At 73.1% G+C, this 57,039-nt stretch carries 49 protein-coding genes and 3 pseudogenes (1 of these 52 only partly in view); 33 read left to right on the forward strand and 19 right to left on the reverse strand.

What is annotated here, in order from left to right; all coding sequences use genetic code 11:
* A protein-coding gene (locus tag JQN84_RS03805; RefSeq protein WP_204956967.1) for a hypothetical protein crosses the window boundary here: on the reverse strand, window positions 1–694 show its start. 2,912 nt of this gene lie to the left of the window's left edge; only the first 694 of its 3,606 coding nucleotides appear in the window; it begins with the start codon at window positions 692–694; the stop codon falls past the left edge of the window.
* 151 nt (window positions 695–845) lie between these two features.
* On the reverse strand, window positions 846–1,676 hold the full coding sequence (locus JQN84_RS03810; RefSeq protein ID WP_204956968.1) for a DNA-formamidopyrimidine glycosylase family protein: 831 nt from the start codon (window positions 1,674–1,676) through the stop codon (window positions 846–848).
* A gap of 109 nt (window positions 1,677–1,785) precedes the next feature.
* Between JQN84_RS03810 and JQN84_RS03815 the strand changes: the two genes are divergently transcribed.
* Window positions 1,786–3,054 (forward strand): DUF8814 domain-containing protein, encoded by a 1,269-nt coding sequence (locus JQN84_RS03815; protein ID WP_204956969.1) that lies wholly within the window; start codon window positions 1,786–1,788, stop codon window positions 3,052–3,054.
* 49 nt (window positions 3,055–3,103) lie between these two features.
* On the opposite strand, the gene JQN84_RS31210 is transcribed toward JQN84_RS03815, so the two are convergent.
* Window positions 3,104–3,364, reverse strand: coding sequence for a CPCC family cysteine-rich protein (locus tag JQN84_RS31210; RefSeq protein WP_307820989.1), 261 nt, complete (start codon window positions 3,362–3,364; stop codon window positions 3,104–3,106).
* Between the two features lie 24 nt (window positions 3,365–3,388).
* Window positions 3,389–4,183 (reverse strand): SAM hydrolase/SAM-dependent halogenase family protein, encoded by a 795-nt coding sequence (locus JQN84_RS03825; protein ID WP_204956970.1) that lies wholly within the window; start codon window positions 4,181–4,183, stop codon window positions 3,389–3,391.
* Window positions 4,184–4,310: 127 nt separating this feature from the next.
* On the opposite strand from JQN84_RS03825, the gene JQN84_RS03830 reads away from it, so the two are divergent.
* Window positions 4,311–4,829 carry a hypothetical protein gene (locus JQN84_RS03830; RefSeq protein WP_204956971.1) on the forward strand — a complete coding sequence of 173 codons (519 nt, stop codon included), beginning with the start codon at window positions 4,311–4,313 and terminating at the stop codon, window positions 4,827–4,829.
* A gap of 67 nt (window positions 4,830–4,896) precedes the next feature.
* Here JQN84_RS03830 and JQN84_RS03835 read toward each other — a convergent pair whose 3' ends face one another.
* Window positions 4,897–9,570 (reverse strand): Lhr family helicase, encoded by a 4,674-nt coding sequence (locus tag JQN84_RS03835; RefSeq protein ID WP_204956972.1) that lies wholly within the window; start codon window positions 9,568–9,570, stop codon window positions 4,897–4,899.
* A gap of 179 nt (window positions 9,571–9,749) precedes the next feature.
* Between JQN84_RS03835 and JQN84_RS03840 the strand changes: the two genes are divergently transcribed.
* The 10 genes and pseudogenes from JQN84_RS03840 (at window position 9,750) to JQN84_RS03885 (ending at window position 20,224) form a co-directional block, all read left to right on the forward strand.
* On the forward strand, window positions 9,750–10,127 hold the full coding sequence (locus JQN84_RS03840; protein ID WP_204956973.1) for a hypothetical protein: 378 nt from the start codon (window positions 9,750–9,752) through the stop codon (window positions 10,125–10,127).
* 107 nt (window positions 10,128–10,234) lie between these two features.
* A complete protein-coding gene (locus tag JQN84_RS03845) occupies window positions 10,235–13,069 on the forward strand; it encodes a Na+/H+ antiporter subunit A (RefSeq protein WP_204956974.1) in 2,835 nt (944 codons plus the stop codon).
* Window positions 13,066–13,536, forward strand: a complete 471-nt coding sequence (locus JQN84_RS03850; protein WP_281899650.1) for a Na(+)/H(+) antiporter subunit C — start codon at window positions 13,066–13,068, stop codon at window positions 13,534–13,536. Before JQN84_RS03845 ends, JQN84_RS03850 begins: the two co-directional genes overlap by 4 nt.
* The gene (locus JQN84_RS03855) at window positions 13,533–15,038 is read left to right on the forward strand and encodes a Na+/H+ antiporter subunit D (RefSeq protein WP_204956975.1); all 1,506 of its coding nucleotides are present in this window, start codon (window positions 13,533–13,535) and stop codon (window positions 15,036–15,038) included. Before JQN84_RS03850 ends, JQN84_RS03855 begins: the two co-directional genes overlap by 4 nt.
* The gene (locus tag JQN84_RS03860) at window positions 15,035–15,619 is read left to right on the forward strand and encodes a Na+/H+ antiporter subunit E (protein ID WP_204956976.1); all 585 of its coding nucleotides are present in this window, start codon (window positions 15,035–15,037) and stop codon (window positions 15,617–15,619) included. The genes JQN84_RS03855 and JQN84_RS03860 overlap by 4 nt, the downstream gene beginning before the upstream one ends.
* Window positions 15,616–15,879 carry an MrpF/PhaF family protein gene (locus JQN84_RS03865; protein WP_204923926.1) on the forward strand — a complete coding sequence of 88 codons (264 nt, stop codon included), beginning with the start codon at window positions 15,616–15,618 and terminating at the stop codon, window positions 15,877–15,879. Before JQN84_RS03860 ends, JQN84_RS03865 begins: the two co-directional genes overlap by 4 nt.
* 154 nt (window positions 15,880–16,033) lie before the next feature.
* Window positions 16,034–16,387, forward strand: a complete 354-nt coding sequence (gene mnhG / locus JQN84_RS03870; protein WP_204956977.1) for a monovalent cation/H(+) antiporter subunit G — start codon at window positions 16,034–16,036, stop codon at window positions 16,385–16,387.
* Between the two features lie 161 nt (window positions 16,388–16,548).
* Window positions 16,549–17,901, forward strand: a pseudogene (locus JQN84_RS03875) (hemolysin family protein); the annotation flags it as partial.
* A 146-nt stretch (window positions 17,902–18,047) separates the two neighbouring features.
* Window positions 18,048–19,112 carry a hemolysin family protein gene (locus JQN84_RS03880; protein ID WP_204956979.1) on the forward strand — a complete coding sequence of 355 codons (1,065 nt, stop codon included), beginning with the start codon at window positions 18,048–18,050 and terminating at the stop codon, window positions 19,110–19,112.
* Window positions 19,113–19,294: 182 nt separating this feature from the next.
* Window positions 19,295–20,224: a sporulation protein gene (locus JQN84_RS03885; RefSeq protein WP_204956980.1), complete on the forward strand. Its 930-nt coding sequence runs from the start codon at window positions 19,295–19,297 to the stop codon at window positions 20,222–20,224.
* Between the two features lie 73 nt (window positions 20,225–20,297).
* Here JQN84_RS03885 and leuE read toward each other — a convergent pair whose 3' ends face one another.
* Both leuE and JQN84_RS03895 read right to left on the reverse strand, forming a co-directional pair.
* On the reverse strand, window positions 20,298–20,963 hold the full coding sequence (leuE, locus tag JQN84_RS03890) for a leucine efflux protein LeuE (RefSeq protein WP_204956981.1): 666 nt from the start codon (window positions 20,961–20,963) through the stop codon (window positions 20,298–20,300).
* Window positions 20,960–22,360 carry a bifunctional pyridoxamine 5'-phosphate oxidase family protein/GNAT family N-acetyltransferase gene (locus JQN84_RS03895; RefSeq protein WP_204956982.1) on the reverse strand — a complete coding sequence of 467 codons (1,401 nt, stop codon included), beginning with the start codon at window positions 22,358–22,360 and terminating at the stop codon, window positions 20,960–20,962. Before JQN84_RS03895 ends, leuE begins: the two co-directional genes overlap by 4 nt.
* Window positions 22,361–22,398: 38 nt before the next feature.
* On the opposite strand from JQN84_RS03895, the gene JQN84_RS03900 reads away from it, so the two are divergent.
* On the forward strand, window positions 22,399–23,739 hold the full coding sequence (locus JQN84_RS03900; RefSeq protein ID WP_204956983.1) for an aminotransferase class I/II-fold pyridoxal phosphate-dependent enzyme: 1,341 nt from the start codon (window positions 22,399–22,401) through the stop codon (window positions 23,737–23,739).
* Here the strand turns inward: JQN84_RS03900 and JQN84_RS03905 are convergent.
* Both JQN84_RS03905 and JQN84_RS03910 read right to left on the reverse strand, forming a co-directional pair.
* On the reverse strand, window positions 23,729–23,989 hold the full coding sequence (locus JQN84_RS03905; protein ID WP_204956984.1) for a hypothetical protein: 261 nt from the start codon (window positions 23,987–23,989) through the stop codon (window positions 23,729–23,731). The two genes, JQN84_RS03900 and JQN84_RS03905, sit on opposite strands and share 11 nt — an antisense overlap.
* Window positions 23,986–24,153: a hypothetical protein gene (locus JQN84_RS03910; RefSeq protein WP_204956985.1), complete on the reverse strand. Its 168-nt coding sequence runs from the start codon at window positions 24,151–24,153 to the stop codon at window positions 23,986–23,988. Before JQN84_RS03910 ends, JQN84_RS03905 begins: the two co-directional genes overlap by 4 nt.
* Window positions 24,154–24,408: 255 nt before the next feature.
* Between JQN84_RS03910 and JQN84_RS03915 the strand changes: the two genes are divergently transcribed.
* The 11 genes and pseudogenes from JQN84_RS03915 (at window position 24,409) to rny (ending at window position 34,011) form a co-directional block, all read left to right on the forward strand.
* Window positions 24,409–24,630, forward strand: coding sequence for a helix-turn-helix transcriptional regulator (locus JQN84_RS03915; RefSeq protein ID WP_204956986.1), 222 nt, complete (start codon window positions 24,409–24,411; stop codon window positions 24,628–24,630).
* Window positions 24,631–24,881: 251 nt separating this feature from the next.
* Window positions 24,882–25,619, forward strand: a complete 738-nt coding sequence (locus JQN84_RS03920; protein WP_204956987.1) for a GntR family transcriptional regulator — start codon at window positions 24,882–24,884, stop codon at window positions 25,617–25,619.
* Between the two features lie 80 nt (window positions 25,620–25,699).
* On the forward strand, window positions 25,700–26,386 hold the full coding sequence (locus tag JQN84_RS03925) for a UdgX family uracil-DNA binding protein (RefSeq protein WP_204956988.1): 687 nt from the start codon (window positions 25,700–25,702) through the stop codon (window positions 26,384–26,386).
* Between the two features lie 82 nt (window positions 26,387–26,468).
* Window positions 26,469–27,773 carry an MFS transporter gene (locus tag JQN84_RS03930; RefSeq protein WP_204956989.1) on the forward strand — a complete coding sequence of 435 codons (1,305 nt, stop codon included), beginning with the start codon at window positions 26,469–26,471 and terminating at the stop codon, window positions 27,771–27,773.
* A gap of 4 nt (window positions 27,774–27,777) precedes the next feature.
* Window positions 27,778–27,978, forward strand: coding sequence for a DUF3046 domain-containing protein (locus JQN84_RS03935; RefSeq protein ID WP_204923937.1), 201 nt, complete (start codon window positions 27,778–27,780; stop codon window positions 27,976–27,978).
* Window positions 27,979–28,162: 184 nt separating this feature from the next.
* Window positions 28,163–29,014: pseudogene (gene recA, locus JQN84_RS32055) on the forward strand (recombinase RecA); the annotation flags it as partial.
* Between the two features lie 42 nt (window positions 29,015–29,056).
* A pseudogene (locus JQN84_RS32060) lies at window positions 29,057–29,629 on the forward strand (LAGLIDADG endonuclease); the annotation flags it as partial.
* A gap of 171 nt (window positions 29,630–29,800) precedes the next feature.
* Window positions 29,801–30,301, forward strand: a complete 501-nt coding sequence (locus JQN84_RS32065; RefSeq protein WP_372445910.1) for a hypothetical protein — start codon at window positions 29,801–29,803, stop codon at window positions 30,299–30,301.
* A gap of 14 nt (window positions 30,302–30,315) precedes the next feature.
* Window positions 30,316–30,993, forward strand: a complete 678-nt coding sequence (locus tag JQN84_RS03945; protein WP_204956991.1) for a regulatory protein RecX — start codon at window positions 30,316–30,318, stop codon at window positions 30,991–30,993.
* 2 nt (window positions 30,994–30,995) lie between these two features.
* Window positions 30,996–31,700 (forward strand): 3-keto-5-aminohexanoate cleavage protein, encoded by a 705-nt coding sequence (locus JQN84_RS03950; RefSeq protein ID WP_204956992.1) that lies wholly within the window; start codon window positions 30,996–30,998, stop codon window positions 31,698–31,700.
* A 544-nt stretch (window positions 31,701–32,244) separates the two neighbouring features.
* Entirely contained in the window at window positions 32,245–34,011 is a 1,767-nt protein-coding gene (gene rny / locus JQN84_RS03955; protein ID WP_204956993.1) for a ribonuclease Y, read from the forward strand.
* A 62-nt stretch (window positions 34,012–34,073) separates the two neighbouring features.
* Here the strand turns inward: rny and JQN84_RS03960 are convergent, their stop codons facing one another.
* Genes JQN84_RS03960 through JQN84_RS03975 form a run of 4 tightly spaced genes read right to left on the reverse strand, consistent with a single transcriptional unit; the run spans window position 34,074 to window position 37,477 of the window.
* Window positions 34,074–35,042: an amino acid ABC transporter permease gene (locus JQN84_RS03960; RefSeq protein WP_204956994.1), complete on the reverse strand. Its 969-nt coding sequence runs from the start codon at window positions 35,040–35,042 to the stop codon at window positions 34,074–34,076.
* Window positions 35,039–35,746 (reverse strand): amino acid ABC transporter permease, encoded by a 708-nt coding sequence (locus JQN84_RS03965; RefSeq protein ID WP_204956995.1) that lies wholly within the window; start codon window positions 35,744–35,746, stop codon window positions 35,039–35,041. The genes JQN84_RS03960 and JQN84_RS03965 overlap by 4 nt, the downstream gene beginning before the upstream one ends.
* Before the next feature lie 39 nt (window positions 35,747–35,785).
* Window positions 35,786–36,664, reverse strand: coding sequence for a glutamate ABC transporter substrate-binding protein (locus tag JQN84_RS03970; protein WP_204956996.1), 879 nt, complete (start codon window positions 36,662–36,664; stop codon window positions 35,786–35,788).
* 57 nt (window positions 36,665–36,721) lie between these two features.
* Window positions 36,722–37,477: an amino acid ABC transporter ATP-binding protein gene (locus JQN84_RS03975; protein WP_307820993.1), complete on the reverse strand. Its 756-nt coding sequence runs from the start codon at window positions 37,475–37,477 to the stop codon at window positions 36,722–36,724.
* Between the two features lie 197 nt (window positions 37,478–37,674).
* Here JQN84_RS03975 and selD point away from each other — a divergent pair, with 197 nt between their 5' ends.
* Both selD and JQN84_RS03985 read left to right on the forward strand, forming a co-directional pair.
* The gene (gene selD / locus JQN84_RS03980) at window positions 37,675–38,664 is read left to right on the forward strand and encodes a selenide, water dikinase SelD (protein WP_204956997.1); all 990 of its coding nucleotides are present in this window, start codon (window positions 37,675–37,677) and stop codon (window positions 38,662–38,664) included.
* A 304-nt stretch (window positions 38,665–38,968) separates the two neighbouring features.
* The gene (locus tag JQN84_RS03985) at window positions 38,969–39,448 is read left to right on the forward strand and encodes a hypothetical protein (protein ID WP_067314369.1); all 480 of its coding nucleotides are present in this window, start codon (window positions 38,969–38,971) and stop codon (window positions 39,446–39,448) included.
* A 126-nt stretch (window positions 39,449–39,574) separates the two neighbouring features.
* On the opposite strand, the gene JQN84_RS03990 is transcribed toward JQN84_RS03985, so the two are convergent.
* On the reverse strand, window positions 39,575–39,802 hold the full coding sequence (locus tag JQN84_RS03990; RefSeq protein ID WP_204956998.1) for a DUF2277 family protein: 228 nt from the start codon (window positions 39,800–39,802) through the stop codon (window positions 39,575–39,577).
* A gap of 67 nt (window positions 39,803–39,869) precedes the next feature.
* Between JQN84_RS03990 and miaB the strand changes: the two genes are divergently transcribed.
* A complete protein-coding gene (gene miaB, locus JQN84_RS03995) occupies window positions 39,870–41,384 on the forward strand; it encodes a tRNA (N6-isopentenyl adenosine(37)-C2)-methylthiotransferase MiaB (protein WP_204956999.1) in 1,515 nt (504 codons plus the stop codon).
* Between the two features lie 46 nt (window positions 41,385–41,430).
* Here miaB and JQN84_RS04000 read toward each other — a convergent pair whose 3' ends face one another.
* The 3 genes from JQN84_RS04000 to JQN84_RS04010 form a co-directional block, all read right to left on the reverse strand.
* Window positions 41,431–42,807, reverse strand: a complete 1,377-nt coding sequence (locus tag JQN84_RS04000) for a pectate lyase family protein (RefSeq protein WP_204957000.1) — start codon at window positions 42,805–42,807, stop codon at window positions 41,431–41,433.
* 305 nt (window positions 42,808–43,112) lie between these two features.
* Window positions 43,113–44,780, reverse strand: a complete 1,668-nt coding sequence (locus JQN84_RS04005) for a cellulase family glycosylhydrolase (RefSeq protein ID WP_204957001.1) — start codon at window positions 44,778–44,780, stop codon at window positions 43,113–43,115.
* Between the two features lie 440 nt (window positions 44,781–45,220).
* A complete protein-coding gene (locus JQN84_RS04010) occupies window positions 45,221–46,429 on the reverse strand; it encodes a DUF349 domain-containing protein (protein ID WP_204957002.1) in 1,209 nt (402 codons plus the stop codon).
* A 253-nt stretch (window positions 46,430–46,682) separates the two neighbouring features.
* On the opposite strand from JQN84_RS04010, the gene JQN84_RS04015 reads away from it, so the two are divergent.
* The 4 genes from JQN84_RS04015 to dapF all read left to right on the forward strand — a co-directional run bounded on the left by JQN84_RS04015 (window position 46,683) and on the right by dapF (window position 50,029).
* Window positions 46,683–47,132, forward strand: a complete 450-nt coding sequence (locus JQN84_RS04015; RefSeq protein ID WP_239484649.1) for a hypothetical protein — start codon at window positions 46,683–46,685, stop codon at window positions 47,130–47,132.
* Between the two features lie 194 nt (window positions 47,133–47,326).
* Window positions 47,327–48,280: a class III extradiol ring-cleavage dioxygenase family protein gene (locus JQN84_RS04020; RefSeq protein ID WP_307821031.1), complete on the forward strand. Its 954-nt coding sequence runs from the start codon at window positions 47,327–47,329 to the stop codon at window positions 48,278–48,280.
* Window positions 48,277–49,188: a tRNA (adenosine(37)-N6)-dimethylallyltransferase MiaA gene (gene miaA, locus JQN84_RS04025; RefSeq protein ID WP_204957003.1), complete on the forward strand. Its 912-nt coding sequence runs from the start codon at window positions 48,277–48,279 to the stop codon at window positions 49,186–49,188. The genes JQN84_RS04020 and miaA overlap by 4 nt, the downstream gene beginning before the upstream one ends.
* 7 nt (window positions 49,189–49,195) lie before the next feature.
* A complete protein-coding gene (dapF, locus tag JQN84_RS04030; RefSeq protein WP_204957004.1) occupies window positions 49,196–50,029 on the forward strand; it encodes a diaminopimelate epimerase in 834 nt (277 codons plus the stop codon).
* A 459-nt stretch (window positions 50,030–50,488) separates the two neighbouring features.
* Here dapF and JQN84_RS04035 read toward each other — a convergent pair whose 3' ends face one another.
* The gene (locus JQN84_RS04035) at window positions 50,489–51,961 is read right to left on the reverse strand and encodes an NAD-dependent malic enzyme (protein WP_204957005.1); all 1,473 of its coding nucleotides are present in this window, start codon (window positions 51,959–51,961) and stop codon (window positions 50,489–50,491) included.
* A 175-nt stretch (window positions 51,962–52,136) separates the two neighbouring features.
* Here JQN84_RS04035 and hflX point away from each other — a divergent pair, with 175 nt between their 5' ends.
* Both hflX and JQN84_RS04045 read left to right on the forward strand, forming a co-directional pair.
* Window positions 52,137–53,588, forward strand: coding sequence for a GTPase HflX (hflX, locus tag JQN84_RS04040; RefSeq protein WP_204957006.1), 1,452 nt, complete (start codon window positions 52,137–52,139; stop codon window positions 53,586–53,588).
* 48 nt (window positions 53,589–53,636) lie between these two features.
* On the forward strand, window positions 53,637–55,640 hold the full coding sequence (locus JQN84_RS04045; RefSeq protein WP_204957007.1) for a hypothetical protein: 2,004 nt from the start codon (window positions 53,637–53,639) through the stop codon (window positions 55,638–55,640).
* Window positions 55,641–55,713: 73 nt separating this feature from the next.
* Here the strand turns inward: JQN84_RS04045 and lexA are convergent, their stop codons facing one another.
* Window positions 55,714–56,499 (reverse strand): transcriptional repressor LexA, encoded by a 786-nt coding sequence (lexA, locus tag JQN84_RS04050; protein ID WP_204957008.1) that lies wholly within the window; start codon window positions 56,497–56,499, stop codon window positions 55,714–55,716.
* Between the last annotated feature and the right edge of the window lie 540 nt (window positions 56,500–57,039).

Here is a 57,039-nt window from a genome sequence, read left to right on the forward strand (position 1 = left end):
TGCCGGCGCTGATCCACCCGGTGTGCGCGCCGGACAGGTGCGGCACGGCCCGGTTCTGCGGGTAGGGCGCGGGCCCCTGAAGCGGCCCCGCCCCGGCTCCGGGGAGGCTGGTGTCGACCGGCAGGAAGAGGTCCCCGGCCGGGCCGGTGGGGAGCTGGTTGATGAACTTGATCCGGACCGGCCGCCCCCGTCGGGCCATGATCAGCGGCCCGAGGTGGTAGGGCCGCTCGGGTGGGGCGACGGTGTTGTGGCCGTGCGGGTCGGTGCCCAGGTTGAGCTGGCGGTAGCCGCGCAGCCGGGTGGTGGGCAGGTCCCGGTGCAGCCGCTGGGTGTACTCGGCCAGCCCGATCTCGTAGTAGTCGCAGCCCGGCCAGCTCACCGTGTCCGGGACGGCGACCGGCAGGTGCCCGCCCAGCTCGGTGCGGCCGGCCGGGCCGGGCAGCGGCAGCGCGTCGACGAACTTGCGCAGGCCGGTGCCGGTGACCACCCGGCCCTGCGGGTCGCGTACCGGCAGCGGGCTGCCGGCGAAGTTGGGCACCGGGCCGAAGCAGCGGGGCACGGCGGCCGGGTCGAGGGTCGCCGGTGCGGGATCGGGTTCGCCGGTGCGGGCGGCCGGGACGGTGGGCCGGTCGGGCCGGTGGGGGCGGGCGACCCGGGTCGTCCAGTGCGGTCGCAGTCTGCGGAACAGGGCCATGGCTCTCCCCGGGCACGGGGACCCGCCGCCCCCACCCCGACGTGGTGGCGGTCGCGTCCGATGGTTACGAACGGTGAGCACTCCACCGCAGCATGCGACGTCGGCGGCCGGATAGGAATTACCCATTCGTCCGTCTCTGCGGGTTGTCCCGTCAGCCGGGAGGTGCCGCCGGGTCGACCGCCGGTGGTGCGGGCTGGCAGGTCGGGCACCAGTAGGTGACCCGTTCGCCCAGGTCCTCCTTGGCGATGGCGGTGCCGCAGCGGCGGCACGGTTGGGCCCGCCGCCCGTAGACGTAGCTGGTCTGGCCCCGGCGCAGCGAGCCGGTGGTGCTCTGGGTCCACCGGCCCCGGTTGGCGGCCAGCAGCCGCTGGGCCAGCGCCACCGTGCCGGGCAGGTCGGGCACCGCGCCGACCGGCGTCCACGGGGAGAGCCCGCGCAGGAACAGCAGCTCGCACTTGTAGAGGTTGCCCACCCCGGCCAGGTTGCGCTGGTCCAGCAGCGCCTCGCCGATGGTCACCCCGGGTGCGGCGGCCAGCCGGCGGACCGCCTCGGTCGGGTCCCAGTCCGCGCCGAGCAGGTCGGGGCCCAGGTGTCCGAGCAGGCGCTCCTCCTCGGCGGTGGGCAGCAGGGCCAACTCGTGCAGGTGGTAGCCGACCGCCACCGCCTGCGCGCCGTGCAGCACCGCCCGGATCAGGTGGGCCGGCCGGGCCGTCCAGCGTTCCCCCGGGGCGTACGCCCGCCAGACGCCGTCCATCCGCAGGTGGGAGTGCAACGTCCAGGCGGTGGTCGACGCCACCGGGGTCGGCGCGGTCAGCCGTAGCAGCAGGTGCTTGCCCCGGCTGGCCGACTCGGTCACCGTCCAGCCGGTCAGGTCGGTGGTGGCCAGCGCGGGCACCCGGAAGTCGCTGCCGGTGAGCCGGGCCCCGGCGAGCGCGCGGTGCAGGACGCGGGCGGTGTTCCAGACGGTGTCTCCCTCGGGCACCCCAGTATTCTCCCTCGTCCGAACAGAATTCGCATGTATCGCTATTTGTAGCGTGCTTCCTGTCGATCTATGAAAAAATGCACTATAGGGGAGTCTTGAGGAGAATGTTATGGCCTTTGGCCCCTGTCGTCACCCGTCGTCCCTGTTGGTCGGTCTGCTGACCCTGACCCTGGCCGGTGGTCTCGTCCCGACCGCCGCCACCGCCGCACCCCGTACCCCCGGCCACGCCGCCGCCCCAGCCGCACCCACCGGCGAGGAGCACTGGACCGTCGACCTCGCCGTGGCCGGCGGCGACGACGTCAACGTCCGCTTCGGAGCCGGCCGGCTGCGCCTCGCCGACCCGCACCCGACCCGGCGCACCCGGCCCGCCGCCCTGGGCGCGCCGGTCGCCGAAGGGGTGCTGCTCGCCCCCGCGCGCACCCTCGCCGGCCCGGCCAACCGGGTCCGCGCCGACCTCACCGCCGAGGCGGCCACCGGTGCCACCGTCGGCGTCCAGGTACGCGGCTGGCGGGCCACCGGCTGGACCGAGTGGCGGGAGGCCGGCACCGGGCCGGCCGTCTTCGACCGCCAGGTCACCCGGGTCCAGGCCCGGGTGCTGCTCACCACCCGCGACGCGCACGCCGCCGCATCGGTACGCGCGGTGCGGCTCACCGCCGACACCACCACCGCCGCCACCCCGGCCCCCACCGCCGCGCGCAGCTACCGGGTCTTCGCCACCCGGGAGGGCGAGGTCGGCGGGGTCACCGCCAACGGGCGCACCATCAAACCCCGGGACCACTTCGTCGCCCTGCCGTCCCGACGTGGACTGTCCCCGATCGACACCGGGGACTACACCGTGCGGGTCTGCACCACCAGCGGCAGCCGCTGCGAGTACGCACCCGTCTGGGACGTCGGCCCGTGGAACACCCGCGACGACTACTGGAACCCCGCCGCCGTCCGCGAGAACTGGAAGGACCTGCCGCAGGGACGACCCGAGGCACAGGCCGCCTACCAGTACGGCTACAACGGCGGCAGGGACCAGTTCGGGCGTACCGTGCTGAACCCCGCCGGCATCGACCTCGCCGACGGCACCTTCTGGGACGGCCTGCTGCTCACCGACAACGCCTGGGTCGACGTGACGTACCTGTGGACCGGCAGCGGCCCGCGCGGCGTCATCGGCTCCGGGCCGCTCAACATCCGCACCGGCCCCGGCACCTCGTACCCGGTGCGGGGGCTCGCCGCCACCCACGCCAACGTGCCCATCCAGTGCTACGTCACCGGGCAGACGGTCGCCGGGACGTACCGGACCACCAACAGGTGGAACCGGCTGGCCGGTGGCCAGTACGTCAGCCACGCGTACGTGTCCTCGGTGTACGGCGGCACCGTGTCCCACTGCTGACCGGTGCGCCATCCCGCCCCCGACCAGCCGGGTCGGGGGCGGGAATGGCTCAGGGCCGCTCGTCCGGGCGGGGCGGGCGGACCATGTCCTGGTAGCGGGGGTGGCTGGCGCCGTACACGGCGAAGTTCAGCCGGGCATGGGTGAGGCTCAGGTCACCGTTGGGACCCCCCCGCACCACGTCGGCATCGGCGTCGCCCTGGCCGTCATCGGTCCAGAAACAGACCGGACAGGTGCCCCCACCCGTCCGGGACGCACAACAGGGACAGCCCACCGGAACCCACACTTCACCCACCGCAGCAGCATTCCACACCGGACCACCGACAGGGAGCGCAGCTCACCCTCCGGGGCGTCCCCGCACCGTCACCGTGGCACCCGGGGCGACCCCGAGCAGGTCCACCGCCCGGCCGCCGTTGCGGGCCACCGCCACCAGGCCGGCCGAGTCGACGAGCACCACCAGGTCACCGGCCGGCACGTCGCCGAACGTCGTCCCCCGCACCGCCTGACGGCCGTCGACCCGTACCGAGCCGGGCAACGCCGCCAGCAGGTCGGCCCCGGCGGCGAGCTGCACGTTGCCGAAGTGGTCCACGGTGAGCACCTCGGCGGTGAACCCGTCGGCCTCCCGGCGCAGCACCGGCGCGGGCAGGGTCACCAGACCGGCCGGGTCGACGGGCGGGCCCGCGTCGGCCGGCGGGTCGCCGAGCGCCAGCCGGGCCGCCACCGGGGCGAACACGTCCCGGCCGTGGAAGGTACCCGACACCTCCGCCGCCACCCAGCCCGGCGAGGTCAACTCGACCGCCGCGGTGACCCCGCCCAACGCCTGCGCCGCCGCCGGCAGCAGCCCGTTGTCCGGCCCGACCAGCAGCCCACCAGGTGTCACCAGCGCCACCGCGCGCCGGGCGGTGCCCACCCCCGGGTCCACCACCGCCACGTGCACCCCGTACGGCAGGTACGGCACCGCCTGGGCGAGCACCGCCGCGCCGCGTCTGACGTCCCCGGCCGGCACCAGGTGGGTCACGTCGATCACCCGGGCGGCCGGGGCGATCCGGCCGATCACCCCGTGGCAGACGGCGACGAACCCGTCGGTGAGCCCGTAGTCGGTGGTCAGCGAGATCCAGGGGGTCGGGGTCATGCCGGCAGGCTAGTGCGGTGACCGCCCTATCACTGACCGGACACCCCGATCGACCGACCGGCCGGTGCCGGGCGCGCACCCGGTTCGGCAGACTGCCGGGGTGACCAAACGCCTCCGCCTTCTGCCCGTGACCACCACCGTCCTGCTCGCGCTGGCCCTCGCCGGCTGCGGCGACGACCCCGGCGACGAACGGGACGGCGGGGCGTGGGCCGACGGCCGGTCGAAGGCCCCGGCCACCAGCGAGGCGCCCCCGGCCGACGGCCCACCGAAGGCCGGGAAGTCGGGCAGCACCCCCCGGGAGAGCCCCTCCACCCCGCCGTTCGTGCTGCCCACCAAGGAGACCAGCGCCCCCGCCGCCCGCAAGGTGGTCGACGCGTTCAAGGCCGCCGGCCTCACGGTGGCCGACCCGCGGGACCGTTCCAAGGACTGTGGCCCCAACGGTACGGGTGTCGGCTGCGCCCAACTGATGGTCACCGACGCCGTCGCCGTGTACGTCTTCCCCGACGAGGCGAGCGCCGCCAACCAGACCGACGTGTGGGGGACCAAGGCGTACCGGGCCGGTGCGGTGGTGCTGAACTACCTGGGCACCCGGACCAGCGCCGCCGAGCAGAAGCGCTACAACGACGTCCTGGTGAAGCTCGGCTGACCCCGCCGGTGTTCCGGCCGCCGCCGGTCGGGGTGACCCGGCCGGCGACGCGGAGCGGCCCGCCCGGTCAGCCGCGCAGCCGCAGGCCCCGGGGGGTGGCCCGGAAACCGGCGGCGGTGAGCGCGTCGTGCAGCGGTGAGGAGTGCACCGACCCGCCGTCGGCACGCTCCACCGACATCGCCCCCAACGCGCCGGAGTGCACCGCGTCGGCGAGCGCCTTGCCGGCGGCGGCCAACGCGTCGCCGTCGTCGGTGAAGGAGAGGATCGTCCGGCCGCCCCGCTCGACGTAGAGGGCCAGCTCGCCGCCGACCAGCACCACCACCGCCCCGGCCTTGCGCCCGGCCCGGTGCCCGCTGCCCGGGGCGGTGCCGTCACCGGAGTCGACGGCCCGCTCCGGCCAGGGCAGCGCCGCACCGTACGGGTTGGCCGGGTCGGTGGCGGCGAGCACCGTGGCCGGACCGCCGCCCCGCCCGGAGTCGGTCGGCTCGGCCAACGCCCGTAACCGGTCCACCGCCCCGGGCACCGCGAACTGCGCCGCCCCCAGCCCTTCCACGAAGTAGCCGCGCCGGGCCGCGCCCCGTTCCTCCAGTGCGGCGAGCACCGGGTAGACGGCGGCGAACCCCCCGACCACCTGCTCGGCCACCACCGCGCCCCGGGTCACCACCCCGTGCCTGTCGAGCAGCAGATCGGCCAGGGCGGCGGCCCGCCGGGTCGGGTCGGTGTCCCGCTCCGGCAGGCGCGACCAGCGCCCGGCCACCGTGGGCGGACCACCCCGGCTGGGCAGCGCCACCCGACCCGGGCGGCGGTAACGGGTCCGGGGGGCCGCTGGACGGGACCGGTGCGCCCCACCCGCGCCGAGCGCCGCCCGCAGCGGGGCCAGCGTGTCGTTGGTGAGCCGCCCCGCCCAGACCAGATCCCAGATCGCCGCGCTGAGGGCGGCGTCGTCGGTGCAGCCGACCCGGTCGGCGAGCGAACGGAAGAACAGCGCCTGACCGTCGCCGAGCGCGTCCAGCACGGCGTCGTGCAGCGGGGTGCCGGCGAAGCCGTCGTCCGGCGGGGGGAGCAGCAGCGGCGCGACGTCCGCGTACGCCAGGGTGAGCCAACCGTCGCCGCCGGAGATCGCCCCCGAGCCGGCCCAGAGCACCTCCCCACCGGCGCACAGCTCGTCGAGCTGGGCGGGGGAGTAGTCGGCGACCCGGGCGGGCAGCACCAGCCGTTCCCACGCCGACGCCGGCACCGCCGTACCCTGCAACTGCTCGACGGCGGCGGCCACCGCCTCCACCCCGCGCGCCGACGAGCCGATCTGCTGCCAGCGGGGCAGGAAAGCGGCGAGCACCCGGGGCGGCACCGGCTCGATCTCCCGGCGCAGCGCGGCGAGCGACCGGCGGCGCAGCAACCGCAGCACCTCGGCGTCGCACCACTGGGTGCCGACGCTGTCCGGGGCGAACTCGCCGGAGACCACCCTTCCGGTCGCGGCGAGCCGGCGCAGCGCCTGCTCCACCACGAACACCCCGAGCCCGAACCGGGCGGCGCAGGTGGCGGCGGCGAACGGCCCGTGGGTGCGGGCGTACCGGGCGACCAGGTCGCCGAGCGGGTCGGCCACCGGTGTCAGGTACGCCTCGGCCACCCCGACCGGCAGCGCCACCCCGAGCGCGTCGCGCAGCCGGGCCGCGTCCTCGATGCCCACCCAGCGGTCCTCGCCGGCGATGCGGACCCGCAGCACCCGGCGGGCCGCCGCCAGCTCGGTCAGCCACTCCGGCGGTACGCCCCGCTCGGCCAGCTCCGCCCCGGTCAGGTCGCCGACGACCCGGAGCAGTTCGACCACGTCCTCGGCGTCGCGGGGGCGACGTTGCTCGGTGCGCCAGCGCAACTGCCGCCCGGTCTCGGCGAGCACCGCCGGATCGAGCAGCTCGCGTAGGTCGACCCGGCCGAGCAGCTCCCCGAGCAGCGCCGAGTCCAGCGCCAGCGCGGCGGCCCGGCGCTCGGCCAGCGGGGCGTCCCCCTCGTAGAGGAACGCGCCCACGTAGCCGAAGAGCAGCGACCTGGCGAACGGCGACGGGCGTTCGCTCTCGATCTCGACCAGGCGGACCTTCCGGCTGGCCAGGTCGCGCATCAGCTCGGCCAGGGCGGGCTGGTCGAAGACGTCCTGCAGGCACTCCCGGGCGGCCTCCAGGGTGACCGGGAAGTCGGCGTACTCGCGGGCCACGTCGAGGAGCTGGGCAGCGCGTTGGCGTTGCTGCCACAGCGGTTGCCGGCGGCGCGGGTCACGCCGGGGCAGCAGCAGCGACCGGGCGGCGCACTCGCGGAACCGGGCGGCGAACAGCGCGGAGGTGCCCACCGAATCCTCGACCAGCTGGGCGATCTCGTCGGGCTCGAACACCACCACGTCGGCCCCGGGCGGCTCGTCGGCGGTGTCCGGCAGCCGCACCACGATCCCGTCGTCGGAGGGCATCACCTGGGCGTCCACCCCGTAGCGTTCGGCCAGCCGGCGGCCGATCGCCAACGCCCACGGGCCGTTGACCCGGGCCCCTAGCACGCTGTGCACGGCCAGCCGCCAGTCGCCCAACTCGTCGCGGAACCGCTCCACCAACACCGTACGGTCGTCGGGTAGCGAGCGGGTGGCGGCCTGCTGTTCCCGCAGGTAGGCCAGCAGGTTGTCGGCCGCCCAGTCGTCCAGGCCACCGGCGCGCAACGCGGCGCGGGCGGCGACGTCGTCCTGGCGCAGCAACGCCCGGACCCGGCTGCCGATGGCCCGGCCCAGCTCGACCGGCCGGCCCAGCTGGTCGCCCTTCCAGAAGGGCATCCGGGCCGCCTGGCCGGGCGCGGGGGAGACCAGCACCCGGTCGGGAGTGATCTCCTCGATCCGCCAGGACGACGAGCCGAGCAGGAAGACGTCGCCGACCCGGGACTCGTAGACCATCTCCTCGTCCAGCTCGCCGACCCGCGCGGCGCGTTCCGCCCCGGCCAGGAAGACCCCGAACAGGCCCCGGTCGGGGATGGTGCCGCCGCTGGTGACGGCGAGGCGCTGGGCCCCGGGCCGGCCGGTGAGCACGTCGGTGGCCCGGTCCCAGACCAGCCGGGGCCGCAGCTCGGCGAAGGCGGTCGACGGGTAGCGGCCGGAGAGCATGTCGAGCACCGCGTGCAACGCCGAGTCGGGCAGCTCGGCGAAGGGCGCGGCCCGGCGGACCAGCACCGCCAGGTCGCCGAGCGACCAGGGTTCGAGGGCGACCATGGCGACGATCTGCTGGGCGAGCACGTCGAGCGGGTTGCGCGGGTAGTGCAGCTCCTCGATCGCGCCGGCCGCCATCCGCTCGGCGACCACCGTGCAGGAGAGCAGGTCGCCCCGGTGCTTGGGGAAGACCACGCCCCGGGACACCGCGCCCACCTGGTGCCCGGCGCGGCCGACCCGTTGCAGCCCGGCCGCGACGCTGGGTGGGGCCTCGATCTGCACCACCAGGTCGACCGCGCCCATGTCGATGCCCAACTCCAGGCTGGAGGTGGCGACCACGGCGGGCAGCCGGCCGGACTTGAGCGCCTCCTCGATCTGCTTGCGTTCCTCCCGGGAGACGCTGCCGTGGTGGGCGCGGGCGATCACCGCCTCCGCGCCGGCGGCCGTGCCTGACTGGGCCATCGCCTCGGCCGGGGGACGGGGCGTGCGCAGCGGTCCCACCGGGCCGCCCCAGCGCTGCGCCCCGCCCGGCCCGTCTGCTTCGCCCGGCCCGTTGTCCGCCCCGCCCGGCCCGTCGCCCGCACCGGCGGGCGGGGTGGCTCCGGCGGCTTCCCGTTCCTCGGTGGCCAGCTCGTTGAGCCGGGCGCAGAGCCGCTCGGCGCTGCGCCGCGAGTTGGTGAACACGATGGTCGAGCGGTGCGCCCGGATCAGCGCGAAGACCCGTTCCTCGACGGCCGGCCAGATGGACGCCCGGCGGGGGCCGGGGCCGCCGAGGGCGTCGTCCGGCGGCTGCTCGGTCTCGTCGAGCCGGGTCATGTCCTCCACCGGGACCTGGACGCTCACCTCGATCGTCTTGGGGGTGGCCGGCTGGACCACGTCGACCGGGCGGGCGCCGCCGAGGAAACGGGCGCAGGCGTCGATCGGCCGGACGGTGGCGGACAGGCCGATCCGCTGGGCGGGCCGGGCCAGCAGCCCGTCGAGGCGTTCCAGGGAGAGCGCCAGGTGGGCGCCGCGCTTGGTGCCGGCGACGGCGTGCACCTCGTCGAGGATGACCGTCTCGACACCGCGCAGTGATTCCCTGGCGGCGGAGGTGAGCAGCAAAAACAGTGATTCGGGGGTGGTGATGAGGATGTCGGGCGGGGTGCGGGCGAAGGCCCGCCGTTCGTCGGCGGGGGTGTCGCCGGTACGCATCCCGACGGTGATGTCGGGCGGTGCCACCCCGAGCCGGGTGGCGGCCTGCCGGATGCCGGCGAGCGGGGCGCGGAGGTTGCGTTCGACGTCGACCGCGAGCGCCTTGAGCGGGCTGACGTAGAGCACCCGGCAGCGGTGCCGGGCGTCGGCCGGGGGTGGCGCGTCGGCCAGCCGGTCGAGCGACCAGAGGAACGCCGCGAGGGTCTTGCCCGAGCCGGTGGGCGCGACCACCAGAGCGTTGCGGCCGGCGGCGATCGAGCGCCACGCGCCGGTCTGGGCTGCGGTGGGGGCGGCGAAGGCGGCGGTGAACCACTCCCGGGTGGCCGGGCCGAAACCGGCCGGGACCCCCGCCCCGCCCGTCGCGCCCCGCCGCCCCGTCACGCCCCCATCCTGCCCCGGTGGTGTGACATTACGCCGGAACCACTGACGTTCTGCCCGGCTAAGAGAAAATTGCACGCCGATTGTACGTTTTGCGGTTTAAGTCCTACTTAACTGCTTGCTTGTGGCCCACAACATAAAGTAACTTCTCCCGGAACGCCGCACCAGGTGAAAGGAATCGGATGTTCGTCGAGGAGCGTGGCCCGACGCCCGGCACCGACGTGCTCATCCGCAAGGTCGAAGGTCACCTCACCGCCCTGCGGACCAGTCTGCGCGGCCCCGAGTTGGCGCTCGCCGAGCGCCTCGCCGACAGTCTGCGGGAGTTGGTCGTCTCCACCGCCCAGGCCGGCGCCGCCGACCGGGGTCAGGTGCGGGTCGCCGTGCACTATTTCGTGCTCCGCCGGGAGAGCCGCGGCACGATGCTGCCGGTGCGTTCGCTCGCCGTCGCCCAGCGGGTGGTCGACAAGGTCGCCCTCCAGCTCGGCCGCCCCGACCTGCTCGTCGAGTCCCGGCGCGCGCTGACCCCCGCGCTCCCCGGCGCGGACACTCCACCCGGCTGATCGGACTATTTCCCCGAAAACGCCCCATAGTGGGTAGAACTGGCGTGTGATCGGTGCTGGCCGGACAACTCGCCCGGCGCGCGCCGCCAGTTCGACGGGGAGGACGCGTGCTCGTACTGCTGCTCCTCCATCTGGTGGCGGCGCTCGTCGCGCCGCTGCTGGTCCGCTGGTGGGGCCCGCGCGCCTGCTACCCGCTGGCGCTGGTGCCCGCCGCCGCCCTCGGCTGGGCGCTGACCCGCACCCCGGCGGTCCACGACGGCGGTGCGGTCGTCGAGACGTACCGCTGGATCGGCCAGCTGGACCTCGACGTGGCGTTGCGGATGACGACGCTGTCCTGGCTGATGACCCTGCTGGTCGGCGGGGTCGGCGCGCTCGTCCTGGTCTACTGCGGCCGGTACTTCGCCCCCGGCGCGGCGGGCCTGCCCCGGTTCGTCGCGGTGCTGGTCGCCTTCGCCGGAGCGATGCTCGGCCTGGTCCTCGCCGACGACCTGCTGCTGCTCTACGTCTTCTGGGAACTCACCACCGTCTTCTCCTACCTGCTCATCGGGCACAGCACCGAGCGCCGCTCCAGCCGGTGGGCGGCGGCCCAGGCGCTCACGGTCACCACCCTCGGCGGGCTGGCCATGCTGCTCGGCTTCCTGATCCTCGGCGGGCACGCCGGCAGCTACCGCTGGTCGGAGATCGCCGCCGCGCCCCTGCCCGGCGGCGGGACGCTGGTCGCGGCGGTGCTGCTCATCCTGACCGGCGCGCTGGCCAAATCGGCGATCGTGCCGTTCAACGGCTGGCTGCCGGTGGCGATGGCCGCACCCACCCCGGTCAGCGCCTACCTGCACGCGGCGGCGATGGTCAAGGCCGGCGTCTACCTGATCGGCCTGCTCGCCCCGGTGCTCGCCGACACCGGCCCGTGGCGGCCGGTGCTGCTCACCCTCGGCCTGGTCACCATGCTCGCCGGCGGCTGGGCGGCGCTGCGCCAGTGCGACCTGAAACTGCTGCTGGCCTACGGCACGGTCAGCCAACTCGGCCTGCTGACCGTGACGATCGGCACGGGCAGCGCGGACGCCGCGCTCGCCGGGGTGGCGATGCTGCTCGCCCACGCCCTGTTCAAGGCGGCGCTGTTCCTCGTCGTCGGCATCATCGACCACGACGTCGGCACCCGTGACCTGCGAGAACTCTCCGGTCTCGGTCGCCGGGCCCCAGCGTTGGCGGTGGTCGCCACGCTCGCCGCCGCCTCGATGGCGGGCGTGCCGCCGCTGCTCGGCTTCGTCGCCAAGGAGGCGGTCTTCGCCGCCCTGACCGCCCGCCCGGTGGTGCTCGCCGGGCTGGTCCTGGGCACCGCGCTCACCGTCGCCTACAGCATCCGCTTCCTCTGGGGCGCGTTCGCCACCCGCCCCGGCACCGCCGAGACCACACCGGAACCGGTACCGCTGCCGATGCTCGCCCCACCCGCCCTGCTCGCGTTCGCCGGGCTGGTCGCCGGCCCGGCCGCCGCCGCGCTGAACGGCCTGCTCGACCCGTACGCGGAACTCTTCGGCCCGCCGTACGACACGCTCGCCCTCTGGCACGGCCTGACCCCCGCCCTCGGCCTGTCCGTGCTGGCGCTGGCCGGCGGGGCCGTGCTGCACGCGGTCCGCGGCCCGCTCGCCCCGGCGCTGGCCCGGTGGAAGCTGCCGTTCACCGGCAACCAGGGGTACGAGTGGGCCACCCACCGGTTCGACCGGCTCGCCATCGAGGTCACCGGGGCCACCCAGCGGGGCTCGCTGCCGCTGTACCTGGGCACCGTTCTGCTGGCCCTGGTGCTGGTGCCGGGTGCGGCCCTGCTCAGCACCAGCCCCTGGCGGACCCGGATCGCGGTCTGGGACAGCCCGCTGCAACTGGTGGTGGGGCTGGTCATCGGGGTCGCGGCGCTCTTCGCGGTCAACGCCCGACGGCGGCTGACCGCGATGCTGCTGGTCGGGGTGACCGGCTACGGCACCGCCATGCTGTTCGTCCTCTACGGGGCACCCGACCTGGCGCTGACCCAGTTCCTGGTGGAGACCGCCACCATCGCCGTGTTCGTGCTGGTGCTGCGCCGGTTGCCGGAACGGTTCTCGGCCCGGCCGCTGCGCCGCAGCCGGTGGGCCCGCCGGGTGCTCGGCGTCGCCGTGGGCGTGGTGCTGGCCGGACTGGCGCTGGTCGCCTCCGGGGCCCGGACCGCCGTGTCCATCTCGACCGCCTTCCCGGCGCTCGCCGTCGCCGAGGGCCACGGCCGCAACGTGGTCAACGTGACCCTGGTGGACATCCGGGCCTGGGACACCATGGGTGAACTGTCGGTGCTGGTGGTGGCCGCCACCGGGGTGGCCAGCCTGATCTTCGAACGGTCCCGCACCGGGCCGCGACCGCGTCGGGTGGAACCCGCCACCGCCGGCCACGGCGACCGGGCGGTGTGGCTGCGCGGCGGGACCACCCTGCATGCGCGCCGTCGGTCCATCGTCTTCGAGGTGGTGACCCGGCTGCTGTTCCACACGATCGTGCTCTTCTCGCTGTTCCTGCTCTTCTCGGGCCACAACGCGCCCGGCGGCGGCTTCGCCGGTGGCCTGGTGGCGAGCCTGGCGCTGGTCGTGCGCTACCTCGCCGGTGGCCGGTACGAACTGGCCGAGGCGGCCCCGGTGGGGGCGGGCACGGTGCTCGGCGCCGGCCTGGCGATCGCCGTCGGTGGCGGCGTGGTCTCCCTGCTGACCACCGGCACCGTGCTCGCGAGTACCCGGGTCGACCTGCCGCTGCCCGGCCTCGGCGGGCCGTACCTGGTCACCTCGCTCTTCTTCGACATCGGCGTCTACCTGATCGTGGTGGGGCTGATGCTGGACATCCTGCGCAGCCTCGGCGCCGAGATCGACAGGCACATCGAGGCGGCCGGCAAGTCCGACCGGGGGCTCGTCGTCGACCACGAGGGGGACCGGCGGTGAGGGACGGTGGGACGGGCCCGACGCTGGTGCTGGTGATCGCCGTGGGCGTGCTCACCGCCACCGGGGTGACCCTGCTGCTGGAGCGCAGCCTCACCCGCATCCTGCTCGGCGTCATCCTGCTCGGCAACGGGGTGAACCTGCTCATCCTGGTCGGTGGCCGCTCCGGTGGGGCGCCGGTGGTGGGCGCCGGCCCGGACGACGCGATGAGCGACGCGCTGCCGCAGGCCATGGTGCTCACCGCCATCGTGATCACCTTCGGGTTGACCGCCTTCCTCGCCGCCGTGGCGTACCGGAGCTGGTATCTCGGCGGTGACGACGAGGTCCAGGACGACGTGGAGGACCAGCAGATCGTCGCGCTCGCCGCCCGCAACGAGGTACCCAACGCCGACCTCGGCGGCGAGGGGCCGGGCGACGACCCCGAGCAGGTGGACCCGGAACCGCCCCGCCGACCGGGCGGCATCCGGTGAACCGCCTGGTGCCGCTGCCGGTGGTGGTGCCGCTGCTCGGGGCCGCCCTCACCCTGATCCTGGTCAACCGGCCGCGGTTGCAGCGCACCGTGAGCGTGGTCGCCCTCGCCACCAACCTGGTGGTCGCGGTGCTGCTGCTGGTCCGGGCCCACCGGGACGGGCCGGTGGTGACCGAGGTGGGCGGCTGGCCCGCGCCGGTCGGCATCGTGCTGGTCGCCGACCAACTCGCCGCGTTGATGCTGGTGGTCTCGTCGGCGGTCACGCTCTGCGTGCTGCTCTACTCCATCGGCCAGGGCCGTGCCGAGACCAGCGAGTCCGCGCCGGTGAGCATCTACCACCCCACCTACCTGGTGCTGACCGCCGGGATCACCAACGCGTTCCTCGCCGGTGACCTGTTCAACCTCTTCGTCGGCTTCGAGATCCTGCTCGCGGCGAGCTTCGTGCTGATCACCCTGGGCGGTACCGAGGCCCGCATCCGCACCGGCTCGACGTACGTGGTGGTCAGCATCCTCTCCTCGATGATCTTCCTGACCGCGGTGGGACTGGTGTACGCGGCCACCGGCACCCTCAACCTGGCGCAGCTCGCCGGCCGGCTCGACGCGCTGCCCGACGGCGTACGGCTGGCGTTGCAGTTGACGCTGCTGCTCGCCTTCGGCATCAAGGCGGCGCTGTTCCCGCTGTCCGCCTGGCTGCCGGACAGCTACCCGACCGCCCCGGCACCGGTCACCGCCGTCTTCGCCGGCCTGCTCACCAAGGTCGGCGTCTACGCGATCATCCGGACCGAGACGCTGCTCTTCCCCGGCGGGGAGGCATCGACCCTGCTGATGGTGGCGGCCGGACTGACCATGGTGGTCGGCGTGCTCGGCGCGGTCGCCCAGTCGGACATGAAGCGGCTCTTCTCGTTCACCCTGGTCAGCCACATCGGCTACATGATCTTCGGGGTGGCGTTGGGCACCACCGCCGCGCTCTCCGGCGCGATCTTCTACGTGGTGCACCACATCACCATCCAGACCACCCTGTTCCTGGTCGCCGGCCTGGTCGAGGAGCGGGCCGGCAGCACCGATATGCGCCGGCTCGGCGGGCTGGCCCGGATCGCCCCGCTGCTGGCGGTGCTCTATTTCGTCCCGGCGATGAACCTGGCCGGCATCCCCCCGTTCTCCGGCTTCCTCGGCAAGGTCGGTCTGCTCCAGGCCGGGGTCGCGCACGGCGGCGCGCTGCCCTGGGTGCTGGTCGTCGCCGGCACGCTGACCAGCCTGCTCACCCTCTACGCCGCCTCCCGGGTGTGGAACATCGCGTTCTGGCGTGCCCCGCAGCTCGCCACCGCCGACCCGGTGACCCGGCTGCCCGCGCTGATGATCGGGGCCACCGCCGCGCTGGTGGTGCTGGGGTTGGCGCTCACCGTCGCCGCCGGCCCGCTGTTCCAGGTCACCGCCGACGCCGCCGTCGACCTGCGGCTGCGGACCCCGTACGTGCGGGCCGTGCTGCCCGGCGGCCCGTCGTGACCGGCCGGACGCGCCGCCGGGCCGGCACACCGCCCCCGCCCACCGGACGCCGCCGGGACCAGCTGATCGCCCTCGGCTGGCTGGTCGTGGTCTGGAACCTGCTCTGGGGGAACTTCTCCCCGGCCAACCTGCTCGCCGGCCTGCTGGTCAGCGGGGCGGTGCTGGTGTTCTTCCCGCTCCCACCGGTCTCCTTCGGCGGTCGGCTGCGGCCCCGGGCGCTGCTCCGGCTCGCCGGGGTCTTCGTCGTCGAGCTGGTCAGCGCCAGCATCCACGTCGCCGCCATCGCCGTACGCCCCGGCTTCCGCCCGCGCGGCGCGATCATCGGGGTGCGGCTGCGGGTCCGTACCGACCTGAACCTGGCGCTCACCGCGGAGTTGCTGTCCCTCGTGCCGGGCACCCTGATCGTCGAGGTCGACCGGGACGCCGGCGTCCTCTACGTGCACGTGCTCGACGTGCGGTCCCCGGCCGACCTGACCGGCAGCCGCGACCGCATCCTCGCCGTCGAGGAACGGATCGTGCGGGCCGTCGGCTCCGCCGCCGAGCTGCGGCAGCTCACCACCGAACCCACGGAGGCCCCGTGACCGTCGTCCTCGCCGTCGTCCTGACCGTGCTGCTGTCGACCACCGCCCTGCTGGCGCTGGCCCGGATCTACCGGGGCCCGTCGCTGCTGGACCGGGTCATCGCCGCCGACCTGCTGCTCGCCACCATGCTCGGCGCGGTCGGCGCGGAGGCGGCGGTGAACCGGCACGCCACCACGCTGCCGGTGCTGGTGGTGCTCTCCCTGCTCGGCTTCGTCGGCTCGGTCGCCCTGGTCCGCTTCGCCGCCCGGGAGGAGCCGTGACCCCGCCCGCCCCGGGGTCGGGCCGCCGTTCCGGGTCCGGCCGCGACCGGTTGCCGGTCCGCGACCGCGCGCCGGGTCGACGCCGCGCGCCGGCTCGACTCCGGATCCCGGGTCCCGGTCGGGTCGCGTCGGTTCCGGCCGGGGGAGGGCGGGCATGAGCGTGGGTACGGTGACCGACTGGCTGGCCGCCGTCGCCCTGGTGTCCGGGGCGCTGCTCAGCCTCGCCGCCGGGATCGGTGTGCTGCGCTTCCCGGACGTGCTGGACCGGATGCACGCCGCCACCAAACCCCAGGTGCTCGGGGTGCTGCTGTTGCTGCTGGGGCTGGTACTGCGACTGCGTACCGCCGCCGACCTCGGCATGATCATCCTGGTCGGGGTCTTCCAGCTGGCCACCGCCCCGGTGGCCGCCCAGATGATCGGTCGGGCCGCCTACCGGTCCGGCCGGGTCGACCGCAGCCTGCTCGACGTCGACGAACTGGCCGGGGAACCACCCCGGACCGGTGAATAGCGGGATGAGCAGGAACTTTGTCCCCACCCTCAGCGGGCGTCCAGCAACCGCCGATAGAATTGCGGCATGATCGACTCCTCTGCCCAGGAGGGCAGCAGTAGCCAGCCGGGTCGTGCCCGGCAATCCCCCGCCCCGACGTCCACGGGAGCCCTGAGCGACCCGTGTTGATCGTCGTCGGCCTCGTACTCATCATCGTTCTCACCGCCGCCACCGGCTACTTCGTAGCGCAGGAGTTCGGCTACGTCGCCGTGGACCGGGGCAAGCTCAAGCAGCTCGCCGACGACGGCGACGCCAAGGCCGCCCGCGCCCTGGAGGTCACCGGACGGCTGTCGTTCATGCTCTCCGGGGCACAGCTCGGCATCACCGTGACCGCCCTGCTCGTCGGTTACGCCGCCGAGCCCTACCTCGGTGCCGGGCTGGCCGAACTGCTCGGCGGCGTCGGCGTCGCAACCGGCGTCAGCCTGCCGCTGTCGGTGGCGTTGGCGCTGGTCATCGCCACCATCGTGCAGATGGTCCTCGGTGAGCTCGCCCCCAAGAACCTGGCCATCGCCCGCCCCGAGACCCTGGCGCGGGCGCTGAGCCGGTCCACCCTGATCTACCTGAAGATCGCCGGGCCGCTGATCACCCTCTTCGACCGGGCCGCCGTCCGGCTGCTGCGCCGGGTCGGCATCGAACCGATCGAGGAACTGCCCAGCGGCGCCACCCCGGCCGACCTGGAACAGATCATCGCCGAGTCCCGGGAGGAGGGGCACCTCGACGCCGAGATGTCCGACCTGCTCGACCGGGGTCTCGACTTCCGGGAGCTGACCGCCGGGGAGGCCATGGTGCCCCGGGTCGACGTGCACACCATCCGGTCGCACGAACCGGTCAGCCGGGTGGTCGAGCTGCTCGACACCGGTCACTCCCGGTTCCCGGTACGCGGCGTCGACGGCGTCGACGACCTCGTCGGTGTGGTCGGCATCGCCGACGTGCTCGGGGTGCCGCCGGCCGAGCGCGCCACCACCCCGGTCAGCGCGGTGGCCGTACCGCCGCTGCTGGTGCCGGAGACGTTGCCGCTGCCCACGGTGCTGGACCGGCTGCGGTCCGGGCACCGGCAGCTCGCCTGCGTGGTCGACGAGTACGGCGGCTTCGCCGGCGTGATCACGCTGGAGGACATCGCCGAGGAACTCGTCGGACCGATCCGCGACGAGGACGACCCGCCCGAGCCGGCCCCGATCCGGCAGGACGACGGCTCCTGGGTGGTGCCGGCCCGCTGGCGGATCGACGAGGTCGCCGACAGCACCGGCATCGACCTGCCCGAGGCCCCCGAGTACGACACCCTCTCCGGGCTGGTCATGCGGGAGCTGGGCCGGGTGCCCGAGGTGGGCGACCGGCTGGAGATCAGCCTGCCGGTCGACCACGACGAGCCCGCGGAACGGCCGACGGCCCTGGTCGAGGTGCTCGCCGTGGACCGGCACGTGGCCGACTCCGTCCGGCTCACCCTGGCCGGCGACCAGAACCCCGACGGGGAACCCCCGGCCATCGGCGGCGAGGGCGACCAACGCCGCGCCACCAACGCCCGCGCCACCGGCAACAGGGGTGACCGACGCGGCGGCGCGAACGCCCGTGCCGCCGGCGGCGGTGCCGACACCCACGTCACCCAGGGCCGGGAGGAGCGGTCATGAGCCCCACCGTCGCACTGCTGGTGTCGGTGCTGCTGCTCGCCCTCAACGGCTTCTTCGTGGCCGCCGAGTTCGCCCTGGTCGCGGCCAAGCGCTACCGGCTGGAACAGACCGCCGCCTCGGGCAGCCGGGCCGCCCGCGCCGCCCTGGACGGGGTACGGGAACTCTCCCTGATGCTGGCCGGCGCGCAGCTCGGCATCACCCTGTGCACCCTGGGGCTGGGTGCGCTGGCCGAACCGGCGATCGAACACCTGATCAGCCCGCTGCTGCACGCCGTCGGCCTGCCCGAGGCGGCCAGCCACGTCGTCGCGTTGGTCTTCGCGTTGGGGCTGGTGACGTTCCTGCACCTGGTGGTCGGCGAGATGGCCCCGAAGTCGTGGGCGATCACCGATGCCGAGCGCTCGGCGACCCTGCTGGCGCTGCCGTTCCGGGCCTTCGCCCGGGTCGCCCGCCCGGTGCTGTCCGTGCTCAACGCCCTGGCCAACGCGATGCTGCGGCTGGTCGGGGTGCAGCAGCAGGACCAGCTCGCCCAGGTCCACGGCCCGGATGAACTGCGCATCCTGCTCGAACAGTCCCGCGAGCACGGGCTGCTCGGTGCCGAACAGCACCAGATGCTGACCAGCATGCTGGAGTTGCAGGGCACCACCGTCGCGCAGGTGATGGAACCCTTCGACCAGATCGTCACGGTCCACCGCACCGACACCGCCGAGCGGATCGAGCAGGTCAGCCGGGACAGCGGCAGGTCCCGGCTCGCCGTCCTCGACGACGGCGGTGAGGTGTGCGGTCTGGTGCACGTACGGGAGGCCGTCCGGGCCGTCACCACCGGCCGGGCGGCCACCGCCGCCGAGCTGATGACCAGGTCGTTCACCCTGCCGGCCACCTCCTCGGTCACCGAGGCGGTCGCCGCGATGCGCGCCGACCAGGCCCAGCTGGCGCTGGTCCGCAACGGCGGCGGCCCGACCCGGCCGATCGGTTTCGTGGCGCTGGAGGACCTCCTCGAAGAGGTCATCGGCGAGTTCGACGACGAGACCGACCCGATCCCGAGGGGCCGCCGGATGCGCTGACGGTCGTACCGACCGTCGTTGCGCAGGATCGACGCAACAGGGGCGGTGTGGTGGTGTCGCAGTGGCATGGACACCGCTACATCGCCCCCTCGCGTTGGTCGAAGAAGCCGCCCGCCCCGCTCCGCCCGGTCGGGTGTTCGGGTGGAGGAGTGCCGGGCCGGTCAGCGGGAACCCGGACGGTCATGCGGTTGACCGGTGTGTCCCGGGAGTCCGGTGTGACCGGGTTGTCGGTGAGTACCACCCTGACCAATCCGAGCACCCGCCCGGGGCTGCGGCTGCCGGGGCGGGTGACCCTCAGCGCCGGGTCGCAGGACGTGCCGATCCGGCACGTACGGCTGGCTCTGGTGGCGACCGCCGAACCGGAGGACCCCCGTTCACCCCGTCGCCTCGTGCAGTACCACCAGGTGCCGGTGGGGGGACGGTTCGTCGTACCGGCGGGGCGGCGGCGGGCCATCGACTTCGCCGTGCCGCTGCCGTGGGAGACCCCGGTGACGATCTTCGGCGGGGTACCGGTGATGAGTATGCGTACCGGGCTGCGTACCGAGGTGTCGGTGGACCCGGAACTGGAGCAGGGTGCGATGGTGCCGGTCTTCATCCATCCGCTGCCCACCCAGCAGCATGTGCTCGCCGCGCTGGACACGTTGGGTTTCGTGCTGCGGCAGGCGGGTCTGGTGTCGAGCCGGCTGCCGGGGGTCGCGCAGACCCTGCCGGTGCACCAGCGGCTCGGCTACTGGGTCGCCCCGCTCTACGCCGGCCCGATCACCGAACTGGAGCTGATCTTCGTGACCAACCCGGCCGGCTTGGAGGTGCTGCTCTGGATGGACCGGCGGCTGTCGTTGACCGGGATCAGCCACCAGAGCATCAGCCGGTTCCGGGTCTGGCACACCGGTGCCGACCAGCAGGACTGGGTAACTGTGGTGGACAGGTGGTTGCGTAGGGCGATCGACCGGCACGCGGCGGCGGCCTCGGATGCGCACTGGTCGGCCCGGGTCACCGAGTCGGCCCACGTCAGCCGACAGCCTGACGAACCGGTGCGCCCGGGTTTCGGGTTGGGTGGCACCGCCGGGAGTGGAGGAATCGGCAGCGGGGGCGGGGGTGGTGACGGCACCTGACCCGCCCGGCCGCAGCGGTGTCGGCGGGCCAGGTGCGTCGTCCCGGTGTCCCCGGTGTCGTGTGAGGGCGGGGTCAGATCGAGGCGGTGGCGAGCTTGATGCCGAAGCCCAGGAAGAGCATGCCGACGCCGGTGGTGGCGCCGGCGGCCAACCGGCGACGCTGCCGGAACTGGGCGGCCAGGAAGGTGCCCGCGAAGATCAGCGCGGTCAGGTAGAGCGCGCTGGTCACCTGGGCGATCAGCCCGAGCAGCAGGAACGACAGCGCCGGCCAGGCGTAGCCGGGGTCGACGAACTGGATGAAGAACGAGATGAAGAAGAGGATCGCCTTCGGGTTGAGCAGGCTGATCACCAGCGCCTTGCGGAACGGGCTGCGCAGCGCCTCGGGCTCGGCGGCGTCGATCAGTCGGGGCGTCGCGGGGTCGTGGCGGTCACGCCACCGTCGCCAGGCCCCCCGCAGCATGGTCAGCCCGACGTAGCCCAGGTAGGCCGCACCGGCGTACTTGATCACAAGGAAGAGCGGCGGGTACGCCTTGAGCAGCGACGCCACCCCGGCAGCGGAGAGGATCATCAGCACCGAGTCGCCGAGGAAGACCCCGCCGGCCGCCCGGTAGCCGGTCGCCACGCCGCGCTTGGCGGCGGTGGAGAGCACGAAGAGGGAGTTCGGCCCCGGCAGCAGAATGATCGCCACGGTGCCCAACACGTACGTCCAGATGTCGGTGATGCCCAGCACGCCCGTCATCCTCGCTCCGCCGGTGCCGAACGGCGAAGCCATTCCCGCAGCCTGGCCTGTGCGTTCGGCCACTCGTCGACGGTCATGGCGTACTGCACGGTGTCGCGCCAGGAGCCGTCCGGGCGCTGCCGGTGCATCCGCAGCACGCCCTCCCGGGTCGCGCCGAGCCGGGCGATCGCGGCCTGCGACCTGGTGTTGCGGATGTCGGTCTGCCAGACCACCCGCACCGCCCCCAGGTCGTCGAACGCCCGACCGAGCAGCAACAACTTGGCCTCGGTGTTGACGGCGCTGCGCCACCACGGGCGGCCGAGCCAGGTGTACCCGATGGCGACGCAGCGCCGCGCCGGGTCGAGGTCGTAGTAGGAGGTCGACCCGATGACCGCGCCGGTGCGGGCGCAGCGCTGCACCCACGGCACCCGTTCGCCGCGTCGCCGGGCGTCCAGCGCGCTGCCGACGACGGCCCGCATCGCGGCCGGGTCGGTGGGCGTCGGGTGGCTCAGGTGGGCCCAGACCTCCGGCTCGGCGGTGGCGGTGAAGAGGTCGTCGGCGTGCGCCGGGGTGAGCGGCTCCAGCAGCACGTGCGCGCCGCGCAGCGGCACCGGCTCGTACCACGGCGAGACGGCGGAACCCGGCCCGGACGACCCGGTGGAGTGCGCTCCCGACGCGGTGGCCCGGGCTTCCGACCCGGCGGGCCCGGCGGTGTCGGACCGGACGGTGACGTGCGCCGGGTCGGGGCGTGCCGGTCCGACCGGCTCCCGCACGGGGGCGCCGGTGCCGGACAGGTAGGCCGGCAGCGGGGCGGTCACCCCGGCGTCGGGCTCCGGCGGGCCGGCGACCTGCCGCAGCGGCACCACCCCGGCCCAGTACGGCAGGTCGAGGTCGGCTGGCTCGTCGCGGACCCCGCCGGTGCGGGTCCGCACCGACACCTCGCGCAGCGGCAGCGCCAGGACGGCCGTCTCGGCCAGCTCCCGCCGGCTCGGGGGGCGGCTGTCGGCGGCCCGCCCGGCCGCAGCCTTTTCCACCAGGGCGGTGAGCACCGTGCGCTTGTCCTCCTCGTCGGTCACCAGGTGGGCGGTGCCGTGGGCGACGACCGAGCGGTAGTTGGCGCTGTGGTGGAACTGGGAACGACCGAAGACCAGCCCGTCGAGCAGGGTCACCGTGACGCAGACCGGCAGCCCGGCGTCGCCCCGGGCGGCGAGCAGCGGCCGGCTGCCGGTGGAACCGTGCAGGTAGAGGGTGTCACCGACGCGGACGTGCAGGGTGGGCAGCAGTCGCGGCTCACCGTCGACCACGAACCCCAGCACGCAGTGGTAGGCCTCGTCGAGCACCGCGTGGGCGGTGGCCCGGTCGTAGCTCATCCGGTCCCGGCTGCGGCTGGCGGTGGTGCGTGCGGTCGGCGCGTACATGTGACATCCCGCCTTTGTTCTAGTACGATCCTGAAACTGTGGCAGCACATTATCAGATCCTCGGGTCCACGTCCGCCGCGATTTCGGCGAGCGTGGAAACCGGCATCCGCAGCGGCGCGCTCGCCGCCGGTGACGCGTTGCCGCCCGTCCGCGCCCTCGCCACCGCGTTGGCGGTCAGCCCGGCCACCGTGGCGCGCGCCTACCAGGAGCTGCGCCAGCGGGGTCTGGTGGTCACCGCCGGCCGACACGGCACCCGGGTGCGCCCCCGCCCGCCGGTCGCCCCGCGTCGCGCCGCGCGCGCTCCGGCCCCGGCACCCGGCACCCGGGACGTGTCCCACGGGCAACCCGACCCCCGGCTGCTGCCGCCGTTCGGCCCGCACCTGGCCGCGCTCGCCGACACGGTCGGCCCACCCGTCGGATACGCCACGACCGGCGTGCACCCCGCACTGGCCGAGGCCGCCCGCTCCCGGCTGGCCGCCGACGGGGTGCCCGCCGACGAGTTGACCGTCACGGGGGGCGCGCTCGACGGCATCGAACGGCTGCTCGCCACCCACCTGCGCCCCGGCGACGCGGTGGGCCTGGAGGACCCGGGCTGGGCCAACCTGCTCGACCTGGTCGCCGCGCTCGGGTTGCGGCCGGTCGGCTTCCCGGTCGACGAGGAGGGGCCCGTCGTGTGCGGGGTGCGCGACGCCGTCGCGCTCGGGGTGCGGGCGCTGGTGGTGACCAGCCGGGCGCAGAACCCGACAGGCGCTGCCGTCTCCGCCGACCGGGCCGGGGAGTTGCGGGCCCTGCTCGCCGGCCGCCCCGACCTGCTGCTGATCGAGGACGACCACGCCGCCGAGCTCTCCCGGCTGCCGGTGCACCCGCTGGCCGGGGCCACCCCGACCTGGGCGTTCGTCCGCTCGGTCAGCAAGCCCTACGGGCCCGACCTGCGGCTGGCGGTGCTGGCCGGTGACGAGGTGACGGTGTCCCGGGTGGCCGGCCGGGCCAGGGTGGGGGCCGGCTGGGTCTCCACCGTCCTGCAACGGCTCGTCCTGTCGCTCTGGCGTGATCCGGCCACCACCGCCCTGGTCGACCGGGCCGCCGACGCCTACGAACGTCGCCGTCGCGGGCTGCTCGCCGCGCTGGCCGACCGGGGCGTGGCGGGGCACGGCCGCAGCGGCATCAACGTCTGGCTGCCGGTGCCCGACGAGACCGCCACGGTCACCGCGCTACGCGACGCCGGCTGGTCGGTCGCGCCCGGCGGCCTTTCCCGGCTCGGCAGCCCGCCCGCCGTCCGGATCACGGTCAGCGCACTCGACGACGCCGACCTCGTGCCGCTGGCCGACGCGGTGGCGGCGGCGGTCCGCCCCGCCGGCCCGGTCGGTTTCACCGCCTGACCCGCGCCGTCGGCCCGCTCCCGCCCCGCTGCCCGGGGGTCGGCTCCGGTGGCGCGGTCAACCCCGCCGGACGTACGAAGACCTTCCGGCGGGCGACCGCGTCGCCGGCCGCGTCCAGTTGGTAGCCCTCCAACCAGACCCATCCGTCGTACGTGGGCCAGTCGAGCACCCGGATGACCCGCAACCGGATGGGCCGGAGGAACTGCACGCTGGCGGCGCTGGTCACGTACACCAGGTCGCCAGCCCTCACCGGCCGTCCCGGTCCCGTCGGGCGCGCAGCTCCCGCTGGACGCGCCGGTCCCGCCAGGAGCGCAGCGTCGCGCCCGCGTCGGCGAGGCGGGCGCACGAACCGTCCGGCCGGCACCTGGAGCAGGCGTTGCGGTGGTGGAAGTCGACGACGTAACCGGCCATCACCACGGCGAACGGTGGCTCGCCGGATCGCGGTTCAGTCCCGGTCGCGGGCCGGGGCCTGATCTGTTGTACGACGTCGACAGGTTCGACAGGCCGGTGGAACCACTTCCCACGACACATGCGCGTTTCCTGACACTAGGGTTGAGGACAAGTCGAGTGCGTGGCGGCAGCGGCTTCCGTGGTGCACGATTTTCCGGGCAGCAATAGCCGGGCACAGAAGGTTTGTTGCCATCGCATCCCATATCTAAGATTGTGGGTATGGCTCTGCTCAGAGGAACCCGGTTGGAGGTGTGGGGAGCTGGCGAGATCCAGGAGCGTCTGGGAATCTCACGGCAGCGCGCCTACATCCTGATCGGACGCAGGGATTTTCCTCCGCCGGCCGCTATTCTCAAGATGGGTCAGATCTGGTTGAGATCCGACGTGGAGGCGTGGATTCTTGAGAAGCGACCTCACCTGGTCGAGGTCGATGAGGAGTTGTAGCGGAACGCTCCAGTCGAAAGTCGTTGGTGTGCGTCAATGGTTTCGGTGGTTCTGGAGCCATGTGGTCTTGCGCATCTCGCTGCCTCTTGAGGTGTTGGTGAGGCGCGCGAGGTCTGAACCCGGGTCACTTTCTGTGCCCGTCATGTCACCACACTCCTGTCTAGACAGGAGTGTGGTGGGAGTCGTCGCAACCGGTGGGTAAGTTGACGGATGTGCCTACCCCGCACGTAGAGCCGCGTCGGTACCGGATCGTGGCCGACGAGTTGCGCCGCCGGATCACGGATGGTGCGATCCCACCCGGCTCCCTGCTGCCCAGCGAATCCGCCCTCATGGCGGAGTTCTCCGTCGCCAGGGGTACGGTGCGGGAGGCCTTGGCGCTGCTGCGCGCAGAGGGCCTGACCGTGGCAGAGAAGGGCAGGGGCACCTACGTTCGCCCGGTCGTGCCCGTTCGCCGGCTCGGCTCCGAGCGGTACCGAGTCGAGCTTGACCAGGTACGGAACGGTGAGCTGGGCACGGCCTTCACCGTCGATCAGCAGGTGGCCTGGTCGGCGTACACCCTGGACAGGGAGTTCAGGGAGATTCCCGCGGCTGCTCCTGTGGCAGGACTCTTCGGGGTGCCGCCCGGGACGATGCTGTTGGAGCGTCGATTCGTCTTCCGTATCCACGGTGTCCCGCAGCAGATGTCCACCTCGTACCTGTTGCTGTCCATGGTGGCGGGCACACCGGTGGCCGATCCCGCGAACGAGCCGTGGCCCGGTGGCAACACCTCCCAACTGCACAGCCTGGGCTATGACATCACCGCCGTACGTGAACAGGTGAGCGCCCGAATGCCACTGCCGGACGAGGTGCACACCCTGCGGATTCCGGGCGGTATACCAGTCGTCGCCATTACTCGGCAGACCTATGTGGATGACGTGGTCGCGGAGGTCGCCGATATCGTGCTCCCGGGAGACCGGGTTCGCCTCGACTACCTGATCGACCTCGCCTGAGCGGCCTGACACGACTGAGAACGTGCCGGCCCGGTGGGTCCGTCGCGGGTGCACTGGCGGGAACGGGTAGAACAGTCGCCATGGCCGAGCAGACCGACGCACCCGGTGCCCAGCAGTTCATCCCGCCGCAGGCCGGCACACTGGCCGAGCTGCGGGCCGCAGCCACCGGTTGCCGGGGCTGCGAGCTGTACCGGGACGCCACCCAGACCGTCTTCGGCCGGGGCGACGAGAGCGCCCGGGTGGTCTTCGTCGGCGAGCAGCCCGGCGACCTGGAGGACCAGCACGGCCTGCCCTTCGTCGGCCCGGCCGGCCGGCTGCTGCGCCGGGCGGTCGACGACGCCGGCCTCGACCCGGCCCACCTCTACATCACCAACGCGGTGAAGCACTTCCGGCACGAGTTGCGCGGCCGGCGTCGTATCCACCAGACCCCGGACCGGGTGCACATCGTCGCCTGCCGGCCGTGGCTGGTCGCCGAGTTCGCCCGGCTCCGCCCGCACCTGGTGGTGGTGCTCGGCGCGACGGCGGCGAAGGCCCTGCTCGGCCCGACGTTCCGGGTCACCCGGCAGCGTGGCGAACTGCTGCCCTGGCCGGCTGCCGCCGAGCATCCGGGGGACTTCACCCGGGCTCCGGACCGCGTCGGCGCGCCCGCCGCCCGGGTGCTCGCCACCATCCACCCGTCGGCGGTGCTGCGCGCCGACAACCAGGACGTCGCCTACCGGGGGCTGGTGGACGACCTCACGGTCGCCGCCCGCGCCCTGGCAGGCTGACCGCCGAACCGCACGCCCGGGAACCCCGGTGCGGGCGGGGGGCGGGCTGCGCGAGGATGGCCTCCCCGGACCAGGAGCTGCGATGACCGTCGACCTGCGCGTGCCCGCCCGGCCCGACGTCGCCCCGATCCAACGGCGTACGTTGCGGCTGCTCGTCGCCACCCAGACCATCGGTGGGGTCGGGGTGGCGATCGGGATCTCCGTCGGGGCGCTGCTGGCGGCCCGGGTCGCCGGCACCGCCGTGGCCGGGTTGGCGCAGAGCTGCGGGGTGGTCGGCGCGGCGCTGCTCGCCGTACCGGTCACCCGAATCATGAACGGGCACGGCCGGCGGCCGGGGCTGGTGGTGGCCTACCTGACCGGGGCGGTCGGGGCGCTGCTGGTGGTGCTCGCCACGGTCACCGGCGGGGTGCCGCTGCTCTTCCTCGGGATGCTGCTGTTCGGCGGCGGCACGGCGGCCAACCTCCAGGCCCGCTACACGGCGGTGGACCTCGCCGAACCGGCCCGCCGGGGCCGGCAGCTCTCCCTGGTCGTCTGGGCCACCACCATCGGCTCGGTGGCGGCACCCAACTTCGCCGCGCTCGCCGACCGGGTCACCCATGCCTGGGGGCTGCCGTCGCTGGCCGGCCCGTTCGCGTTCAGCGCCGCCGCGTTCGGCCTGGCCGCGGTCGTACTGCTGCTGTTGCTGCGGCCCGACCCGCTGCTCACCGCGCGGCGGCTCGCGGCGGCCGAGGCGGGGACGCCGCCCGGTGCCGCCGCCCCCGCGCCGGGCGGGCGGCGGGCCGGCATGCGGGCGGCCTGGCGGGTGGTGCGCGGCCGGCCGGCGGCCCGGCTGGGCATCGCCGCCGTCGCGGTCGGCCACCTGGTGATGGTCGCGGTGATGGCGATGACCCCGGTACGCCTCGGCGAGTCGCACTCCGACGCGGACGTGCTGCGGGTCGTCGGCATCGTGCTGAGCGTGCACATCGCCGGCATGTACGCGTTCTCGCCGGTAGTGGGCTGGCTCACCGACCGGTGGGGCCGGCGCGCGGTGATCCTCGTCGGCGTGGGCACCCTGCTTTCGGCCTGTGCGGTCGCCGGCACCGCCGGGCACCACACGCCGCGCCTCTCGGTCGGCCTGGCCCTGCTCGGGCTGGGTTGGTCGGCGACCATGGTGGCCGGCTCGACGCTGCTGTCCGAGGCGGTGCCGTCCCGGGTACGCCCCAGCGTGCAGGGGCTCTCCGATCTGACGATGGGGTTGGCCGGGGCGGGCGCGGCGGCGGCCAGCGGGTTTGTCATGCGGGTGGCGGGTTATCCGACCCTGACCCTGCTGGCGGCGATCGCGGTGGTGCCGCTGTTGGCGCTAGCGTTGCGCCGGGTGCCACCGACGGCACCCGACGAGGAGGAGTGATCACGTGCGGCTGACCGACTTCTGGACCCGGCTGGACGAGGCGTTCGGGTCGGGCTACGCGACCAGCATCGCCAGTGACCAGGTGCTCTCCCAACTCGACGGGCGGACCATCGAGCAGGCCCTCGCGGCCGGCGAGCAGACCCACGTGGTGTGGCGGGCGGTGGTCGCCGCGTACCCCGACCGGGTGCCGGCGCGACTACGCTGAGCTGCCGTCGGACCCTGTCCGCGTGTCGCTTGCCGGCTCGTACACCTGTTCGGCTATTGTCCACAGCGGGGTGCTCGTCCACAGCTCGCGGCCCGTCGGCTGGTTTTCTGTCGGACCCAGCGCCTAGCGTGTCCGCGTGACGCGAAGCTCAGGAAAGACGCCGGCGAAGGCAGGAGTGGCAAACATGGCCGCAGGGCCCGACCGGGAGAAGGCACTCGACCTTGCTCTCGCTCAGATCGACAAGCAGTTCGGCAAGGGGTCGGTGATGCGGCTGGGCGAGCGCCCGGTCGTCCAGACCTCGGTCATCCCGACCGGTTCCATCGCGCTCGACGTGGCGCTCGGCGTGGGTGGCCTGCCCCGGGGCCGGGTCGTCGAGATCTACGGTCCCGAGTCCAGCGGTAAGACCACGGTCGCCCTGCACGCGGTGGCCAACGCCCAGCGGGCCGGCGGCATCGCCGCCTTCGTCGACGCCGAGCACGCGCTCGACCCCGACTACGCCAAGGCGCTCGGTGTCGACACCGACGCCCTGCTGGTCTCCCAGCCGGACACCGGCGAGCAGGCGCTGGAGATCACCGACATGCTGGTCCGCTCCGGCGCGATCGACATCATCGTGATCGACTCGGTGGCGGCCCTGGTGCCGCGCGCCGAGATCGAGGGCGAGATGGGCGACAGCCACGTCGGCCTCCAGGCCCGGCTGATGAGCCAGGCGCTGCGGAAGATCACCGGCGTGCTCAACAACACCGGCACCACGGCGATCTTCATCAACCAGCTCCGCGAGAAGATCGGCGTCATGTTCGGCTGTATGTCGTACTCGACCAGGGTGACCCTGGCCGACGGCACGCAGGAGAAGATCGGCAAGATCGTCAATCAGCGGATGGACGTCGAGGTTCTCTCCTACAACCCGGAAACCGACCGGGTGGAGCCGAAGCGGATCACCAACTGGTTCAACAACGGCCCCGCCGAGCAGTTCCTCCAGTTCACCGTGGCCAAGTCGGGCGGCAACGGCCGTGCACAGTTCGCCGCCACCGCCAACCACCTGATCCGTACGCCCGGCGGTTGGCGGGAGGCCGGCGAACTGATCGCCGGTGACCGGGTCATGCTGGCCGAGCCGCGGCGGCTGAGTGAGCAGCAGTGGCAGGTCGTGCTCGGTTCGCTGATGGGTGACGGTGCCCTCTCGCCCAACCGGGCGGACCGCTCCGGTGTCCGTTTCCGCCTCGGGCACGGCGCTGCGCAGGTCGACTACCTCGACTGGAAGGTGTCCCTGCTCGGCAACATCACCCACTCCCGCCGCACCGACGAGCGCGGTGCCGCGTTTGCCGACTTCACGCCCCTGCCCGAGCTGGACGAGTTGCGTCGTGCGGTCTATCTGGGTGACGGCAGGAAGCACCTCAGCTGGGACTACCTCAAGGCCCTCACGCCGCTTGCCCTCGCCGTGTGGTACATGGACGACGGGTGCTTCACGGTCCGCTCCAAGGGCGTGCAGGAGCGCACCGCCGGTGGCTCCGGCCGGATCGAGATCTGCGTCGAGGCGATGGCGGAAGGCAGCCGTGAGCGGCTGGTGGAGCATCTGCGCGACGCGTACGGCATGGAGGTGAAGCTGGTTTCCCGGGGTGCCCGGGGAACGGCGTCGATCATCTTCACGACGGCGTCGTCCGCCCGGTTCCAGGAACTGGTCGCGCCGTACGTGCCGGCGGCGATGCACTCGAAGCTGCTTCCCCGGTTCCAGGGGCAGTGCGCGGTCGAGCCGCAGTTCGCCTCGGCGGAGCTCACCCCGGTGCCGGCCCGGATCATCGACGTGCACGTCAAGCCCAGGACCCGCTCGATGAACCGGTTCGACATCGAGGTGGAGGGCAACCACAACTACTTCGTCGACGGGGTCATGGTGCACAACAGCCCCGAGACGACCACCGGTGGTCGGGCGCTGAAGTTCTACGCCTCGGTCCGGCTCGACGTGCGCCGCATCGAGAGCCTCAAGGACGGCACCGACGTGGTCGGTAACCGCACCCGGGTCAAGGTCGTCAAGAACAAGGTCGCCGCGCCGTTCAAGCAGGCCGAGTTCGACATCATGTACGGCAAGGGCATCTCCCGCGAGGGCTCGCTGATCGACGTCGGCGTGGAGCAGGCGATCATCCGCAAGTCGGGTGCCTGGTACACCTACGACGGTGACCAGCTCGGCCAGGGCAAGGAGAAGGCCCGGGAGTTCATGAAGGAGAACCCGGACGTGGCCGCCGAGATCGAGAAGAAGATCCTGGAGAAGCTCGGGGTCGGGGTGGGCGCGGGTGACGCCGCCGGTGGCCCTGAGCTGCCGCCTGTCGACTTCTGACCGGTCGCGCCCCGATGGCAGGACGACGCGCCCGCACGGGGCGGGGCTGGGACGCCTCCCCACCCCGTGCGGGTGCCGATGACACGACGCCCCGCCCCCGGCGAGGTCGCCGGGGGTCGTCGGACGAGACCGAGCCGACATCTGGTGAATCGACGCCCCGGGACGAGGGCGAGGTGGCCCGGGAGATCTGCCTGCGGCAGCTCGCGGTGCGCCCGCGTACCCGGGCCGAGCTGGCCGGGGCGCTGGCCAAGAAGGGCATCTCCGACGAGGTGTCCGCCCAGGTGCTCGACCGTTACGACGAGGTCGGCATCATCGACGACGCCGCCTTCGCCCGCGCCTGGGTCTCCAGCCGGCACAACGGTCGCGGGCTGGCCCGCCGGGCGCTGGCCAACGAACTGCGCCAGCGGGGCGTGGACGGCGAGGTGGCCAGCGAGGCGCTCGGCGAGCTGGACGAGGAGACCGAGGCGCAGACCGCCCGCGCCCTGGTCGACCGGAAGCTGCGGACCGCCCGGGGCGAGCCCGACGCGGTGTTCCGCCGGCTGGTCGGCATGCTCGCCCGCAAGGGCTACCCGCCCGGGGTGGCGATCCGGGCGGTGAAGGACGCCCTGGCCGCGCAGAGCGCCGAGGCGGCCGAGTTCGCCGAGCAGATCGACGCCGACGCGCTGGCCGACGCCGAGGGCGAGCGGGGCTGACCGTGTGGAAGGCGTCCCTCAACGGTGCCCGGCGGCGCGACGAGCACCCCGCCGTGCCGCTGACCGCGGCCGAGCTGGCCGCCGACGCGGTGCGCTGTGCCGAGCTGGGGGTGGCGGCGGTGCACGTCCATCCCCGCGACGCCGACGGTGCCGAGTCGCTGTCCCCGTCGGTGATCGCCGGGGCGGTGACCGCGATCCGCGCCGCCCGGCCGGGGCTGCCGGTGGGGGTGAGCACCGGCGCGTGGATCGCACCTGATCCGGCCGACCGGGTCGCCGCCGTCCGCGCCTGGTCGGTGCTGCCCGACTTCGCCTCGGTCAACGCCCACGAGGACGGTGCCGAGGCGGTCGCGGCGGCCCTGCACGAACGAGGCGTGCTGGTCGAGGCCGGCCTGTGGACGGTGGACGCGGTCCGCGCCTGGCGCGCCTGGCGGGTGCCGACCGGTCGGGTCCTGGTCGAATGCCTGGCCGACGAGCCGGACCGGGCGCTGGCCGACGCCGCCGACATGCTCGCCCGCCTCACCCCCGGTGATCCTCCGGTGCTGCTGCACGGCGAGGGGCCGGCCACCTGGCCGGTGTTCTTCGAGGCGGTCCGCCGGGGTCTGGACACCCGGATCGGCCTGGAAGACACCCTGCACCTGCCGGACGGGTCACGCGCCCCCGACAATGCCGCCCTGGCGGGCTGCGCCCGCGCGCGGGGGGCCCGCTGACCCGACCGGGTCCGGCCCCGACACCGCGAACCTTTGGGTTTTTTGTAGCGCCGTGTCCGGACTCGGATCACCGCTCGGTGACGTTGTCAACTCTCTCCGTTCGGGGGGTTTGATCATGAGTTCTTGACCGAACGGCCTTCCGCGACCTAGCCTCGCCATACAGGCTCACTTTGCCCGACCAGCGCAGGCTAAGCGCACAACATAGATCGCGTAACGGAACTGCAACACTTTGGCCAGCTCCACCGGCCTTGACGGTCCCTCCGGACAGCCGGTCCGGAGCCGATCCGACAACTGCACCCGGCTGTCGGCGATGCCGCATGGGCATCGCCGACGGAGAGCTATCCCCACGGCCAGCCGCTCGGTCGGGCGTCCGGAGCCGCAGAGGTGGCGTGCCGTCGGCACGGTTCCCCTGCGGCGTAGACGTTTGGGGAGGCGCGACCATGGCTGGTCGGCACAGGGACCGGGGGTCCCCAGGAGGTGACGGCGCGCGCAGTCGCGCCGGCACGGTGTTGCGGCCCACCGGCCCGGGTGACGGGACACCGGCATGAGCACCTTCGACGTGGTGCTCCTGATCGTCGTCGGGGTCCTCGCCGCCGTCGTGGTCGGCGTCGTCCTGGTCGGCGTACGGGCGCTGCGCCGGATCGGCACCGCCCCTGCCCCGGAGGATCCCGCCTTCATCGCGGAGAAGGACCGGCAGGAACAGTCGCTGGCCGCGTTGCGCAGCGCCGCCGACGAGGTGAACAGCACCATCGACGTGGCGAAGTCCGCCGCCTCGGCGGCGCGGGCCGAGGCGGCCGGGGCCAAGGCGGAGGCGAAGTCGGCCCGTGCCGAGGCGCGCCGGGTCCTCGACGACGCCCGCGCCGAGGCGGACACCGTCCTGGAGCGGGCGCACAAGCAGGCCGAGGCGGACGCCGAGCAGTTGCGGGCCGCCGCCCGGCGCAGCGGTGAGCGTGAGGTGGCGGTGCTCGCCGCGACGACGCGGGAGCAGGCGGCCGAGGTGGAACGCCGGGCCGCCCGGATGGACGAGCGGGAACGGCTGCACACCGAGGAGGTGGAGCGGCTCGCCGAGCGGGAGCGGCAGCTCACCGCCGCCAGCGCCGCGCTGGCCGAGCGGGAGGCGGCGGTCACCGCCCGGGAGGCGGCCCTGACGGTGGCCGAGGAGCAGCGCCGGCGGGAGTTGGAACGCGTCGCCGGGCTCACCGCCGACTCGGCCCGCACCGAGCTGATCGAGGCGATCGAGACGCAGGCGAAGCGGGAGGCGGCGCTGCTGGTGCGGGACATCGAGTCCGACGCCCGCAACACCGCCGAACAGCGCGCCCGGCACATCGTGGTGGACGCCATCCAGCGGGTGGCCAGCGAGCAGACCGCGGAGAGCGTGGTCAGCGTGCTGCACCTGCCGGGGGACGAGATGAAGGGGCGGATCATCGGCCGGGAGGGGCGCAACATCCGCGCCTTCGAGTCGGTGACCGGGGTCAACCTGATCATCGACGACACCCCGGAGGCGGTGCTGCTGTCGTGCTTCGACCCGGTGCGCCGGGAGGTCGGCCGGCTCACCCTGGAGAAGCTGGTCCTCGACGGTCGGATCCACCCGCACCGGATCGAGGAGGTGCACGACCTGGCCCGGCAGGAGGTGGAGGAGCTGTGCCACCGGGCCGCGGAGGACGCCCTGGTGGAGGTGGGCATCACCGAGATCCACCCCGAACTGGTCACCCTGCTCGGCCGGTTGCGCTACCGCACGTCGTACGGGCAGAACGTGCTCAAGCACCTGGTGGAGACCGCGCACATCGCCGGGATCATGGCCGCCGAGCTGCGGTTGGACGTGCCGACGATCAAGCGGTCGGCGTTCCTGCACGACATCGGCAAGGCGCTCACCCACGAGGTGGAGGGCAGCCACGCGATCATCGGCGCCGACCTGGCCCGCAAGTACGGCGAGAGCGAGGACGTGGTGCACGCCATCGAGGCGCACCACAACGAGGTGCCGCCGCAGACCATCGAGGCGGTCCTCACCCAGGCCTCCGACGCCTGCTCGGGCGGGCGGCCGGGGGCCCGGCGGGAGAGCCTTGAGGCGTACGTCAAGCGGCTGGAGCGGATCGAGGAGATCGCGGCCGGCAAGCTCGGCGTGGAGAAGGTCTTCGCGATGCAGGCGGGTCGGGAGATCCGGGTGATGGTCAAGCCAGACGACGTCGACGACATCGGTGCGGCGGTCCTGGCCCGGGACGTGGCCAAGCAGATCGAGGAGGAGTTGACCTACCCGGGGCAGATCCGGGTGACCGTGGTCCGCGAGTCCCGGGTCACCGAGATCGCCCGCTGACCCCGTACGACCAGGAAGGGCCGGCCCGGATCTCCGGGCCGGCCCTCGTCGCGTGGGATGCTTCAGTTGCCGCCCGCGCCCTCGGCCTGGGAGGCGAGCACGGTGGGCGGGGCCTGCGGGGCCGGCGTGCCGGCCGACTTGCGCCCGCGGGACAGCCGCCGCTGGACGAACTGGGCCAGCTTCGACAGCGAGTAGTTGGCCAGGATGAACAGTGCGGCGATCACCACGTAGACCTGGATCGGGTTGTCCAGCACGCCGATGATCTGCTTGCCGATGTTGAGGGTCTCCTCGTAGCTGATGATGAAGCCCAGCGAGGTGTCCTTGAGTACCACGACGAGCTGGCTGATCAGCGCCGGCAGCATGATCCGGAACGCCTGCGGGAGCAGGATCATCCGGGTGGTCTGGGCGGGGGAGAGGCCGATCGCGGCGGCGGCCTCGGCCTGCCCGCCCGGCAGCCCCTCCATGCCGGACCGGAGGATCTCGGCGATGACCACGGAGTTGTAGACGGTCAGGCCGATGACCAGGTACCACAGCGTGTCGAAGGAGATGCCGAACTCGGGGAAGCCCCGGGCCACGAAGAAGATGGTGAGCACCACCGGCAGGCCCCGGAACACCTCGACGCAGACCCGGGTGACCGCCGAGAGGGTGACGCTGAGCCCGCGCAGCAGGTAGGCCACCGGGGTGGCCATCCCGGTGAAGCGCCGCCGGGTGAGGCTCTTGAGCTGGATGCGCAGCATCGCGAGCAGGGTGCCGACCACCAGTGAGGCGATGATGGCCAGCACGGCGGCGGTGAGGGTGTTCTTCAGCCCGAAGCCGATCCGGTCCCAGACCTGGGAGAAGTTCTCGTGGGAGGGGTCGACCAGCGGCCCCCACAGCTCCATCGAGAACTGGCCCTTGTCGTCCAGCGGGCGGTAGATCAGGAAGTACGCGCCGACGGCCAGCAGCACGGTGGCGACGATGCTGCTGATCAGGGTGATCCGGCGCTGGCGCGGGCCGGGGACGTCGTACAGGACGCTGGTCTGCTGACTCATCGGGCCACCGCCTGTCGCTTCTCCAGCCGGTCGAGCAGTGCGCCGAGCGGCACGGTCATGATCAGGTAGCCGATCGAGATGCCGATGGCGACCGGGATGAAGGCGTAGCCCTCGGCGGAGGTGAGCTGGTCGGCGCTCTGGGACAGGTCGCCGACCACGCCGAAGAAGCCGATCAGCGCCGAGTTTTTGATCATCGCGATGATCACCGAGCCGAGCGGCACCACCGACGCCTTCCAGGACTGCGGCAGCACCACGTGCCGCAGGTTCTGGCCGAAGGTCAGGCCGAGCGAGCGGGCGGCCTCGGCCTGGCCCGGCGGCACCGCGTTGACCCCGGAGCGCAGCGCCTCGCAGACGAACGCGGCGGTGTAGAGCACCAGGGCGAGCAGCGCGAAACGGAAGTACGGCAGGTCGGTGCCGAGCCGGGTGAAGAGCGAGTCCAGCACGGGGACGCGCAGGAAGTCGGCGTTGGAGCCGAGCGCCGGCAGGCCGAAGGCGGCGAAGAACATCACCACGGTCAGCGGCATGTTCCGGAAGATGTTCACGTACGCGGTGCCGACGGCGCGCAGCGGCGGCACCGGCGAGATGCGGAGCACCGCCATGACGGCGCCCAGGATCAGGGCGCCGATCGCGGCGAGGACGCAGATCTGGAGGGTGAGCCAGAAACCACCCGCGAAGACGTCGAACTTGTCGATGAGCACACTCACGGGTCGGTGTTCCTCCCCACCCTCCAGATCGAGGTCAGATCAGTAGCGGTTGATGGTGGGCGCGCTGCCCAGCTCCGCGCCGAACTTGCCGGCGGTGTCGTCCCAGGCCTTCTTCCAGCTGCCGTCGTTGAACGCCTTCTCCAACGTGTCGTTGATGAAGGTGCGGAAGTCGTTGTCCTCCTTCTTCACCCCGATGCCGTACGGCTCCTTGGTGAAGTTGTCCCCGGCCAGCTTGAACGACGCCTCGTCCTCGGCGATGTAGCCGAGCAGGATCACGTTGTCGGTGGTGACGGCGTCGACCTGACCACCCTTGAGGGCGTCGCGGCACTTGGGGTAGGTGTCGAAGAGCACCAGCTGGGTGCCGACGTCCTTGATGTACTTCTTGATCTCCTCGGCCGGGGTGGACCCGGTCACCGAGCAGACCTTCTTGGTGCCGTCCTTGAAGGAGTCCGGCCCGGTGATGGTGGTGTCGTCCTTCTTGACCAGGATGTTCTGGCCGGCCTCGTAGTACGGCCCCGCGAAGGCGATCCGCTCCTTGCGCTTGTCGTTGATCGTGTAGGTCGCCGCGACCAGGTCGACGGTGCCGTTGACGATGGCGTCCTCACGGATCTTCGACGGCGTCTCGACGTACTCGATCTTGTCCTCAGGGATGCCCAGCTCCTTGACGATGAGCTTGGCGACCTCGACGTCGAAGCCCTCCGGCTTGCCCGACAGGCCCTTCTGGCCGAAGCCGGGCTGGTCGAACTTGGTGCCGATCTTGATCTTCTGCGCCTTGTTGAGCTTCTCCATGGTGCTGCCGGCGGCGAAGGACTTGCTGCCGGCGCCGGTGCCCTCGTCGGCGTCGTCGCCACCGCAGGCGGCCAGACCGAGCGCCAGGGTGGCCGCCGCGGCGACTGCCGCCACGCGCTTCATACGCATACTGAACTCCTTCTTCGTCGGAATGCACCGGTGACCGGCGCGCTCCACTACGGACGCCTAGTGCGTGAGGATCTTGGAGAGGAAGTCCCGGGCCCGCTCGCTGCGCGGGTTGGCGAAGAACTCCATCGGCGGGGCGTCCTCGACGAGCTGCCCGTCGGCCATGAAGATCACCCGGTTGGCGGCGTGCCGGGCGAAGCCCATCTCGTGGGTCACCACCACCATGGTCATGCCCTCACTCGCCAACGAGGTCATCACGTCGAGTACCTCGCCGACCATCTCCGGGTCGAGCGCGCTGGTCGGCTCGTCGAAGAGCATCGCCTTGGGCTGCATGGCCAGCGCGCGGGCGATCGCCGCCCGCTGCTGCTGGCCGCCGGAGAGCTGGGCCGGGAACTTGTCGGCCTGGTTGGCGATGCCGACCCGGTCGAGCAGGGCCAGGCCGCGCTCGCGGGCGGCGGCCGGCTTCTCCTTGCGGACCTTGACCGGCCCGAGGGTGACGTTCTCCAGGATGGTCTTGTGGGCGAAGAGGTTGAACGACTGGAAGACCATGCCGACCTCGCTGCGCAGCTTCGCCAGCGCCCGCCCCTCGGCCGGCAGTGGCTGCCCGTCGAAGGTGATCGTCCCGTCGTTGATCGGCTCCAGCCGGTTGATCGTCCGGCAGAGCGTCGACTTGCCCGAGCCGGACGGCCCGATCACCACCACGACCTCGCCCTTGCCCACCGAGAGTGACACGTCGTCGAGCACGTGCAGGGGGCCGAACCACTTGTTGACCTTGTCCAGCACGATCAGCGGTTCGCCGGTCGCCACGTCGTCCACCGTCCCTGTCGTCGTACCGGAAAGCGGGGTCGGTCGACCCCCGGTTGGGCCACTGTAGGCGGGGCGGCGTGGCGGATCGCAACTCAACGGGTCACGGAGAGGTAACACCGGTGTCGGGTGTACGCCGACGTCCGAATTCCGTCACTCCGCCGGGCCGTCAGGTGGCGGCGCGGCGGGGTGACGGAGATCATGGGAGGATGACCGACCGGGTCCGCCTGACCGAGTACGCGCGTGGTGGCGGCTGCGCCTGCAAGATCCCGCCGGGCGAGCTGGAGGCGATGGTCGCCGGCCTCGGGCCGGCCACCGGCACCGCCGAACTGCTGGTCGGCCTGGACCACGGCGACGACGCCGCGGTGGTCCGGCTGGACGGGCACACCGGATTGGTCACCACCGCCGACTTCTTCACTCCGGTCGTGGACGACGCCTACGACTGGGGGCGGATCGCCGCCGCGAACGCCCTGTCCGACGTGTACGCCATGGGCGGCACTCCGCTGGTCGCCATCAACCTGCTCTGCTGGCCCCGGGACACCCTCCCGCTGGAGCTGGCCCGGGAGGTGCTGCGCGGCGGTCAGGACGTGGCCCGGGAGGCCGGCTGCCACCTGGCCGGCGGGCACAGCGTCGACGACGACGGCCCCAAGTACGGGCTGGCGGTGACCGGGCTGGTCCGCCCCGACGAGCTGATCACCCTGGACGCCGGCCGGGCCGGGCTGCCGCTGTCGCTGACCAAGCCGCTCGGCGTCGGGGTGCTGAACACCAGGCACAAGGCCACCGGCGAGGTCTCCGCCGAGGCGGTGGCGTCGATGACCACGCTCAACCGGGACGCGGCCCGCGCCGCCGTCGCGGCCGGCATCCGCTGCGGCACCGACGTGACCGGTTTCGGGCTGCTCGGGCACGCCTCGAAGCTGGCCCGTGCCAGTGGCCTGACGGTGGCGATCGACGCCGCCCGGGTGCCCTACCTGCCCGGTGCCCGCCAGGCGGTGCGCGACGGGCACGTCAGTGGCGGCACCCGGCGCAACCTGGACTGGGTCAGCCCGTGGACCGGGTTCGGGTCGACGGGTGAGGCCGACCGGCTGCTGCTGGCCGACGCGCAGACCTCCGGCGGGCTGCTGCTGGCCGGCGAGGTGCCCGGCGGCACGGTGATCGGCGAGCTGCTGCCCCGGGGGGAGTCGATGGTCGTGGTGCGCTGACCCGCCCGGCCCGGTGACGCGCGCCCTGGCCCGGTGACGTGCCCGGCCGGGTGAGGTGCGCCCGGTCTGCTGGCGCGTCCGGTGGGCGTCGGGGCGGCGGCGCGCCGCCGGGCTGGCCCGCGCCGGGCACCGTACCCGATAAACTGTCATCTTCCTGCCACTCCCGGCAATGGCACCCCGGGAAATTTTGCCCGGAATGGTCACAGACCGGTAACTTGCCCTCGGCTGGGGGCAAATGCCCCCCACCATCGTCAGTAAGGCCCGATCCGGAGGCCGGTGGGAACTAACGCAGCGAGGAGGCGGCATGACCGAGCTGTGGAACTGGAGAATCGACCGGGCCGAACCCGTGACGGTCTACCCGGCCCTGGCCGAGGCGCTCGGCCGGGTGGTGATGCCGCTGGCGGTGGCGGACCCGGCCCGGCTGCCCCGGCACGCGGTGATCTGCGACGTCTGGCAGGCCCCGGGGGAGTTCGGCACCATGGTCGACTGTTACGGCGTCCCGGAGTCGCGGCACGAGCTGGGCACGATCGCCGCGCTGGCCCGGTTGCTCGACCGGGACTGCCTGCTCACCGACGACACCCTCGACGCCGGCCGGCACCTGCTGGTCGCGCCGGGCGGCACGATCCGCCCGGTGCACTTCGAGGTGACCGAGACCGACGACGGCGAGCTGCTCTCCGCCCGCCGGCTCTGCACCCTGGCACACCCGGCCTGCCGTGGCTGGTCTCGGTGCCGCGGCTCCCGCTGGGCCCCCGACTCGGTCAACCCAGCCCTCGCCGCCGCCTGACCCCCACCCCCACCCCCACCCCCGCCCCACCCCGTCGATCATGGAGTTGTGGCGCTCGCAGAACAGGTCAAATCGGCCTAATGCGTCCACCACAACTCCATGATCGACAGGAGCGTGGGGCGAGGGTCAGGGGGCGGGGGTGGGGCGGGTGCTGCGGACCTGCAACTGGTCGAGGAGGGTCGCGGTGGCGGCGGTCACCGCCTGCACCGCCGCCTGGAAGGCCGCCGCGTTGTGCGCGGCCGGGGCCCGGAAACCGGACACCTTTCGCACGTACTGCAACGCCGCCGCCTCGATGTCGGCAGGGGTGACCGTCGGGACGTACGGCTCGCGCAGGGTCTTGATGCTCCGGCACATGGTTCCTCCATCGTCGGGGTCTTCCCGGTCGGCCCGGGTCGGTCGGCCCGGATACGCTGTGCACGTCATGACTACCGCAGCCGCGGGCAGCCCGCGCACCTACCAGGTGCGCACGTACGGCTGCCAGATGAACGTGCACGACTCCGAGCGCATCTCCGGCCTGCTGGAACAGGCAGGTTACGTGCGGCTCGCCGAGGCCGACGACAACCCGGACGTGGTGGTGTTCAACACCTGCGCCGTCCGGGAGAACGCCGACAACCGGCTCTACGGCAACCTCGGTCACCTGCGCCCCGTGAAGGACAGGCACCCGGGGATGCAGATCGCCGTCGGCGGTTGCCTGGCCCAGAAGGACCGCGGCGACATCGTCCGCAAGGCCCCCTGGGTGGACGTGGTGTTCGGCACGCACAACATCGGCTCGCTGCCGGTGCTGCTGGAACGGGCCCGGCACAACACCGCCGCCGAGGTGGAGATCCTCGAATCCCTCGACGTCTTCCCGTCCACCCTGCCGACCCGGCGCGAGTCGACGTACGCCGGCTGGGTGTCGATCTCGGTGGGCTGCAACAACACCTGCACGTTCTGCATCGTGCCCTCGCTGCGCGGCAAGGAGAAGGACCGCCGCCCCGGTGACGTCCTCGCCGAGGTGCGCGCGCTGGTCGCCGAGGGGGTGCTGGAGGTGACCCTGCTCGGGCAGAACGTCAACTCCTACGGCGTCGAGTTCGGCGACCGGTACGCCTTCGGCAAGTTGCTGCGCGCGACAGGCGAGATCGACGGGTTGGAACGGGTCCGGTTCACCAGCCCGCACCCGAAGGACTTCACCGACGACGTGATCGCCGCGATGGCCGAGACGCCGAACGTCTGCCACTCGCTGCACATGCCGTTGCAGTCCGGCTCCGACGACGTGCTGAAGGCGATGCGTCGCTCGTACCGGTCGGAGAAGTACCTCGGCATCATCGAGAAGGTCCGCGCGGCGATGCCCGACGCGGCGATCACCACCGACATCATCGTCGGCTTCCCCGGCGAGACCGAGGCCGACTTCGAGCGGACCCTCGACGTGGTCCGCGCGGCCCGGTTCTCGTCGGCGTTCACCTTCCAGTACTCCAAGCGCCCCGGCACCCCCGCGGCGACCATGGACGGCCAACTGCCCAAGCAGGTCGTGCAGGAACGCTACGAGCGGCTGATCGCCTGCGTCGAGGAGATCACCTGGGCGGAGAACAAGCGGCTGGTCGGCGAGACCGTCGAGGTGCTGGTCGCCGTCGGCGAGGGCCGCAAGGACGACCGCACCGGCCGGCTCTCCGGCCGGGCCCGCGACGGCCGCCTGGTGCACTTCGCCACCGGTGGGCCCGGTGAACCGGGCGCGGCCGGCACCGTCCGGCCGGGCGACATCGTGCACACCACCGTCACGTACGCCGCCCCGCACCACCTCAACGCCGACGGCGCGCCGCTGGCGCACCGCCGCACCCGGGCCGGGGACGCCGCCGAGGCGGGCCGCGCCCCGCGTACCCCCGGGGTGTTGCTCGGGTTGCCCACGGTCGGTGCGCCGGCCGCGCCGCCCGCGCCGACGACCGGCTGCGCCGCGCACTGACCCCGGTCGGGGCCCGCCACGCCGGCGGACCCCGACCGGTGCGCGGTCAGACCGAGATCCGGCCCGCGCCGGCGCCCGCCGTCACGATGGACTTCACGCTGCTCGCGCTGTCCAGGGTGTACGGGTACGGGATGCCGGCGACGCTGCCGCCGGTCTGCCCGGCGGGCGAGTTGACGAAGTGGTTGTTGCGGGCCACCAGGCTCCCCGGCCCGGAGTCGGCCTCGCCGAGGTGGTAGGTGTCCTTGACGTTCTCGAAGTAGTTGCCCTCGACGAGCACCCCGGCGCTCATCGTGGACGCCACGCCGTAGCCGGCGTTGTTGTAGTAGTAGTTGTTGTAGACGTGCACCGGGTTGCCGAAGCGGACCCGGGGGTTGCGCTGCTTGCTGCCGTCGTACCAGTTGTGGTGGTAGGTCACCCGCAGGTGCCCGATGTCCTGGCTGCCGTTGTCGTCGCTGTGCCCGAGCAGCATCGTCTTGTCGTGGCTGTAGACCCGGTTCCAGGAGACGGTGACGAAGTCGGAGCCGCGCTTGATGTCGACGGTGCCGTCGTAGCCGTTGCTGAACGTGTTGTGGTCGATCCAGATGTTGGTGGCCGAACTCTCCACGTTGACCGCGTCGTCGCTCCAGTTGCGGAACGTCAGGTTCCGGATGATCACGTTGCGGTCGCCGTTGACGGTGAAGCCACAGCCGACGATGGTCGCCCCGGCGTTGCCCAGCACCGTCTTGTTGGACCGGACCCGCAGCATGCCCGAGCAGTTGATGGTGCCGGAGACCCGGATCACCGCCGCGCCGGTGGCGTTCAACGCGCTGGTCAGCGCCGAGGCGGTGGAGACGGTGGTCGCGCCCGCGTTTCCGCCGCCGGTGGTGCCGCCGTTCTGGGTGGCCCAGCCGACCAGGCCGGTCTGCGGCACGCTGGGCGGTGGGGTGGTCGCCGGTGGGGTGGTGGGCGGGGGCGTCGTCGGCGGGGGTGTGGTCGACGGCGGGGTGGTCGGCGCACCGGTGGGGGCGGTGCTTCCGGTGCAGGTCACCCCGTTGACGGTGAAGCTGGTCGGCGTCGGGTTGCTGGAGTTGTTCCAGGTGCCGTTGAAGCCGAAGGAGACGGTGCCGCCGGTCGGCACGCTCCCGTTGTAGCCGACGTTGGTGGCGGTCACCGTGCTGCCGCTCTGGGTCACGGTGGCGTTCCAGGCGTCACTGACCGTCTGGCCGGCCGAGTACGACCAGCGCAGGCTCCAACTCGACAGCGGGTCGCCGAGGTTGCTGATGGTGATGTTGCCGGTGAATCCGCCCTGCCACTGCCCGCCGACGGTGTAGCTGACCGCGCAGCCGGGGGCGGCGTGGGCGGCGACGGCGGTGAGCGTGCCGGTGGCGAGCAGGGCGACGGTGGTGGCGGCGATCAGCGTCGTACGACGCCGAGGTGTGCGCATGCTGCGTCCCTTTCGGGTGGGACAGGCGGCCGTCGACGGGGGAGCCGCCGGTGGGTGCCGCGCCCGTCGGCACCGGTGACTCGCCGCGTTCGCCGATCGGCCCCTGCCAGGGGGTCAGGTCGGTACGAGGTGGCTCCCGTGGGGTGCGCCCGCGGCCCGGACAAGCGCTTTCCCGAGCAAAGCATAGACAGTGACGGATGTAAATCGGCGTGCCGGTCACCTCCCGGCAGTGCCGCAACGGCCGGCGGGCCGCCGGTCGACGGACGTGTCGACCGGCGGCCCGCCAGGGTGCGGACGGGACCGGCTCAGCAGGCGGTGCCCTTCAGCTTCACCGAGGCCGGTGCGGCTGCCGTACCGTTGGCGGTGAAGCCCACGGTGATCGACGCGCCCGCCGCCAGCGACGGCGCGTAGCTCGGCCCGGCGGCGGTCACCGTCGTGCCGGACTGGGTGACCGTGGCGTTCCAGCCGTTGACCAGGGTGACCCCGGCCGGCCAGGTCCAGGTCACCGACCACGGGTTCACCGCCGCCGAACTGGTGTTCTTGACGGTCAGCTCGCCCTGGAAACCACCCTGCCAGGCGTTGACCTGCTTGTAGGTGGCGGTGCAGCCACCCGCCGGCGGGGGCGTGGTGGTGGGCGGCGGGGGCGTCGTGGTGGGCGGCGGCGGGGTCGTGGTCGGCGGCACCGGGGTGGTGGTCGGCGGCTTCGGCGTCGGGGTGCCCGTCGGGTCGGCCCCACCGGCCACCGGCGCGATCAGGTACGGCTGGAGGATCGCCTGCTTGGCGGTGTTGATGTTGGTCCAGTCGTCGAGCGCGATGCCACCCGTGTCACCCGAGTTCGGGTTCCACGACCAGTAGGTGAAGGACATCCCGTTGACGCCGGTGCCGGTGTAGGCCATCAGCTTCTCCAGCCACACCTTGTCCCGGGGGTCGGCCAGGGTGCTGCCGAACTCGCCCATCATGATCGGGGCGATGTTCTGCTTGTAGAGGTAACCCCAGTAGCGGTCCCAGACCGCCGGCAGGTTCGCCGGGAAGTCGGCCGCCTTGAACCACTCCTGCTCGTAGACGCTGGTGGCGTACTCGTGCGGCGAGTAGACCAGCCGGTTCGCCACGTTCAGCCGGACCGGGAACTGCCCGGCCTTGGACAGGTTGCCGCCCCACCAGCCGCAGTCCTCGTCGTTGCTGGTGTCGTTGTCCCAGACGTTCGACAGGCCGCCGCTGGGGCAGCTCACCCCCTCCACGAAGATCAGCCAGTTCGGCTGCACCCCGAGGATGGCGTTGCCGGCCCGCTCGGCGGCCAGCCGCCAGTCCCGGGTGGTGTCGCCGCAGCCCCAGCAGGCGCCGGTCGCGGCCGGGTTGGTGCCCTCGGCGTGCGGCTCGTTGTGCAGGTCCGCGCCGATCACCGTGGTGTTGCCGGCGTACCGCTGGGCCAGCATCTTCCAGTCGGCGAGCCAGGTCGCCTCGGAGACCGTGGAGGTGTACCAGAGCGGCGACTGACCGGCCGACGTCGGCCGGTGCCGGTCCAGGATGACCCGCATGCCCTTGCTGCCGGCGTAGGCGATCACCTTGTCGAGGATCTGCAACGGGGAGAGCCCGACCAGGTCCGGGTTGACGAAGTCGTTGATCCCGGTGGCGGTCGCGCCCGGCTTCACCGAGTCGTTCGAGTACGGGATGCGCAGCGTGTTGTAGCCCAGGCTGGCCATCTTGTCGAGCTGCCCGCGCCACGGGTTGTTCGACCACAGGCCGTGGAACGTGCGGTTGTCGGTCTCCATGCCGAACCAGTTGATGCCGGTCAGCCGTACCGTCGCGCCGGTGCTGTCGACGATCTTGTTGCCGTTGGTGTGCAGGTAGCCGGTGCCGGTGCCGCCGACGGCGGCGGCGGCCGGGGTGGTGCTGACGGCGGCGGCGACGAACACGCCGGCCGCAGCGGTGGCGAGCGCGGTGAGCGCGGCGCCGAGAGTGCGGGGTCGGTACATGCGGGCTCCACTTCGGATGCCCGGCGTCGCGACGGCGACGCGGGGCGGAAAACCGGGGGAAACGCCGGCCGCCGCCGTCCGTCCCGCTCGTTTCGGGATACGCGGACAGTGCGCGACGCGCCGGGTCACGTGGACACGGCCACTCGCTGCGGTGCACCGGCGACTCCCGACGACGGTGTCCGTCGTCGGTGCCCTCGCGCCGGTGGGATCGACCTGGCTCTGCCGCTCATTCTGATCAGCCGGTCTCGATGCGTCAACCGCAGGTCGCGGCGGCCCCGCCGGAGGGGTGGTTCCGGCTGGTCGCGGACGTGCCCGGGATGCTCCCCGCCCGGGTGGTCCGCTCGGCGACCAGCGCGGACACGCGCGAGCCCCCGGTCCCTGGTGAAGGAACCGGGGGCTCGGGTGTGTCCGATCAAACCGGCGCGGACGGCCGGCCGGGGTCAGCCGGCCTGTTCGGCGAGCTGGAGGAACTGCCGCTTGGAGGCGAGCGCCTGCTCGGCCTCCTTGACCCGGCGGGCGTCCCCGGCGGCCTGGGCGCGGGCGAGCCGCTCCTCGGCCTCGGCGACCTGCGCCCGCATCTGGGCGAGCAGCGGGTTGTCCTCCTTGGTGGTCCGCCGCCAGGCCGAGTCCATCACCTCGCGGACCTTGTCGTCGATGGCACGTAGCCGCCGCTCCAGGCCGGCGGCGGCCTCCCGGGGCACCCGGCCCGCCTCGTGCCACTGGGCCTGGATGTCGCGCAGCTTCGCCTGGGCGCCCTTCGGGTCGCCGTCGACGTCGAGCGCCTCGGCCTCGGCCAGCAGCGCCTGCTTGCGCTCCAGGTTGGCCCGCTGCTCGTTGTCCCGGGCCGAGAAGACCTCACTGCGCCGGCTGAAGAAGGCGTCCTGGGCGGCGCGGAACCGTTCCCAGAGCTTCTGCTCCGACTCCTTGGAGGCGCGCGGGGCGGCCTTCCACTGGTTCATCAGCTCCTTGAGCTGGTTGGCGGTGGCCGCCCAGTCGGTGGAGTCGGAGAGCTTCTCGGCCTCGGCGACCAGCTCCTCCTTGACCGTGTGCGCCTGCTTGCGCTGCTGGTCGAGGGAGGCGAAGTGGGCACCCCGACGCCTGGTGAAGCCGTCCCGGGCGGCGGCGAACCGCTTCCACAGCTCACCGTCGGCCTTCTTGTCGATCCCCCGGATGGTCTTCCACTCGTCGAGGATCTCCTTGAGCCGGTCGCCGGCGGTCTTCCAGCCGGTCGACTCGGCGGCCAGCTTCTCGGCCTCCTCGACCAGGGCGGTCTTGCGGGCGAGCGCCTCACCCCGGGCGGCCTCCCGGGCGGCACGGGCCTCGCCGGCCTTCTCCTCGGCGAGCACGGCCAGCTTGTCCAGGCGCGCGGCGAGGGCGTCGATGTCCCCCACGACGTGGGCCTCGGCCAGCGAGGCGCGGATCCGCCGCACGGTGCTCAGCGAACCTCCCGCGTCGGCGGCGCCCGAGTTGAGCCGGGCCTCGGTGAGGTCCACCTCGGTGACCAGGTCGGCGAAGCGGCGGGCGAAGTGGGCCAGGCCCTCCTCGGGCGCGCCCGCCTGCCAGGAACCGACCACCCGCTCGCCCTCGCTGGTCTTCACGTACACGGTGCCGTCCGCGTCCACCCGTCCGAAGGCAGTCCAGTCGCTCATGTGCCCATCCTCGTTCTCCCGGCGTCGTCGGGAAACCCCCCGCGATCGCCGCCACGGCGCAGCCAACTTGCTCCCGGCATTGTCACAGGTCCGCCCCCGTCCGCGTCGAGCGCCTGTCTCTGACCGTGACCATACGGTGTCCTAGCACCCACACACAGGCTCCGTGGGGCGAGTGTCGCAATGCGCCGTACGGTGTACGGTAGGCCGTACAGGATGCTGCCGCCCGTGCTGCGGGCGGGCGAGGAGGAGCAGGATGACCCAGTCCCACACCCGGATGACGCCCCCGGCCGACCCCGGGTTCGTGCCCGACGCCGCCGATCTCGCCGAGCTGGACGAGTGGTTCCGCCGCTACGACGCCCTGGCCGAGGCGGGTGACGTCGCCGGCACCGCCGACCTGGCGATGTTCCCGCTCAACACGGTCACCGACGACGCGGCCGGCGAGGGGTCGGCCCGCCAGCTCGACCGGGCGGCCTACCTGGAGATGATGGGCGGCGTCCTCGGCGGCGGGGGCGACCTGCGGATGGAGAGCCGCCGCACGCCCTACTTCCTCACCCGCAGCCTGGCCGTGGTGCTCACCGAGGCCGAGTTCACCCTCGACGGCCAACGCCAGCGGGTGCGCTACGCCGACCTGCTGGTCCGCACCGGCGGGCAGTGGCGGTTCCAGACCATGGTGCAGGGCGGCTGGGGCGGCCAGACCGGCTGAGCGTCGACCCCCGAGCCGGCGGCCGGGCCGACCACCCGCATGCCCGCCCCCGCGCCGCACCCGGGCATGCCCGACGGCGGGGTGGGCGGAGCGGGCGGCGCCCGGCCGCTACCGACGTGCGCGGCGCGCTGGAGCGGCGGCTCGGACTGGCGGGGTGGGCGGAGCGGGCGGTGCCCGGCCGCTACCGTTGCCTGGTGCCACTGCTCGCCGCCGCCGTCTGCCCACACCCGCCGCTGATCGTGCCGGAGCTGGCCGGGGCCGCCGCGCCCGAGCTGGCGGAGCTGCGTGACGCCTGCGCCGCCGCCGTCGCCGCCGTCTACGCGGCCGGGGCGGACACCATCGTGCTGGTCGGTGCCGGCGAGCGCACCACCGAACTGGCGCTGCCCCGCCGGGGCAGCTTCGCCCCCTGGGGACTGCCCCTCACGGTCGACCTCGGAACACCCCACCCCGACCCGGCCAGCCCCTCCCCGGTCCGGACCGCCCCGCCACGGTCCGACCACCCTGCGCTTCTGCGGGCCGTGCCTCCCCGGGGCGGCAGTGGGTCGCTGCCGGCCGTGCCCCCGCCGGGCGGCGTGGAGCCGGTGCCGCCGCCGGTCGACGACGCGGAGCTGCCGCTGAGTCTGCTGGTCGGGGCCTGGCTGGTCGAGCGGACCGCCCCGCCGGCACCGACCGCCTGGCGGATGGTGAGCGTCGCGTCGGACGAGCCGGCCGACCGGTGCGCCGCCCTCGGGGCCGGGCTGCGGGTGGACGGGCCCTGGGCCCTGCTGGTGCTCGGTGACGGGTCGGCCTGCCACGGCCCGAAAGCGCCGGGCTACGACGACCCGCGCGCCGGGGCGTACGACGAGGGGGTCGCCCGTGCCCTGGCCGACGCGGACGCCGACGCGCTGCTCGGCCTGGACCCGGTGCTGTCGGCGCAGCTGGGGGTCGCCGGTCGGCCGGCCTGGCAGGTGCTGGCCGGGGCGGTCCGCGCGGCCGGCGGCGACTGGCACGGCGAGCTGCGCCACCACGGCGTCCCCTACGGCGTCGGCTACCTGGTGGCCTCCTGGACGCGGACGGACCCGACCGGCCCGGACGGGACGCCGGCGGGTGACACCGGGACAAGGGCGGGTGACGCCGGGACGGCGGCGGCGGGCGGTGTGACGCGGTGAGCGGCACGGTCGTCGCCGTGGTGGGCCCGACCGCGGCGGGCAAGTCGGCGCTGAGCATCGCCCTGGCGCACGCGCTCGGCGGTGAGGTGGTCAACGCCGACTCGATGCAGCTCTACCGGGGTATGGACGTCGGCACCGCCAAGCTCACCCCGGCCGAACGCGACGGGGTACCGCACCACCTGTTGGACATCTGGCCGGTCACCGAACCGGCCAGCGTCGCCGAGTACCAGCGGTTGGCCCGCGCGGCGGTCGACGACATCCTGGCCCGGGGGCGGGTGCCGCTGCTCGTCGGCGGCTCCGGCCTGTACGTGCGGGCGGTGCTGGAACAGTTCGAGTTCCCCGGCACCGACCCGGCGGTACGCGGCCGGCTGGAGGCGGAGCTGGCGCAGCTCGGCCCGGCCCCGCTGTACGCCCGGCTGGCCGGGGCGGACCCGGCGGCGGCGGCGGGCATCCTGCCCGGCAACGGTCGACGCATCGTCCGGGCGCTGGAGGTGATCGAGCTGACCGGGGCGCCGTTCACCGCCTCGCTGCCCGACCCGACCCCGTACTACCCGGCGGTGCAGCTCGGCGTCGACCTGGACACCGCGCTGCTCGACGAACGGATCGCGGCGCGGGTCGACCGGATGTGGGCCGACGGGCTGGTCGCCGAGGTCCGTACGCTGTGCGGGCAGGGCCTGGCCGACGGCCGGACGGCCAGCCGCGCGCTCGGCTACCAGCAGGTGCTGCGGTTTTTGGCCGGGGAGACCGACGAGGCGCAGGCGCGGGACGAGACGATCCGGGCCACCCGCCGGTTCGTCCGACGGCAACGCTCCTGGTTCCGCCGTGACCAGCGGATCCACTGGCTGGACCCGACCGTGCCGACGTTTGTCGAGACTGCCCTGCGGGTGGTCGCCGGGCATCGGCCATGATGGGGGCGTGGAGTTCACCAAGGGTCACGGCACCGGCAACGACTTCGTCATCCTGCCCGACCCGGACGGCGCCCTCGACCTGACCCCCGGCCTGGTCGCCGCGCTCTGCGACCGGCGGCGCGGCCTCGGCGGCGACGGCGTGCTGCGGGTCGTCCGGGCGGCGAAACACCCCGACGGGGTCGCCCTCGCCGGGGAGGCCGAGTGGTTCATGGACTACTGGAACTCCGACGGCTCGTCCGCCGAGATGTGCGGCAACGGGGCCCGGGTCTTCGTCCGCTACCTGCTGGCGACCGGGCTGGCCACCCCCACCGGCGCAACCCTGCCGGTGGCGACCCGCGCCGGCCTGGTGCGGGCCCGGGTCGACGGCGACACCATCGCCGTCGAGATGCGCCGCCCCCGGCTGTACGACGCCTCCCGCGCCGTCCTCGGCGGACTGACCCTGCCCGGCACGGCGGTGGACGTCGGCAACCCGCACCTGGTCTGCGCCCTGCCGGCCGGCATCGACCTGGCCGACCTGGACCTGACCCGCGCACCCGAATTCGACCCCCGGGTCTTCCCGCACGGGGTGAACGTCGAGTTCACCGCCCCCGCCGACCCGGTCGACGGCACCGACGAACACGTCCTGATGCGGGTCTACGAGCGCGGCTCGGCCGAGACCCTGTCCTGCGGCACCGGCGCCTGCGCGGTCGCCGCCGTGGCGCTGCGCGACGCCACCCGGGACACCGGCGTCGTGGCGGTGGACGTCCCCGGTGGCCGGCTCACGGTCACGGTGACCGCCGACTCCTGCTGGCTCGCCGGCCCCGCCGTCCTGATCGCCACCGGCACCCTCACCCTCCCCTGACGCCGCTCCCTCCCTCCCGTCTCGCCCGCCCCCGCTTGCCGTGCCCCCGCTTCGCCGTGCCCCCGCTTCGCCTTGCCCCGTGATCAAGAGGTTCAGGTCAGAACCGGAGCCATGGATGACGCATACCTCTTGATCACCGGCACCGGATGGGGGTGGTGTCGGGTGATCAAGAGGTATGCGTCAGAGATGGCGGGTGGGTTGACGTAAACCTCTTGATCGCCGCTGTCAGGCGGGTGGCGCGGGGTGATCAAGAGGTTTACGTCAGAGTCGGGGCCTGGGGTGACGTATACCTCTTGATCATCGGCACCGGGTGGGGGTGGTGTCGGGTGATCAAGAGGTATGTGTCGGAGATGGCGGGTGGGATGACGTAAACCTCTTGATCACCGGGGCGAGGTGGGGCGAGGCGGGGGAGGCGGGGCGAGGTGGGTGGGGAGGTGGGGACGGGGAGGGGCGTCGGGGTCAGGGGGTGGCGCTGGCGGTGGCGGCGATCTCGGGAAGGTCGGCCGGGCCCGGGTCGGCGGCCGGCGGCGGGGTGACGGCCGGGTTCTGGGCGGCGGCACGGACGGCGGCGGCGACCGCCGGGGCGACCCGGGAGTCGAAGACGCTCGGCACGATGACCGTTGGGTTGATCTTGTCCTCACCGACCACGTCGGCGATGGCACGGGCCGCCGCGATCGCCATCTCCTCGGTGAACTCCTCGGCGTGCGCGTCGAGCATGCCCCGGAACACGCCTGGGAAGGCGAGCACGTTGTTGATCTGGTTCGGCTGGTCGGAGCGGCCGGTGGCGACGATCGCGGCGTGCTTGCGGGCCTCCCGGGGGTCGACCTCCGGGTCGGGGTTGGCCAGCGCGAAGACGATCGCGTCCTTGGCCATGGTGGCGATGTCGTCGCCGGTCAGCAGGTTGGGGGCGCTCACCCCGATGAAGACGTCCGCGCCCCGGACCGCGCCGGCCAGGTCGCCGGAGTAGTTGTCCCGGTTGGTGTTCTCGGCCAGCCACTGCCAGGCCGGGTTGAGGTCGGGCAGGTCGCGGTGCAGGGCGCCCTGCCGGTCGTACGCGATGATGTCGCCGACGCCCTGGCGCAGCAGCAGTTTCATGATCGCGGTGCCGGCCGCGCCGGCCCCGGAGACGACCACCCGGACGTCGGCGAGCTGCTTGCCCACGACGCGCAGCGCGTTGGTCAGCGCGGCCAGCACGCAGATCGCGGTGCCGTGCTGGTCGTCGTGGAAGACCGGGATGTCCAGCGCCTCGCGCAGCCGGGCCTCGATCTCGAAGCAGCGCGGCGCGGCGATGTCCTCCAGGTTGATCCCGCCGTACGCGGGGGCGATGGCCTTGACGATCGCCACGATCTCGTCGGTGTCCTGGGTGTCCAGGACCACCGGCCAGGCGTCCACCCCGCCGAACCGCTTGAACAGGGCCGCCTTGCCCTCCATCACCGGCAGCGACGCCGCCGGGCCGAGGTTGCCCAGACCGAGCACGGCGGAGCCGTCGCTGACCACGGCGACCGTGTTGCGCTTGATGGTGAGCCGGCGGGCGTCCGCCGGGTTCTCCGCGATCGCCATGCAGACCCGGGCCACCCCCGGGGTGTACGCCCGGGACAGCTCGTCACGGGTCCGCAGCCCGACCTTGGAGTGCACCTCGATCTTGCCGCCGAGGTGCAGCAGGAAGGTCCGGTCGGAGACCTTGCGCACGTCCACCCCGTCGAGCGCGGTGAGCGCCTCGACGACCTGGTCGGCGTGGCCGGCGTCGGCGGTGTCGCAGGTGAGGTCGACGATCACGTGGGTCGGGTCGGAGTCGACCACGTCCAGCGCGGTGACGATCGCACCTGCCTCGCCGACCGACGTGGTCAGCCGGCCGATCGAGGAGGCGTCCGCGGGGACCGCGATCCGGATCGTGATCGAGAATCCGGCACTCGGCAGTCGGGTGATGGCCACGGAAATACCTCCGTCGTCGCTGGCGGCTCGTCAGCATTTCTACTCGCCCGCCGGGCCACGGCGGCAGCCGGCCCCGCGTTCGGCGACCTCCACCACGGGCATATAGCAGTCGCGCTCGGCGTTGACCCATGTCAGGATTACTCGGTACATGCACAGAACGGACAGGAGTCGCAGCTTGCGAGACCAGGAGACCCAGACCCCCTACTCGGACGACGACCTCGACGCCACGACCGGCGAGTACGAGCTGTCGGAGCGGCAGGCGTTGCGGCGGGTCCCCGGCCTCTCCACCGAGCTGACCGACGTCACCGAGGTCGAGTACCGCCAGCTGCGGCTGGAGCGGGTCGTCCTCGTCGGCGTCTGGACCGACGGCACCCAGCGCGACGCCGACAATTCGCTGACCGAGCTGGCCGCCCTGGCCGAGACCGCCGGTTCACAGGTGCTCGAAGGGCTGATCCAGCGCCGCAGCCGTCCCGACCCGGCCACCTACGTCGGCCGGGGCAAGGTCGACGACCTGACCGGCGTGGTGCTCTCCACCGGCGCCGACACGGTGATCTGCGACGGCGAGCTGTCCCCGTCCCAGCTGCGGAACCTGGAACAGCGCACCAAGGTCAAGGTCGTCGACCGCACCGCGCTGATCCTCGACATCTTCGCCCAGCACGCCAAGAGCAAGGAGGGCAAGGCGCAGGTCGAGCTGGCCCAGCTCGAATACCTGCTGCCCCGGTTGCGTGGTTGGGGTGAGACGCTCTCCCGGCAGACGGGTGGTTCCGGGCGGGGTGGCGGCGCCGGTGGCGGGGTGGGCCTGCGTGGTCCCGGTGAGACCAAGCTGGAGACCGACCGTCGGCGCATCCGGCACCGCATCGCCCGGCTACGTCGGGAGATCAAGGCCATGAAGACGGTACGCCAGACCAAGCGTGCCCGTCGTTCCCGCAACGCCGTTCCCGCCGTGGCCATCGCCGGTTACACCAACGCCGGCAAGTCGAGTCTGCTCAACCGGCTCACCGGCGCGGGCGTGCTGGTGGAGAACGCGCTCTTCGCCACCCTGGACCCGACCACCCGCCGGGCCACCACCTCGGACGGGCGGCTCTACACGCTCTCCGACACGGTGGGTTTCGTCAGGCACCTGCCGCACCAGATCGTCGAGGCGTTCCGCTCGACGCTGGAGGAGGTCGCCGAGGCCGACCTGGTGGTGCACGTGGTCGACGGCACCCATCCCGACCCGGAGGAGCAGGTCCGGGCCGTCCGCGAGGTGCTCTCCGAGGTCGGTGCCGATCGGCTGCCCGAGCTGCTGGTGGTCAACAAGACCGACGCCACCGACGAGGAGACCCTGCTGCGGCTCAAGCGGCTCTGGCCGGACGCGGTGTTCGTCTCCGCGTACAGCGGGCGCGGCATCGAGGCGTTGCGTGAGGTGATCGAGCAGCGGCTGCCCCGCCCGGCGGTCGAGGTCCGCGCGGTGCTGCCGTACGACCGGGGTGACCTGGTGGCCCGGCTGCACCGGCAGGGTGAGGTGCTCAGCACCTCCCACCTGCCCGAGGGCACGCTCCTGCACGTCCGGGTCGGGGAGGCGCTGGCGGCCGAGCTGACGCCGTTCGTGGCGGCGGGTGATCCGGCGGTGGCCGGCAGTCGGTGAGCGCTCCGGTGTGACCTGAGGTTCATCGCGGCATGCGACACTGACGCCATGCGCCGCGCTGTCTCCTCGGTCACGGTTGCCCTCGCCCTGTTCGGCGCGGCCGTGGCACCCGCTGCTGCCGCCGGGGCGGCACCGGTCTCCGCCGTCCCCGCCGGGGTGGCCCCGCCCGTCACCGGAGCGGGGACGCTGGCCGTCGGGGCGGGTCCGCTCGCGGCGGCGGGCAAGAAGAAGTGCACGATCACCGACGAGCGGCTGCGCGAGGTGTCCGGTCTGGTCGCCACGAAGACCGGCTACATCGTGATCAACGACGGCACCCTGGAGGAGAGCCGCAAGCGGGTCTTCTTCCTGGACACCAAGTGCAAGATCGCCAAGGAGCCGGTGAAGTACTCCGGTGACGGCCCGTTCGACACCGAGGACCTGGCCCTCTCGCCCGACGGCAAGACCCTCTGGATCGCCGACACCGGCGACAACGTCACCAGCCGGGAACGGCGTACCCGGGTCGCGGTCTGGACGATGCCGGTCTCCGGGTCCAAGCAGCCGGTGCTGCACCGGCTGTCGTACCCGGAACGTAAGCCGCACGACGCCGAGGCGTTGCTGGTCGGCGCGGACGGCCTCCCCCTGGTGATCACCAAGGTGCCCAGTGGCAAGGCGGAGATCTTCACTCCGGAGGCCAAGCTCGACCCTGACGGCAACACCGATCCGGTGCCGATGAAGAAGGTCGGCGAGATCACCCTGCCCAAGACCACCACCGACAACCCGCTGAACATCATCGGCCGGGTGGCGATCACCGGGGCGGCCCGCTCGCCCGACGGCAGCCGGGTGGTGTTGCGCACCTACGCCGACGCCTTCGAGTACGACGTCAGCGGCGACGACATCGTGGCCGCCCTGACCACCGGCAAGCCCCGGGTCACCCCGCTGGCCGACCCGTTCGGCGAGGCCATCTCGTACACCCCCGACGGCACCGGGTTCGTCACCGTCTCCGACGGCGGGGAACTCGCCCCGGAGGACCCGATCGACATCCTCGGCTACACGCCGTCGACCAAGGGTGCCGAGCCGGTCGAGGGCGAGGCGGGGGCCAAACCGGCGACCGAGAAGTCCTGGTACGACAACCTCAGCCTGGACCAGATCACCTATCTGATCGGTGCTGTCGGCGTGGTCGGCGCGCTCCTGGTGGGGGCCGGCATCGTCGGGATCGTCAGGTCCCGGCGGCGGGCCGCGACGGTCGGCGACGACCCGGTCGACCAGGACGACGACGTGTTCACCTCCGGCGCGGTCTCCCGGGCCGAGGGGCGGTCGGCAGGCGACGGTCCGCACGCCGCCGAGCCGGTCGCGGACCGGCCGCGCGGCGGTGTCTACGGTGCTCCGGCGACGCCCGGCGGGTCGCCCGCCCGCCCGGCCGGCGGCGGGGTCTACGGCGGTGGCCGGCCCCCGGCCGGGTCCGGTGCGGCTCCCGCCGGCCGTCCGGCCGGTGGGCCGCCGCCGACCGGCGGTCGCCCGGCGGGCGGCGGGGTCTACGGCGGTGGTCGCCCCGCCGGCGGCGGGGTCTATGGTGCCGTCCCGGCGGGTAACGGCGCGGGTCCGCGCGGTGGTGCTCCCCATGGTGCCCCGGCCGGCGGCGCGTCCCGGGGCGGCCCGCCGGCTGTGGGCCCGCGTGGCGGTGCTCCCGCCGGTGGGCGTGGTGGTGCCCCGGCCGGCGGCCGAGGTGTCCCTCCGGGGGGCCGTGGCGGTGCCCCGGTGGCCGGGCGCGGCACGCCGCCGGGTGCCCGGGGTGGCACGCCGCCGGACGGGCGCGGCGCTGCCCCGGGCGGTGGCCGTGGTGGCGCGCCGGCCGGTGGCCGGGGCGGTCCGCCTCCGGGCGGCCGTGGTGGCGCGCCGGCCGGTGGCCGGGGCGGCGGTGGCGGTGTCTACGGCGGTGGCGGTGGGCGGGCCGAGCCGCCGCGCCGGGAGACCGACCCCCGCGAGCCGCGCTCCGGCCCACGTCATGAGGGCCACGACGACCGGCGCGGCGGCCAGTACGGCCCCCCGCCCGGCCGCAGCGGCGAACGCTACTGACGCGACGGCGAACCTCCCGACACACCTGACCGGTCGCCCTTCCCCGGGGAAGGGCGACCGGTCAGGTCACGGGTCAGATCCGGCGGAGCACGGCGACGACCCGGCCCATGATGGTGGCGTCGTCACCGGGGATCGGATCGAAGGCCGGGTTCTGCGGCATCAGCCAGACGTGGCCGTCGCGTCGCCGGTAGGTCTTGACGGTCGCCTCGCCGTCGAGCATGGCGGCCACGATGTCACCGGCCTCGGCGGTCGGCTGTTGCCGGACGACCACCCAGTCGCCGTCGCAGATCGCCGCGTCGAGCATCGAGTCGCCCTTGACCTGGAGCATGAAGACCTCGCCCTCACCCACCAGCTCGCGGGGGAGCGGGAAGACGTCCTCCACCGCCTGCTCGGCGAGGATCGGGCCGCCGGCGGCGATCCGGCCCAGCATCGGCACGTACGCCGGGGTGGGGCGCTGGGCGCGGCTCAGTTCGTCGTCGGCGTCGCCGCCGGGGGCGCGCACGTCCACCGCGCGGGGCCGGTTGGGGTCGCGCCGCAGGAAGCCCTTCTTCTCCAGCTCCTTGAGCTGGTAGGCGACGCTCGACGGGGAGACCAGGCCGACCGCCTCACCGATCTCGCGGACGCTCGGCGGGTAGCCGTGCCGCTCCACCCAGCTGCGGATGAACTCCAGGATGCGGCGCTGCCGGGCGGTCAGGTCGACGGCGGTTGGGTCGGGGAAGCCGCTGACCACCGGGGTGACCGGGCGGACGGCCGGTTGGCCGGTACGGCTGCGGGCGGCGCGGGGACGCCGACTGGCCGGGGGACCCGCCTCGGCGCTCGGCTGCGGGTTCTTCTGCCGGCTGGCCCGGTCCTCGGTCACGTCCGTCCTCCCTGGTCGGCGCTGGGTGCCTTGGCGGCTCGTGGTGCGTGCGGGGGTGTCGCGGTGCCGGACCGACGTGGTGCGCCGTGCCCGGTCGTTCATGACCGTATAGGTGAGATCGGTCATTTTCAAACATCTGTACGACGCAACTCGGCGTGTCGGGTGGAAATCCTGGCCTTTCGTACGCCTGTTCTGGTAGATGGTACGTCCCGCCGGGCCCGGTCCTCCGTCCGGAGGGTTGTCCGGGTGGCCGGTAACCTCCCGTGGCTCCGGTCGGTTGCACTCAGCGTGCCCCCGGGATGACGGGTCGCCGCCGATGGTCGCCGGTGACGCGCCAGACACGCGGGCAACTTGACCCGACTCCCTCGGCGGCCTACGGTCGACCCCTAGATGTAGTAGTCACACGGGCGTAAGTTGCCCACAGGTTGGGTTACGACTACCCACCGCACTCCCGTACCGTCGACCACGGCGACGGCTGGCGAAGCCGGCTCCGCCGGGCCGACGCGTGCCCGGAGGTGGGCGGGCGGCCCCGGTCGATCA

This window comes from Micromonospora humidisoli, assembly GCF_016900955.1.
GTDB lineage: Bacteria > Actinomycetota > Actinomycetes > Mycobacteriales > Micromonosporaceae > Micromonospora > Micromonospora wenchangensis.

Bases quoted from the DNA above. Each gene is read 5' to 3' on its own strand.
- JQN84_RS03840 (WP_204956973.1), top strand. From the start codon at position 9,750: ATGTTCGTCGAGGAGCGTGGCCCGACGCCCGGCACCGACGTGCTCATC.
- JQN84_RS03985 (WP_067314369.1), top strand. From the start codon at position 38,969: ATGACCGAGCTGTGGAACTGGAGAATCGACCGGGCCGAACCCGTGACG.
- JQN84_RS03960 (WP_204956994.1), bottom strand. From the start codon at position 35,042: ATGAGTCAGCAGACCAGCGTCCTGTACGACGTCCCCGGCCCGCGCCAG.
- JQN84_RS03930 (WP_204956989.1), top strand. From the start codon at position 26,469: ATGACCGTCGACCTGCGCGTGCCCGCCCGGCCCGACGTCGCCCCGATC.
- mnhG (WP_204956977.1), top strand. From the start codon at position 16,034: ATGAGCGTGGGTACGGTGACCGACTGGCTGGCCGCCGTCGCCCTGGTG.
- JQN84_RS03970 (WP_204956996.1), bottom strand. From the start codon at position 36,664: ATGCGTATGAAGCGCGTGGCGGCAGTCGCCGCGGCGGCCACCCTGGCG.
- JQN84_RS03895 (WP_204956982.1), bottom strand. From the start codon at position 22,360: ATGTACGCGCCGACCGCACGCACCACCGCCAGCCGCAGCCGGGACCGG.
- JQN84_RS03925 (WP_204956988.1), top strand. From the start codon at position 25,700: ATGGCCGAGCAGACCGACGCACCCGGTGCCCAGCAGTTCATCCCGCCG.
- JQN84_RS04005 (WP_204957001.1), bottom strand. From the start codon at position 44,780: ATGTACCGACCCCGCACTCTCGGCGCCGCGCTCACCGCGCTCGCCACC.
- miaB (WP_204956999.1), top strand. From the start codon at position 39,870: ATGACTACCGCAGCCGCGGGCAGCCCGCGCACCTACCAGGTGCGCACG.
- JQN84_RS03885 (WP_204956980.1), top strand. From the start codon at position 19,295: ATGCGGTTGACCGGTGTGTCCCGGGAGTCCGGTGTGACCGGGTTGTCG.
- rny (WP_204956993.1), top strand. From the start codon at position 32,245: ATGAGCACCTTCGACGTGGTGCTCCTGATCGTCGTCGGGGTCCTCGCC.
- JQN84_RS03815 (WP_204956969.1), top strand. From the start codon at position 1,786: ATGGCCTTTGGCCCCTGTCGTCACCCGTCGTCCCTGTTGGTCGGTCTG.
- JQN84_RS04000 (WP_204957000.1), bottom strand. From the start codon at position 42,807: ATGCGCACACCTCGGCGTCGTACGACGCTGATCGCCGCCACCACCGTC.
- selD (WP_204956997.1), top strand. From the start codon at position 37,675: ATGACCGACCGGGTCCGCCTGACCGAGTACGCGCGTGGTGGCGGCTGC.
- JQN84_RS32065 (WP_372445910.1), top strand. From the start codon at position 29,801: ATGAACCGGTTCGACATCGAGGTGGAGGGCAACCACAACTACTTCGTC.
- JQN84_RS03990 (WP_204956998.1), bottom strand. From the start codon at position 39,802: ATGTGCCGGAGCATCAAGACCCTGCGCGAGCCGTACGTCCCGACGGTC.
- JQN84_RS04045 (WP_204957007.1), top strand. From the start codon at position 53,637: ATGCGCCGCGCTGTCTCCTCGGTCACGGTTGCCCTCGCCCTGTTCGGC.
- JQN84_RS04015 (WP_239484649.1), top strand. From the start codon at position 46,683: ATGACCCAGTCCCACACCCGGATGACGCCCCCGGCCGACCCCGGGTTC.
- JQN84_RS04010 (WP_204957002.1), bottom strand. From the start codon at position 46,429: ATGAGCGACTGGACTGCCTTCGGACGGGTGGACGCGGACGGCACCGTG.
- JQN84_RS03880 (WP_204956979.1), top strand. From the start codon at position 18,048: ATGAGCCCCACCGTCGCACTGCTGGTGTCGGTGCTGCTGCTCGCCCTC.
- JQN84_RS03945 (WP_204956991.1), top strand. From the start codon at position 30,316: ATGGCAGGACGACGCGCCCGCACGGGGCGGGGCTGGGACGCCTCCCCA.
- JQN84_RS03825 (WP_204956970.1), bottom strand. From the start codon at position 4,183: ATGACCCCGACCCCCTGGATCTCGCTGACCACCGACTACGGGCTCACC.
- JQN84_RS03915 (WP_204956986.1), top strand. From the start codon at position 24,409: ATGGCTCTGCTCAGAGGAACCCGGTTGGAGGTGTGGGGAGCTGGCGAG.
- leuE (WP_204956981.1), bottom strand. From the start codon at position 20,963: ATGACGGGCGTGCTGGGCATCACCGACATCTGGACGTACGTGTTGGGC.